52 protein-coding genes and 3 tRNA genes are annotated in these 57,671 nt (G+C 40.0%); 36 read left to right on the top strand and 19 right to left on the bottom strand.

Features of this window, described 5'->3' with window-relative positions; translation table 11 throughout:
- Window positions 1–836 precede the first annotated feature (836 nt).
- Window positions 837–1,154: a hypothetical protein gene (locus tag HMPREF0693_RS14825; RefSeq protein WP_004246335.1), complete on the top strand. Its 318-nt coding sequence runs from the start codon at window positions 837–839 to the stop codon at window positions 1,152–1,154.
- A gap of 62 nt (window positions 1,155–1,216) precedes the next feature.
- Here the strand turns inward: HMPREF0693_RS14825 and hemY are convergent, their stop codons facing one another.
- Genes hemY through hemC form a run of 4 tightly spaced genes read right to left on the bottom strand, consistent with a single transcriptional unit; the run spans window position 1,217 to window position 5,397 of the window.
- Window positions 1,217–2,446, bottom strand: a complete 1,230-nt coding sequence (gene hemY, locus HMPREF0693_RS14820; protein WP_004246334.1) for a protoheme IX biogenesis protein HemY — start codon at window positions 2,444–2,446, stop codon at window positions 1,217–1,219.
- Window positions 2,447–2,450: 4 nt separating this feature from the next.
- Window positions 2,451–3,701 carry a uroporphyrinogen-III C-methyltransferase gene (gene hemX / locus HMPREF0693_RS14815; RefSeq protein ID WP_004246333.1) on the bottom strand — a complete coding sequence of 417 codons (1,251 nt, stop codon included), beginning with the start codon at window positions 3,699–3,701 and terminating at the stop codon, window positions 2,451–2,453.
- 20 nt (window positions 3,702–3,721) lie between these two features.
- Window positions 3,722–4,459, bottom strand: a complete 738-nt coding sequence (gene hemD, locus HMPREF0693_RS14810; protein WP_004246332.1) for a uroporphyrinogen-III synthase — start codon at window positions 4,457–4,459, stop codon at window positions 3,722–3,724.
- On the bottom strand, window positions 4,456–5,397 hold the full coding sequence (gene hemC / locus HMPREF0693_RS14805) for a hydroxymethylbilane synthase (protein ID WP_004246331.1): 942 nt from the start codon (window positions 5,395–5,397) through the stop codon (window positions 4,456–4,458). The genes hemD and hemC overlap by 4 nt, the downstream gene beginning before the upstream one ends.
- Before the next feature lie 987 nt (window positions 5,398–6,384).
- On the opposite strand from hemC, the gene HMPREF0693_RS14800 reads away from it, so the two are divergent.
- Entirely contained in the window at window positions 6,385–8,982 is a 2,598-nt protein-coding gene (locus tag HMPREF0693_RS14800; protein WP_004246330.1) for a class I adenylate cyclase, read from the top strand.
- A 69-nt stretch (window positions 8,983–9,051) separates the two neighbouring features.
- Here HMPREF0693_RS14800 and cyaY read toward each other — a convergent pair whose 3' ends face one another.
- On the bottom strand, window positions 9,052–9,369 hold the full coding sequence (gene cyaY / locus HMPREF0693_RS14795; RefSeq protein WP_004249659.1) for an iron donor protein CyaY: 318 nt from the start codon (window positions 9,367–9,369) through the stop codon (window positions 9,052–9,054).
- Window positions 9,370–9,449: 80 nt separating this feature from the next.
- Between cyaY and lptM the strand changes: the two genes are divergently transcribed.
- From lptM to HMPREF0693_RS14765, 7 genes are all read left to right on the top strand, one after another.
- Window positions 9,450–9,617, top strand: a complete 168-nt coding sequence (lptM, locus tag HMPREF0693_RS18660; protein WP_004246328.1) for an LPS translocon maturation chaperone LptM — start codon at window positions 9,450–9,452, stop codon at window positions 9,615–9,617.
- Between the two features lie 41 nt (window positions 9,618–9,658).
- The gene (gene dapF, locus HMPREF0693_RS14790; protein WP_004246327.1) at window positions 9,659–10,483 is read left to right on the top strand and encodes a diaminopimelate epimerase; all 825 of its coding nucleotides are present in this window, start codon (window positions 9,659–9,661) and stop codon (window positions 10,481–10,483) included.
- A gap of 24 nt (window positions 10,484–10,507) precedes the next feature.
- Window positions 10,508–11,218 carry a DUF484 domain-containing protein gene (locus HMPREF0693_RS14785; protein WP_004246326.1) on the top strand — a complete coding sequence of 237 codons (711 nt, stop codon included), beginning with the start codon at window positions 10,508–10,510 and terminating at the stop codon, window positions 11,216–11,218.
- A complete protein-coding gene (xerC, locus tag HMPREF0693_RS14780) occupies window positions 11,215–12,138 on the top strand; it encodes a tyrosine recombinase XerC (RefSeq protein WP_004246325.1) in 924 nt (307 codons plus the stop codon). The genes HMPREF0693_RS14785 and xerC overlap by 4 nt, the downstream gene beginning before the upstream one ends.
- Complete coding sequence (yigB, locus tag HMPREF0693_RS14775) at window positions 12,138–12,854, top strand: 5-amino-6-(5-phospho-D-ribitylamino)uracil phosphatase YigB (protein ID WP_004246324.1); 717 nt, start codon at window positions 12,138–12,140, stop codon at window positions 12,852–12,854. The genes xerC and yigB overlap by 1 nt, the downstream gene beginning before the upstream one ends.
- A 145-nt stretch (window positions 12,855–12,999) precedes the next feature.
- Window positions 13,000–15,156, top strand: coding sequence for a DNA helicase II (gene uvrD, locus HMPREF0693_RS14770; RefSeq protein WP_004246323.1), 2,157 nt, complete (start codon window positions 13,000–13,002; stop codon window positions 15,154–15,156).
- A gap of 155 nt (window positions 15,157–15,311) precedes the next feature.
- Window positions 15,312–15,716, top strand: coding sequence for a hypothetical protein (locus tag HMPREF0693_RS14765; RefSeq protein WP_004246322.1), 405 nt, complete (start codon window positions 15,312–15,314; stop codon window positions 15,714–15,716).
- Window positions 15,717–15,726: 10 nt separating this feature from the next.
- Here HMPREF0693_RS14765 and rarD read toward each other — a convergent pair whose 3' ends face one another.
- On the bottom strand, window positions 15,727–16,620 hold the full coding sequence (gene rarD, locus HMPREF0693_RS14760; protein ID WP_004249653.1) for an EamA family transporter RarD: 894 nt from the start codon (window positions 16,618–16,620) through the stop codon (window positions 15,727–15,729).
- 134 nt (window positions 16,621–16,754) lie between these two features.
- Window positions 16,755–17,222, bottom strand: a complete 468-nt coding sequence (locus HMPREF0693_RS14755; protein ID WP_004249652.1) for a thioesterase family protein — start codon at window positions 17,220–17,222, stop codon at window positions 16,755–16,757.
- A 234-nt stretch (window positions 17,223–17,456) separates the two neighbouring features.
- On the opposite strand from HMPREF0693_RS14755, the gene pldA reads away from it, so the two are divergent.
- The 4 genes from pldA to yigL all read left to right on the top strand — a co-directional run bounded on the left by pldA (window position 17,457) and on the right by yigL (window position 22,111).
- Entirely contained in the window at window positions 17,457–18,332 is an 876-nt protein-coding gene (gene pldA, locus HMPREF0693_RS14750; protein ID WP_004246319.1) for a phospholipase A, read from the top strand.
- Window positions 18,333–18,443: 111 nt separating this feature from the next.
- Window positions 18,444–20,273 carry an ATP-dependent DNA helicase RecQ gene (gene recQ / locus HMPREF0693_RS14745; RefSeq protein WP_004246318.1) on the top strand — a complete coding sequence of 610 codons (1,830 nt, stop codon included), beginning with the start codon at window positions 18,444–18,446 and terminating at the stop codon, window positions 20,271–20,273.
- A gap of 20 nt (window positions 20,274–20,293) precedes the next feature.
- Window positions 20,294–21,298, top strand: a complete 1,005-nt coding sequence (gene pldB, locus HMPREF0693_RS14740) for a lysophospholipase L2 (RefSeq protein WP_004246317.1) — start codon at window positions 20,294–20,296, stop codon at window positions 21,296–21,298.
- 12 nt (window positions 21,299–21,310) lie between these two features.
- On the top strand, window positions 21,311–22,111 hold the full coding sequence (gene yigL / locus HMPREF0693_RS14735) for a sugar/pyridoxal phosphate phosphatase YigL (RefSeq protein WP_004246316.1): 801 nt from the start codon (window positions 21,311–21,313) through the stop codon (window positions 22,109–22,111).
- A 68-nt stretch (window positions 22,112–22,179) separates the two neighbouring features.
- Here the strand turns inward: yigL and HMPREF0693_RS14730 are convergent, their stop codons facing one another.
- From HMPREF0693_RS14730 to rsgA, 8 genes are all read right to left on the bottom strand, one after another.
- Window positions 22,180–23,199 (bottom strand): fimbrial protein, encoded by a 1,020-nt coding sequence (locus tag HMPREF0693_RS14730; RefSeq protein ID WP_004249648.1) that lies wholly within the window; start codon window positions 23,197–23,199, stop codon window positions 22,180–22,182.
- Between the two features lie 9 nt (window positions 23,200–23,208).
- Window positions 23,209–25,734 (bottom strand): fimbria/pilus outer membrane usher protein, encoded by a 2,526-nt coding sequence (locus HMPREF0693_RS14725; RefSeq protein ID WP_036919585.1) that lies wholly within the window; start codon window positions 25,732–25,734, stop codon window positions 23,209–23,211.
- Window positions 25,735–25,746: 12 nt separating this feature from the next.
- Window positions 25,747–26,406 (bottom strand): fimbrial biogenesis chaperone, encoded by a 660-nt coding sequence (locus HMPREF0693_RS14720; protein ID WP_004246313.1) that lies wholly within the window; start codon window positions 26,404–26,406, stop codon window positions 25,747–25,749.
- A gap of 64 nt (window positions 26,407–26,470) precedes the next feature.
- Window positions 26,471–26,992 (bottom strand): fimbrial protein, encoded by a 522-nt coding sequence (locus HMPREF0693_RS14715; RefSeq protein WP_004246312.1) that lies wholly within the window; start codon window positions 26,990–26,992, stop codon window positions 26,471–26,473.
- A gap of 211 nt (window positions 26,993–27,203) precedes the next feature.
- Window positions 27,204–28,067, bottom strand: a complete 864-nt coding sequence (locus tag HMPREF0693_RS14710) for a LysR family transcriptional regulator (RefSeq protein WP_004246311.1) — start codon at window positions 28,065–28,067, stop codon at window positions 27,204–27,206.
- Window positions 28,068–29,367: 1,300 nt separating this feature from the next.
- Entirely contained in the window at window positions 29,368–32,703 is a 3,336-nt protein-coding gene (mscM, locus tag HMPREF0693_RS14705; RefSeq protein WP_004249643.1) for a miniconductance mechanosensitive channel MscM, read from the bottom strand.
- Window positions 32,704–32,725: 22 nt separating this feature from the next.
- Window positions 32,726–33,637 carry an archaetidylserine decarboxylase gene (gene asd, locus HMPREF0693_RS14700; RefSeq protein ID WP_004246309.1) on the bottom strand — a complete coding sequence of 304 codons (912 nt, stop codon included), beginning with the start codon at window positions 33,635–33,637 and terminating at the stop codon, window positions 32,726–32,728.
- Between the two features lie 88 nt (window positions 33,638–33,725).
- Entirely contained in the window at window positions 33,726–34,784 is a 1,059-nt protein-coding gene (gene rsgA / locus HMPREF0693_RS14695) for a small ribosomal subunit biogenesis GTPase RsgA (RefSeq protein WP_004246308.1), read from the bottom strand.
- A 115-nt stretch (window positions 34,785–34,899) separates the two neighbouring features.
- On the opposite strand from rsgA, the gene orn reads away from it, so the two are divergent.
- The 4 genes from orn to HMPREF0693_RS14675 all read left to right on the top strand — a co-directional run bounded on the left by orn (window position 34,900) and on the right by HMPREF0693_RS14675 (window position 35,912).
- Window positions 34,900–35,445: an oligoribonuclease gene (orn, locus tag HMPREF0693_RS14690; protein WP_036932476.1), complete on the top strand. Its 546-nt coding sequence runs from the start codon at window positions 34,900–34,902 to the stop codon at window positions 35,443–35,445.
- A gap of 167 nt (window positions 35,446–35,612) precedes the next feature.
- A tRNA-Gly gene (locus HMPREF0693_RS14685) sits at window positions 35,613–35,688 on the top strand.
- 32 nt (window positions 35,689–35,720) lie between these two features.
- Window positions 35,721–35,796 (top strand) — tRNA-Gly (locus tag HMPREF0693_RS14680).
- A gap of 40 nt (window positions 35,797–35,836) precedes the next feature.
- A tRNA-Gly gene (locus tag HMPREF0693_RS14675) sits at window positions 35,837–35,912 on the top strand.
- Between the two features lie 132 nt (window positions 35,913–36,044).
- Here HMPREF0693_RS14675 and HMPREF0693_RS14670 read toward each other — a convergent pair.
- The 3 genes from HMPREF0693_RS14670 to queG all read right to left on the bottom strand — a co-directional run bounded on the left by HMPREF0693_RS14670 (window position 36,045) and on the right by queG (window position 38,748).
- On the bottom strand, window positions 36,045–36,371 hold the full coding sequence (locus HMPREF0693_RS14670; RefSeq protein WP_004246306.1) for a type II toxin-antitoxin system RelE/ParE family toxin: 327 nt from the start codon (window positions 36,369–36,371) through the stop codon (window positions 36,045–36,047).
- 5 nt (window positions 36,372–36,376) lie between these two features.
- Entirely contained in the window at window positions 36,377–36,646 is a 270-nt protein-coding gene (locus HMPREF0693_RS14665; protein ID WP_004246304.1) for a type II toxin-antitoxin system Phd/YefM family antitoxin, read from the bottom strand.
- A gap of 947 nt (window positions 36,647–37,593) precedes the next feature.
- Window positions 37,594–38,748 (bottom strand): tRNA epoxyqueuosine(34) reductase QueG, encoded by a 1,155-nt coding sequence (queG, locus tag HMPREF0693_RS14660; RefSeq protein WP_004246297.1) that lies wholly within the window; start codon window positions 38,746–38,748, stop codon window positions 37,594–37,596.
- 221 nt (window positions 38,749–38,969) lie between these two features.
- Between queG and tsaE the strand changes: the two genes are divergently transcribed.
- The 16 genes from tsaE to rplI all read left to right on the top strand — a co-directional run bounded on the left by tsaE (window position 38,970) and on the right by rplI (window position 55,445).
- Window positions 38,970–39,437, top strand: coding sequence for a tRNA (adenosine(37)-N6)-threonylcarbamoyltransferase complex ATPase subunit type 1 TsaE (tsaE, locus tag HMPREF0693_RS14655; protein WP_004249636.1), 468 nt, complete (start codon window positions 38,970–38,972; stop codon window positions 39,435–39,437).
- Between the two features lie 13 nt (window positions 39,438–39,450).
- Window positions 39,451–40,767 carry an N-acetylmuramoyl-L-alanine amidase gene (locus tag HMPREF0693_RS14650; RefSeq protein WP_004253037.1) on the top strand — a complete coding sequence of 439 codons (1,317 nt, stop codon included), beginning with the start codon at window positions 39,451–39,453 and terminating at the stop codon, window positions 40,765–40,767.
- Window positions 40,768–40,788: 21 nt separating this feature from the next.
- Entirely contained in the window at window positions 40,789–42,798 is a 2,010-nt protein-coding gene (gene mutL, locus HMPREF0693_RS14645; RefSeq protein ID WP_004246294.1) for a DNA mismatch repair endonuclease MutL, read from the top strand.
- Complete coding sequence (gene miaA, locus HMPREF0693_RS14640) at window positions 42,767–43,708, top strand: tRNA (adenosine(37)-N6)-dimethylallyltransferase MiaA (protein ID WP_004246293.1); 942 nt, start codon at window positions 42,767–42,769, stop codon at window positions 43,706–43,708. Before mutL ends, miaA begins: the two co-directional genes overlap by 32 nt.
- Before the next feature lie 109 nt (window positions 43,709–43,817).
- Window positions 43,818–44,108, top strand: a complete 291-nt coding sequence (hfq, locus tag HMPREF0693_RS14635; protein WP_004246291.1) for an RNA chaperone Hfq — start codon at window positions 43,818–43,820, stop codon at window positions 44,106–44,108.
- Between the two features lie 93 nt (window positions 44,109–44,201).
- On the top strand, window positions 44,202–45,485 hold the full coding sequence (gene hflX / locus HMPREF0693_RS14630; RefSeq protein WP_004246290.1) for a ribosome rescue GTPase HflX: 1,284 nt from the start codon (window positions 44,202–44,204) through the stop codon (window positions 45,483–45,485).
- Between the two features lie 92 nt (window positions 45,486–45,577).
- Complete coding sequence (hflK, locus tag HMPREF0693_RS14625; RefSeq protein ID WP_004246289.1) at window positions 45,578–46,852, top strand: FtsH protease activity modulator HflK; 1,275 nt, start codon at window positions 45,578–45,580, stop codon at window positions 46,850–46,852.
- A 2-nt stretch (window positions 46,853–46,854) separates the two neighbouring features.
- Window positions 46,855–47,859: a protease modulator HflC gene (hflC, locus tag HMPREF0693_RS14620; protein ID WP_004246288.1), complete on the top strand. Its 1,005-nt coding sequence runs from the start codon at window positions 46,855–46,857 to the stop codon at window positions 47,857–47,859.
- Between the two features lie 451 nt (window positions 47,860–48,310).
- Window positions 48,311–49,609: an adenylosuccinate synthase gene (locus HMPREF0693_RS14615; protein WP_004249629.1), complete on the top strand. Its 1,299-nt coding sequence runs from the start codon at window positions 48,311–48,313 to the stop codon at window positions 49,607–49,609.
- A 425-nt stretch (window positions 49,610–50,034) separates the two neighbouring features.
- Complete coding sequence (gene nsrR / locus HMPREF0693_RS14610; protein WP_004249627.1) at window positions 50,035–50,463, top strand: nitric oxide-sensing transcriptional repressor NsrR; 429 nt, start codon at window positions 50,035–50,037, stop codon at window positions 50,461–50,463.
- Between the two features lie 38 nt (window positions 50,464–50,501).
- Window positions 50,502–52,991 (top strand): ribonuclease R, encoded by a 2,490-nt coding sequence (gene rnr, locus HMPREF0693_RS14605; RefSeq protein ID WP_004246285.1) that lies wholly within the window; start codon window positions 50,502–50,504, stop codon window positions 52,989–52,991.
- 115 nt (window positions 52,992–53,106) lie between these two features.
- The gene (gene rlmB, locus HMPREF0693_RS14600; protein ID WP_190311212.1) at window positions 53,107–53,838 is read left to right on the top strand and encodes a 23S rRNA (guanosine(2251)-2'-O)-methyltransferase RlmB; all 732 of its coding nucleotides are present in this window, start codon (window positions 53,107–53,109) and stop codon (window positions 53,836–53,838) included.
- A gap of 160 nt (window positions 53,839–53,998) precedes the next feature.
- On the top strand, window positions 53,999–54,394 hold the full coding sequence (rpsF, locus tag HMPREF0693_RS14595) for a 30S ribosomal protein S6 (RefSeq protein ID WP_004246283.1): 396 nt from the start codon (window positions 53,999–54,001) through the stop codon (window positions 54,392–54,394).
- An 8-nt stretch (window positions 54,395–54,402) separates the two neighbouring features.
- On the top strand, window positions 54,403–54,720 hold the full coding sequence (gene priB, locus HMPREF0693_RS14590) for a primosomal replication protein N (protein WP_004246282.1): 318 nt from the start codon (window positions 54,403–54,405) through the stop codon (window positions 54,718–54,720).
- 4 nt (window positions 54,721–54,724) lie between these two features.
- Window positions 54,725–54,952: a 30S ribosomal protein S18 gene (gene rpsR, locus HMPREF0693_RS14585; RefSeq protein ID WP_000135199.1), complete on the top strand. Its 228-nt coding sequence runs from the start codon at window positions 54,725–54,727 to the stop codon at window positions 54,950–54,952.
- A gap of 43 nt (window positions 54,953–54,995) precedes the next feature.
- On the top strand, window positions 54,996–55,445 hold the full coding sequence (rplI, locus tag HMPREF0693_RS14580; protein WP_004246281.1) for a 50S ribosomal protein L9: 450 nt from the start codon (window positions 54,996–54,998) through the stop codon (window positions 55,443–55,445).
- Between the two features lie 97 nt (window positions 55,446–55,542).
- Here the strand turns inward: rplI and HMPREF0693_RS14575 are convergent, their stop codons facing one another.
- On the bottom strand, window positions 55,543–56,202 hold the full coding sequence (locus HMPREF0693_RS14575; protein ID WP_004246280.1) for an OapA family protein: 660 nt from the start codon (window positions 56,200–56,202) through the stop codon (window positions 55,543–55,545).
- A gap of 370 nt (window positions 56,203–56,572) precedes the next feature.
- Between HMPREF0693_RS14575 and HMPREF0693_RS14570 the strand changes: the two genes are divergently transcribed.
- From HMPREF0693_RS14570 to zinT, 3 genes are read left to right on the top strand one after another with little or no spacing between them, the layout of a single operon-like run.
- On the top strand, window positions 56,573–56,821 hold the full coding sequence (locus HMPREF0693_RS14570) for a type B 50S ribosomal protein L31 (RefSeq protein ID WP_004246279.1): 249 nt from the start codon (window positions 56,573–56,575) through the stop codon (window positions 56,819–56,821).
- Window positions 56,822–56,831: 10 nt separating this feature from the next.
- A complete protein-coding gene (ykgO, locus tag HMPREF0693_RS14565; protein ID WP_004246277.1) occupies window positions 56,832–56,957 on the top strand; it encodes a type B 50S ribosomal protein L36 in 126 nt (41 codons plus the stop codon).
- 3 nt (window positions 56,958–56,960) lie between these two features.
- Window positions 56,961–57,608, top strand: coding sequence for a metal-binding protein ZinT (gene zinT / locus HMPREF0693_RS14560; protein ID WP_004246276.1), 648 nt, complete (start codon window positions 56,961–56,963; stop codon window positions 57,606–57,608).
- Window positions 57,609–57,671 lie beyond the last annotated feature (63 nt).

The raw sequence follows: 57,671 nt of genomic DNA, 5'->3' as shown, positions 1-57,671 counted from the left end.
TACTGTCCTAAACACAATAGACCATTTATCTATGATTCATGATTAAAGCAGGTTGTTGGCTCTTTTAGTTTAAAAAGGGAGATCATTAGGCTATTTGTTTACAGGGCAGTGTAAGTATATTAGTTAAAGATTATTAATAATTTGTATTACTGCCTGATTTTATACTACATAAAAAGAGCATCATGAGGAAATAGAATAGTTTCTGTAACATCATGAATTTAAATGAAATATTTTTTATTGTCGGTGAAAAACAACACATGGCAAATTTGATGTCGCTAAAAGGTGACATTTAACTCAATGATTTTTATATATTATATACTGGTGTTAGCTTAACTGTCGTGAAACAGAGACGAGTTGGCAAATTTATTTTTTCTTTTTTATTTAACAATAGCCTGATAAAAATACGCTCTCTGATCTTTTATATTTTAAATACGCCATACAGGCGAAGGCGCCTAAAAAATTCAATTAGTTAGTTTTATGCTGTTTGGGAATTAATTTTTTATTGGCGGAAAATACAAGTTGGCACGCTAAATGCATTACTTATCCTGTAGATGCTCATTCCACTCCTTATGACAGCATATGACTTCATAAACCTAGGAATGATGCAGAGCCGATTATCGGTGCCTACGTCCACGTTATCGATGAAACACCATTCATCACCAACAGGACGAAACGTTGAGTGAGGCACCATCCGTCTGTAGACCTGATTGTATATTTTATGCACCTGTATTTTTTAATACGGGTGTTTTTTGTCTGTTTTTTATCTCATCCCTTTTGAATTGATAACACTATCACGCTATTATCCAGCGCAAGGGTAAATAGGGGGTAGCATCACGATGATAAATAACCAAAAAGCGTATCTTGCGCAAGAAAGGCTCTTTTTGATAGATAAGTTTGGCCCATTATTGTTTTTTTTGATCCCGCTGATCATGCTGATTATCGGTGGAAAATCATGGGCGAAGTATGTCGCTTTTCTGTGTCAGGGGATCGCACTGATTTATATCGTGGTGTTTTACCAAGCAAGAAAATATTATTTGTCATTTACACACCAAAATAACAAAGGGATACCTTATCGTTTTTATCGTATCGCTTGGGTCTATTTATTTTTAATTTTGTGTCTTGAAGTAGTACTACTGGTTCAACACGCTTTTTAAAAGTAATAAAAAACCCTCAATTTTGTGTTTGAGGGTTTTGGTCAATAAATGAAATGATGTATTTATTGCAGTGCTTTATTTGTTTTAGGCTCGTCAAAAATAACAGAGTCTTTTTTTAACGTCATTAATAGCGCATCTTTGCGTACTTTGGCTGACTCAACTGATTTATTCTGTTTATCTAGCACATCAGCCAACCACGCAAAATCATGAACATCTGGACGCTGTTTTAATGCATTGCGAAATGCTGTTTCTGCTTGTGCCCATTGCCCTTGTTGCATGGCAATTTGACCGACGGTGCTATTGAGTAATGGTGTCGGACCATGTTGTTTAATTAGTGAGTTAAGCACTTTTAAAATTGAGTCTGGATCGCTGTTTTTTAAGCGCGGTAACAATAAGATCAGGCGTTCATCATAGTGACGTTTGATCCCATCTAAAATGATCGTCTGCGCAGTTTGCGGATCGTTGCACTCAATAAGGTGTTCTGCTAATACAAATCGTAGTCCATTATCATGTTGGATCTTACGAGGCTGTGCCTTCCACCAATTTTTCAGTCCATCACAACCATTTTCGGACATCTTCTGTCCCATCAGCCCAATATAGGCTTGTTGACGTAATTGCTCTAATTCATCATCTGTATGTAGGGCTATTTTCTGCATTGAAGGGATGATGTCAAGTAGTGCTTGCCAAGCTTCTGTACGTATATACGCAGTTTCTGCTAAGCGTAATACTTCCGGATGACGAGGTACTTGATTGAGTAATTCATCGACCCCAGTACGAGCAGCATGGTTTTCATTTTGCGCCAGTAAAATGCGCACTCGGGTAATATCAACGGGTAACTGATTGGTATCAGCAAGTTCAGAAGCACGCTCCAGATGTTGCTGTACTCTAAACTCATCACCCCGTTGTTGTGCTGCTTCTGCTGCTAGTAAATAGTTTACTACAGGTTGTTCCGCATAATCGGCATTGCGGCTCATCAGTTTTTCTACTTGTTTGAAATCACCTTCCGCAAGTTTCATTAATGCTAACCGTGTTTGTTTACGTGCTCGGCTGCGTTTGCGCAAAGAGAACCAACTATAGGCTTTAGAGCCTGTACCAATAAAACGACGATAACACCAGCCAAGCAAGAGCAATATCAGTTGCAGTAGGACAAACATGATCACAAGACTGGTAACGCTAGTTTCAATATCCCAATTATCGGTTTGTATAAAGACATAACCTTGATGACCCGCTAATACAGGGCCGAAGATTATCCCTGCAATCAATACCACAAACAGGAGTAAGATCTTGAACATAAATTTATTCTCCTTGTGGTGCTACGGTTGTTGATGTCGTTGTTCCTGATGTTGCACTATCTTGTGCTGCATCAACCGCATAAGGGGCTTGTGTAGCTTCGGCATCTTTGGCTTCAACCGCTTCTGGCTGTGATGTCTCGTTTTGGGTCAGCAAATTACGGATCTGCTTTTCTACTCGTTTTTCTAACAGAGAGAGGCTTTTTAATTCTGTTGGCATTGCAAGAGTAATAGGCTGCTTTTCAAGCTCATTAATACTGTCTAAGAAAGCCGTTGTATTCGGATCGGTGGTATCAAAATAGGCGCGTACCCAAGTAGATACCGCTTCTAATGATTGTTGATAAATCTCTGTTTGATGGCGAGGCACCGCTTGAGATGCAATTAATAAACGAGAGCGGATATTTTCTCGCAGATAAATATCTTGGTTTGGAGCTAATAGTGGAATAGCGGTACTGTCTCGACGACGGATAGTAATAAAGTCATCCATAAAGCTTTTCCAGCTTTTACTGAGGTTTTGCTTCCAGTCAGAAAGCGAGCCTGAAATGGCTTCATCATTTTTATCCATCGGTGAGCCATCACGCTCAAATCCAGATAAGCGTAGGTTATCAACCTGATTAGCTAACTGATTTAATTGTAAAATAGTACCATCATTATCAATTTTGCTCAGCGCGGCTAAGTTGCCAATATCTTCATTAATGGCGCGGCGGATGGCCAATAAGCTTGGGTCATTCATTTCTGCTAAGCTACTATCTGCACCTTTTAATAAACTTACCGCTGTGACGACATCTTGGTCATTCCATAATTTGCGGCCCGCCATTTTTACCATAAAATCAGCTTGCGCTAATAGCCAGCTCTTTACATCTGCACTTGAGATAGCAGCAAATTGCGTTTGTAAATTTTGGATTTGACGCTCAGTAACTTGGCGTTCATTTTGCAGTTTATCAATAGTGAGTTTTTGTGAGTTAAACTGACTGTCAATATTGTCAAAACGTTGTTGATAAGTATCTTGCAATTGTTGTAATTGTGCCAATTGTGATTTTAGCGATTGGTTTTCTGTACTTAGTTTAGTCGCTTGCTGAGTGGTGTAATAATAAAGACCACCACCGATTGCCAGAATAACGAGGATCGCAACGGCACTCCCTATCAAACCTGAACGCTTATTGTTTACAGGTTTTACTTCTTGATAGCGGATATCGTCATCAGCCTTTGATGTACCATTCTGCAAGTCATTTTCATTCGTATTTTTCTGTTCCGTCATATCGGCGTCTCATTTAAGTTCTATATTAATGCATGAAATAAAGCATCATTATTGGCACTTTCAGCAACGGTTATTTTTTTAAAGCCTAATGTGCTAGCTATTGTTGCTAATCGTTTACTGACCACCACTAAATGACTGTCTAACAGCCATGCTTTTTCAGATCCAGCGACTAGATAAAAGAGTTGTTGCAACATTTCGCCACTGGTGACCACAAAGGTATCCACTTGGGCATTTTTCCACTTTAGCGCAAACTCTTCAGATACATAATCAATAAATAGACGCTGATAACATTCACATTCATCAACAATTGCACCGCGTTGACGTAATGTTGTGGCAAGTAGTTCGCGACCACCATTGCCTCTTAGTAGTAGTACTCGCTTGTTTTCTATTTGTTGAAGTGAAGACAAGGCCAGTAGGTCTTCACTGGTTTCTCCAAATTCTGGATAACGTATAGAATGTCCTGTTAATTGCTGAAACTCTTCTGCGGTGCTTTGACCTATTCCATAATAGAATAGCGTATCTGGCCACGATTGTTGTAATTGATTTAGTTGCCAGTTTGCGTACCACACCGCATTTTTAGAAAGTAAAAAAAGGTAATCACCCGTACTTAGCTTATTTAATTTGTTTTCTAATATGGAAAGCTCTTTACCCGCGGCTATTTCTATTAAAGGTGCATGAAAAGCATGCTTTCCCGCATCAATTAAGCGTTGCGTAAGTTGTTCTCCTGCTGGGCTAGGACGAGTGATTAAAATACTCATATCGCTGTATTACCTTGATATACAGCGGTTAAAATCTCTCTAGCTCCTTTATCTAGTAGCTCTTCGGCAAGAGAAATACCAGCTTGCTCTGCATCTTCAGGTGATACTAAGCGTTCGCCACGTAAAATAGTTTTACCATCAGGGGAGCCAACTAATGCTCGTAGCCAAATTTTGTCGTTTTGCCAAATTGCATAACTACCAATAGGTACTTGGCACCCCCCCTCAAGGCGAGTGTTCATCGCACGTTCTGCTTTTACACAAGTTGCAGTATCTGCGTGGTTAAGGGCGGCTAATAAGGCTTGAGTATCATGATCATCTAAGCGACACTCAATGCCAACGGCACCTTGTCCTACCGCAGGAAGAGATTGTTCCGCAGACAAAGAAGAACGAATACGCTCAGTTAATTTAAGACGTTTTAAGCCCGCGACAGCAAGAATAATAGCATCATAGTCGCCATTATCGAGTTTACTTAAACGGGTTCCTACATTACCGCGTAAATCACGAATAATTAAATCGGGGCGCAGTGCTTTTAATTGGCATTGGCGGCGTAGGCTTGAGGTACCAACGACACTTCCGGCTGGCAGTTGTTCTAATGAATCATAATGATTAGAGACAAAGGCATCACGGGGATCTTCTCGCTCACAAATCGTCACCAATCCCAGACCTTCAGGAAAATCAATGGGGACATCTTTCATTGAATGTACGGCAATATCAGCACGAGAGCTGAGTAGTGCAAGTTCTAGCTCTTTGACAAATAACCCTTTACCACCCACTTTCGCTAATGGGGTATCTAAGATGATGTCGCCTTTCGTGACCATCGGTACTAATTCAACGACTAAGCTCGGATGAGCGATTTGTAGTTGTTCTTTAACATAAAGCGCTTGCCACATAGCAAGAGGGCTTTGGCGTGTAGCAATACGGATGGTACTTTTTGGCATAATATTATTATCTCTTCCGAGCGAGTTAGCATAATTTCTGTTTATAAATAAGGCTTTGTTTTAACACTTTAAGGTTCATTTTTCCAGTTAAGGCGTGGTGTGGTAAGGAAACAATGAAACATAAAGAGGTTTTAAATCAATATTAGTGAGGTAAAAAATAAAAAAAGGGAATTACAAATAGTAAAAATCGTTATTTTTATCTTTTTACTGTTTTATATCTATATAAAAAGTGTGGTTATTTACAATGTTTAAACATTAAATTAATTTATTTAACAATAGTGAGAGGAGAGAAAGGAGAGACTTACAGAATTTTCTGAACACATTGATAAAACAACCATTATTTTAAGGTGACCCTTTTCTATCTATTTTTTCTATAATATAAAACCACCCAAAAAATTAACAAAAATATTAATTAATAAAAAAGAAATAAAATAATTAAATAAATAATGAAAATTTAAATTTTATTTAAATAGACAATGATGAAGTTTGAATATGTCTTTAATTAATTTTATTGTTTATATTGTTATTATTTACTTATTTTTATAGATAACTCATAGAAAAAAGTAATGCTATATATAGTTATTATATATCAATGAGTTATGTTTATTTTTATTTTTTTGCTCTTTTTTAGGTAAAGGTAAGTATTTTTTTCAACTTGTTATCACAAGGTAACTCGTCGATTTTAGCTGTTTTATGGCCGATCAACACTTTTTTCTATATGTTTTCTCTATAAGTAAAATAGACTATCTCTATGATATAAAAGTCATTATTTGCTCTGCTTTATACGATTAAGCGACTAAAAAAGCAATTTAGATCTTGGTGCTATATTTTGAGAGCCTCTTTACGCCTTGCTTGCAAGGTGTTAAATTGATCACGTTTCCGAGATTTTGTTAGTAAAGTTTTATCTATTAATAATTGAATAATTAAAGCTCGGTAATTTATAAACTCAGATTCTACTATTTTCTTAGTATTGTTCAGGCGAAACTCTTGTATCTTTATATTGAAACACTGAAGCAACGGCTGGATGCGATTAATCAACTCAGGCTGGAACGTGCATTTGCATCGATGAGTGATGTGTTTAAACAGGTGTATGGTTTAATTCCTGTTTTACTGCATTACCACCACCCTCAGTTGCCAGGCTATATTCAAGGAAATGTCCCTCATGGTACATGTTTCTTTGAACCTGATGACGTGCAACGTCAATGGGTTAATAAGCTGACTAATGCATCATGTGATGAGCCAATGAATGGATACACCAGCGGAGAGTTACCTATTACGGGTATCTATTCGATGGGAAGTACTTCCTCGATTGGGCAAAGTCACTGCTCCGATATTGATATTTGGGTCTGTCACCAATCTTGGCTGGACCAAGATGAGCGTGCGCGTTTACAACGTAAATGTTTACTGATAGAACAATGGGCAGGAGAATTAGGTATTGATGTTACTTTTTTCTTAATTGATGAGAACCGCTTCCGTCATCATGCAAGTGGTAGCTTAGGTGGGGAAGATTGCGGCTCAACTCAGCATATCCTGTTACTTGATGAGTTCTACCGTACCGCTGTTCGCCTTGCAGGTAAACGTTTGTTATGGACGATGGTACCAGTAGAAGAAGAGTACCATTACGATGAATATGTTAATTCACTCTATGCCCAAGGTGTATTAACGCCCAATGAATGGCTTGATTTAGGTGGATTGGGTGAGCTTTCTGCCGAAGAGTATTTTGGTGCAAGCCTGTGGCAACTCTATAAGAGTGTTGATTCACCTTATAAAGCCGTATTAAAAAGTATTTTATTGGAAGCCTATTCCGCGGATTACCCTAATGGCAAATTGTTGGCATTAGAAATGAAACAGCATCTTCATCGTGGTGAAATCGTAAATTACGGTTTAGATGCATATTGTATGATGCTTGAGCGCGTAACCCGCTATTTAGTTTCGATTAATGATTTAACCCGCCTTGATTTAATCCGTCGCTGTTTCTACCTGAAAGTTTGTGAAAAATTATCTAATGAAAAAAATGAGAATGAACCTGCAGGTTGGCGACGCCAAGTATTATCTCAGTTAGTCACGCAGTGGCAGTGGGATCACGAACGTTTAGCGATATTAGATAATCGTGATAGCTGGAAAATAGAGCGCGTTCGTAACGCACATAATGAATTATTAGATACGATGATGCAAAGCTATCGTAATCTTATTCGTTTTGCGCGCCGTAATAACTTAAGTGTCAGTGCTAGTCCACAAGATATTGGTGTATTAACACGTAAGCTTTATGCCGCTTTTGAAGCGCTACCGGGTAAAGTAACCCTGGTTAATCCACAGATTTCTCCTGATTTATCCGAGCCTCATTTAACCTTTATCTATGTGCCACCTGGACGCGCTAATCGTAGTGGTTGGTATCTTTATAATCGGGCTCCTGATTTTGCACATATTGTTGGTCATCAACCGTTAGAATATAACCGTTACTTAAATAAATTAGTGGCGTGGTCTTATTTTAATGGGTTACTTACTAAAGATTCACAGGTTTATATTCATCAAGGTGACTCCTCTTGTGATGAAATTAAACTTCATGAATTAGTGCGGGATATCTCGAGTCATTTTCCTATTCGTTTACCTGCCCCGACGCCTAAAGCACTGTATAGCCCTTGTGAAATTAGACATTTAGCCATTATTGTCAATTTAGAAGTCGACCCAACAGAGCGTTTTTCTGATCAAGTGGTGCATTTTGATTTTAGAAAGTTGGATGTATTTAGCTTTGGCGAGGAAGAGCAATGCTTAATTGGCAGTATCGATTTACTCTATCGTAACTCTTGGAATGAAGTGAGAACGCTGCATTTTAATGGTACGCAATCGATGTTGGAATCGTTAAAAACTATTTTAGGTAAAATGCACCAAGATGCGGCCCCACCTGCATCGGTTGAAGTTTTTTGTTATAGCCAGCATCTACGTGGTTTAATTCGCACCCGTGTTCAACAGTTAGTCTCAGAATGTATTGAATTGCGTTTATCAACCAATAGATTAGAGCCAGGGCGTTTTAAAGCATTACGTATTGCAGGGCAAACATGGGGATTGTTCTTTGAACGTCTTAATGTTTCTGTGCAAAAGTTGGAGAATGCCATTGAATTTTATGGGGCTATTTCATACAACAAATTGCATGGATTACCCGTTAAATTAGGTAAAGATGCCCGTTATCTGCCCGCGGTGATTGATGGTTTTGCTTGTGAAGGGATTATTCAGTTCTTCTTTGAAACAACAGAGGATAATAATGTCTTTAATATCTATATCTTAGATGAAGCTAATCGAGTGGAGATTTATTCTCACTGCGAAGGTAGTAAAGAAGAGCTAGTAAAAGATGTCAGCCGTTTTTACTCTTCATCTCATGATCGCTTTACTTATGGCTCAAGCTTTATCAACTTCAATTTGCCACAGTTTTATCAAATCGTGAAAGTGGATGGAGCAACGCAAGTACTGCCTTTTGCTGGGGGATCGTTTGGTAAGCTAAGTGATCTAGGTAAAACAGCGCCAAAAGAAGAGATGAGTACTAAGCCTATTCAAGGATTTAATGATTATCAGGCTGTACATCATCATTGATAATCGACACGGCAAAACCGATAGAGAAGTGATGGGGACTTTCCAGCACCCATCACTTAGTTGTTTGTGTTAAAAAGAAAATGCTTCACCACTTTGTTCGCTGATTGCTTGAGCCAACATGGTTAAAAATTCCCCGCCACTACGATCGCAAACCCACTGTGTACCTTTCCAATCAAAATGATAACCGCCAGAACGCGTTGCTAACCATACTTGATGAAAGGCTTCCTGACGATTAATGATAATTTTACTATGATTTTCAAAGGTTAATGTCATTACGCCACCATTGATTTCACAATCAATATCTGCATCACCTTCATAATTATCAATGGTTTGTTCTATTTCTGACATCAATTCGTCAGCTAATTGGTGAAATTCACTATCGTTCATCTTCATTTTCCTATTTGCTTTTCGAGATCTAACTGCGATTATAGAGGATATTAACCAAATTAATGATAGGCAGATTTCGAATGAAAACGTATTTACGTTGCACCCTTGCTATAATAACACTGATTTCTCTTTCTGGTTGTGGCTTGAAAGGCCCTCTCTATTTCCCGCCTGAAGATACTCAGGCAAATATGACTCAGTCATCCCAGCCAACCCAGCAAGTTGAGACTTCCTCAACACAAAACAATTAGTCAATATTAGAAACGGGACACCCGTTTCAGGCAGGGTTAAGATGCAATTTTCAAAAATGCATGGGTTAGGCAATGACTTTATGGTTGTTGATGCTGTTACCCAAAATGTTTATTTTTCACCAGAATTAATTTGCCGGTTAGCCAATCGACATACTGGTGTTGGGTTTGATCAACTGTTAGTAGTTGAAGCACCTTATGATCCTGAATTGGACTTTCATTACCGCATTTTTAATGCTGATGGGAGTGAAGTCGCACAATGTGGCAATGGTGCTCGCTGTTTTGCTCGATTTGTAAGACTAAAAGGGCTTACAAATAAAAGAGAAATAAAAGTCAGTACCCAGTCTGGCAGAATGACCTTACATGTTATGGATAATGAAGATGTTTGTGTCAATATGGGAGAGCCAGAGTTTGAACCACAAAAAGTACCGTTTCGTGCTCAAAAAGTAGAAAAAACCTATATTATCAGAGCGATGGAACGAACAGTTCTATGTGGTGTGGTGTCAATGGGAAATCCGCACTGCGTGATCCAAGTGGAAGATATCAAAACTGCGGAAGTTGAGTCATTGGGCTCAGTATTGGAACAACACGAACGCTTTCCAGAGCGCGCCAATATTGGTTTTATGCAGGTGGTTGATAGAAATACATTGCATTTACGGGTATTTGAACGTGGTGCTGGAGAAACTCAAGCTTGTGGAAGCGGTGCCTGTGCCGCTGTCGCGGTGGGGATCTCCCAAGGTTTATTAGATAGAAAAGTGAAAGTTAATTTACCGGGTGGATCATTATCAATTGAATGGAAAGGTACAGGAAACCCACTTTATATGACAGGACCTGCTGTGCATATTTATGATGGAACAATCCAGCTATAATATTATTTTTGAGAGGTGCTTGGTATGACGGATAAGAATGAGCAGTTTTGTTACCCTGAGAAAAACGAACTCAACGATCAAACCATCATTGATTATCTCAAGGAGCATCCTGGTTTCTTTATCCGTAATGCCAGCTATATTGAGCAAATGCAAGTTCCTCACCCAGTAAGAGGGAGTATCTCATTAGTTGAGTGGATAATGTCACGTCAGCGAACACGTATCCATTATCTTGAAGAGGATATGCGTTTGTTGATTGAGCAAGCTGCAGAAAATGAATCTCTATTTAGCCAATTACTAAGGCTTATCTCTGAGTTATCCCGCTGTAATTCATTAAAGGAAATGCTGGAACGGTTAAATCTTTGGGCGAAGGAGTTAGGGCTTTACTCAGTACAACTGCGTCTTTTCACCGATCGTTGGCAATTACAACCTCCTTTAGATGCTCAAACACTCGCACTATCTCGTCAAACATTTGAGCATTTCCGTATTCAGCGTATGGGCGATAATAATCACTATTTGGGGCCATTAAATGGCCAAGAAATCATGTTATTAATGCCTAATGTTCGTCGTTCTGGCTCTGTGGCACTCTCATTATTAGGGCATTATGGCGATTTAGGGGTGATCATTTTTAATAGTCGAGATAGCCAACATTTTCAAGAAGGTATGGGAACGGCAATGTTGGATAAACTCGCACAGATATTACCTGAGTTATTAACTCGCTGGATCGCAAGACAATGAGCCAAATTATTGACGTCCCTGAAACACTCTCATTAGCCATTGATAGCTTCTTAAGTTATATCGAAGTTGAACGGCGATTAAGTCCGGTAACGGTAGAAAATTACCAGCGACAATTAATGACCATTGCACAAATGATGGTTGCAATAAAAATCAACCAATGGTCGTTACTAGAAAGCCAACATGTGCGTATGTTATTGGCTAAAAGCCATCGCAGTGGATTACAACCTGCAAGTTTAGCATTGCGCTTTTCAGCATTGCGTAGCTTCCTTGATTGGCAAGTTTCTCAAGGAATGTTAGCAGTAAACCCCGCCAAAGGGGTTCGAACACCCAAATCAGGTCGTCACTTGCCTAAAAATATGGATGTTGATGAAGTCAGTCAGTTGATGAATATCGACTTAAAAGATCCCCTCTCTGTAAGGGATAGAACGATGCTGGAAGTGATGTATGGCGCTGGATTACGTTTATCTGAACTGACTAACTTAAATATCAATGATATTGATCTCCAAGAAGGCGAAGTCCGAGTATTAGGTAAAGGCAGTAAAGAGCGTAAAGTTCCCTTGGGAAGAAAAGCCGTAGAGTGGTTACAGCATTGGTTTGCCATGCGGGAGCTGTATTCTCCTGAGGACACCGCGGTTTTTATCTCAACGAAAAGCGGTAAACGATTATCTGTTCGCAGTGTGCAAAAACGTTTTGAACTTTGGGGGGTGAAACAAGGACTCAGTAGCCATGTTAATCCTCATAAACTGCGCCACTCTTTTGCCACTCATTTACTTGAATCAAGTGGTGATTTGCGAGCAGTACAAGAGCTATTAGGCCACGCTAATTTATCAACCACACAAGTTTATACTCACTTAGATTTTCAGCATTTAGCGAAAGTCTATGATGCTGCTCATCCAAGAGCTAAGAGAGAAAAATCATAATGCACTTTTATCGCACTCTGATGCCGATTGCAGCGATGACTTTTGATTTAGACGATACGCTGTATGACAATGTTCCTGTGATGAATAAAACAGAAGAAGAGACCTTAGCGTTTATCCGTCAGTATGATGAGCGTTTTCACCATTTTACTGAACATGATGTAGATGCTTACAAACAGCCACTATTAGAAAATAATCCTGATATTTTTCACGATATCACTCAGTGGCGTTGGTTAGCGGCTAAAAATATGTTGTTAGACTATGGCTATAGTGAAACTAAAGCACAGCAAGGTGCTGATGAAATTATGGCTCATTTTGCTTATTGGCGTAGCCGTATTAATGTCCCTAATAATACCCATCACGTGTTGACACAACTGGCGGAAAAAATCCCATTAATCGCTATTACTAATGGTAATGCTAATCCATTAAGCTGTGGGTTGGGGCAATACTTTACACATATTTTAAAGGCAGGGCCTGATGGGCGCTCTAAGCCTTATCCTGATATGTTTGATAAGGCGGCTTCGTTACTTAAACTCCCTCATCAGAATATTTTGCATGTAGGCGATCATCTAGTGACGGATGTAGAAGGCGCGGTTAAAAGTGGATTACAGGCGTGTTGGATTAATTTAGATAATCGCAGTTTGTTTACCGAAGGTGAAACGCGTGTTATGCCTCATATTGAGATCACTGAATTAGCTAAACTGGTTGAATTAATTTAGTCATAGACGCGCTCTGTGCAGGTCTTTATCCACTTTTCAGTGGGCATAGTTTTGCATCGGGCGTAAAATCCTGTTAGTTTGTTGCTTAATAAACTAACTTCTGTATATATCCACAGTATTTCTCTTCACTCAATGATTGGTAATTATGGACGTCTCATATCTGCTCGAAGGCCTTAACGATAAACAGCGCGAAGCCGTTGCAGCACCGCGTGTAAATATGCTGGTACTTGCAGGTGCTGGTAGTGGTAAAACACGTGTATTAGTACATCGCATTGCTTGGTTATTATCTGTTGAACAAGCCTCTCCTTTTTCCATTATGGCGGTAACATTTACTAATAAAGCTGCAGCAGAAATGCGTCATCGTATTGAGGACTTGATTGGTACTAGTCAAGGGGGAATGTGGATAGGTACCTTCCATAGTCTCGCCCATCGTTTATTACGGGCGCATTATCTTGATGCTGGTTTACCTCAAGACTTCCAAATCATTGATAGTGATGATCAATACCGTTTAATTCGTCGTATCGTAAAATCCATGGCTCTTGATGATAAGCAATGGCCTCCTCGTCAAGGTATGTGGTATATCAATGGAAAGAAAGATGAGGGACTCCGCCCACAACATATTCAGACCTATGGTAACCCCGTGGAAACCACATGGTTAAAAGTCTATCAAGCTTATCAAGAAGCTTGTGATCGTGCAGGCTTAGTGGACTTTGCGGAGTTGTTATTGCGTGCCCATGAGTTGTGGCTGAATAAACCACAAATTTTAGAACACTATCAACACCGTTTTACCAATATCTTAGTGGATGAATTCCAAGATACTAACCGTATTCAATATGCTTGGATCAGGATGTTGGCAGGACAGACTGGTAAGGTGATGATAGTCGGTGATGATGATCAATCTATTTACGGTTGGCGTGGGGCTCAAGTTGAAAATATTCAAAACTTTTTAAATGAATTTCCCGGCGCTGAAACCATCCGCTTAGAGCAAAATTATCGCTCCACCAGTAATATTCTAAAAGCCGCTAATGCCTTAATTGCTAATAATAGCGATCGTTTAGGTAAAAACCTATGGACAGAAGGGGCTGAAGGCGAGCCGATTTCACTCTATTGTGCATTTAACGACCTAGATGAAGCGCGTTATGTAGTAGGGCGTATTAAGCGTTGGCATGAAGAGGGAGGCGCCCTTGCAGATTGTGCCATTCTTTATCGTAGTAATGCCCAATCGCGCATCATGGAAGAAGCGCTATTACAAGCGAATATGCCTTATCGTATTTATGGTGGACAGCGTTTCTTCGAGCGTCAAGAGATCAAAGATGCCCTCTCTTATATGCGTTTAACAGCGAATCGTCACGATGATGCTTCTTTTGAACGTGTTGTGAATACGCCAACGCGTGGAATTGGTGATAGAACCTTAGATGTGGTTCGCCAAGTAGCTAGAGATAACCAAATCACATTATGGGAAAGTGCATTACAGGTTATTGAGCATAAAATGCTAGCAGGCCGGGCTATTGCGGCAATTGCGCGCTTTTTAGAATTAATTGAGACGTTAGCAAATGAAACAGCGGATATGCCGTTGCATGTGCAAACAGACCGTATTATTCGCGATTCTGGCTTAAAAGCGATGTATGAGCAGGAAAAGGGTGAAAAAGCACAAGCGCGGATTGAAAACTTGGAAGAGCTGGTGACGGCGACTCGTCAATTTAGCTATCAAGATGAAGACGAAGATTTAATGCCATTGCAAGCTTTTCTCTCTCATGCGGCATTAGAATCAGGAGAAGGACAGGCTGATGCGTATCAAGATGCTGTTCAATTGATGACACTACACTCGGCGAAAGGGCTAGAGTTCTCACAAGTGTTTATTGTCGGGGTTGAAGAAGGCATGTTCCCAAGCCAGATGTCCTTGGATGAAGGTGGGCGCTTAGAAGAAGAGCGTCGGCTAGCTTATGTTGGTGTGACGCGCGCCATGAAAAAGTTAACACTTACTTACGCTGAAAACCGCCGTTTATATGGTAAAGAAGTGAGCCATCGACCTTCGCGCTTTATTGGCGAGTTACCGAAAGAGTGTGTTGAAGAAGTACGGTTACGGGCGACGGTTTCACGTCCCGTGAATCATCATCGTTTAGGTACACCGATTGTTAGTAATGATACAGGTTACTCCCTTGGTCAACGGGTTAAGCACCCTAAATTTGGTGAAGGTACTATTATTAATATCGAAGGTAGCGGTGAACACTGCCGATTACAAATAGCCTTTAATGGTGAAGGTATTAAGTGGTTGGTTGCTGCTTTTGCACGATTAGAGTGATTGGCTATTTATTGACACTGTTAATTTTTTAAAAGAGAGCAATATAAAAAAACACCCTTACTAATCTAGAAGATAGTTAAGGGTGTTTTTTTTAATGAACATATAATTAACCGAATTAATAATTCCGTTACAGATTATTTTAACGGAGTTAGCTGATGAAAATTACTTCTGTATTATTTGATACTTATTATCCAATTAAGCCTGTGACAAAAATCACTGAGGATTTCTCTGTTGATAAAATGCCCCCTGTGGAGCCTATTTATGAGCAGCGTTTTGATACTTACCATCCTAGTGCTCCTGCCAACCCGTTTGAAGAAGATCTCTATTGTCGATTATTACGACATCAACGTGATTTTGTGCCGCGCATGAATCTCTATTTAAGTGGGGTGATCGGTGCTATCCGTATTGCAACTAATTCTACATCAACATTCTTTAGACGCTCACAACGCCGTATAGAAGCGATAGCAATGGGTTGTAATACAAAAGAAGAGCACTCAAGCCCTGCCAGAAAGGGGTATCTTTCTGGCGCTTTCATTAGTATTGATAATTTAGCTCAATAGTAAGTATGTGCTAACTTCGTCTTAAACGTTGCTGAGTGTAGAGTGCATCTAAAGTAAATAAGATAAGGGCGACCCAAATAAACCCAAAGGTCACTAAACGCTCCGCATCGATTTGTTCTCCATACACCATAGTGGCGAGAATAAACATCAATGTGGGTCCTATATACTGGAAAAATCCTAGGGTAGATAGACGCAAATGTTGAGCTGCTTCGGTAAAGAGCAGTAAGGGTACGGTGGTGATAACCCCTGCAGCAATCAGTAATGTATTTAGCGACCAGCTATTTTCTAACATATTGCTGGTGGGTGAATGGGTAAAAAAGAGGATATAAACTAAAGCAACAGGAAACAGCCACAGTGTTTCTATTGTCATACCCGTTTGTGCATCTACCCCAAGTTTTTTACGTAATAGTCCATATAGGCCGAATGTGACTGCTAAACTAAGGCCGATAACAGGTACAGAGCCGAATTGCCATAATTGGATAAAGACGCCAGTAAAGGCTAAGCTTACGGCGAACCATTGCATACGGCGAAAGCGCTCGCCTAAAAAAATCATACCGAATAACACATTAACTAATGGATTAATAAAGTAACCAAGGCTGGCTTCTAACATAAATCCGTGGTTAACCGCCCATATATAGATAAGCCAGTTACTGGCAATAATCACCGCAGTAAGTGCTAACATTAGTACTTTTTTGGGCTGGCGAACAAGTTGGCGTAAATAGGGCCAATGGCGAGTGATCGACATTAAAAGCAACATAAAGAAGAATGACCATAAAATACGGTGTGTTAAGATCTCTTCTGCGGGCACTTCTTGAATGCTTTTAAAATAGACAGGGGCAATACCCCAGATCAAATAGGCGCCTAGGGCACATAAAACGCCTTTTAAAGTGTTTTTCTGGCTCATGCTATCTCTGGTATTGATGGAAATGAAATATGTGACGGGGTTATCATACCCAATGACATTATCTAATGTGTCATTAGGCATGTTTTTTTACAAGTAATTAATATTAATCTACCCAAGATAATGGATAAGTCGCATCAGCCAACAATATAAGTTGCTGTGCCGCTGGCGATATGAACTTGTTTTTCATTGTGTAATTCAACCCTTGCCACAGAAACTTTATTACCACTACGTAGTATATGACTACTTGCGGTAAAACATTCCCCTCGTCCTGGGCGTAAATAATCAACACGTAGATCGATAGTGCCCATTTTGGCCAGTTTTTGTTCGAGTTGCTCTTGGGATATAGGGGCTAGACGTGTTAGGGCATTACCTACACAGACTAAACCTGCACTTACGTCTAACACCGAGGCTATCATGCCACCATGTAAAATGCGTTGTGCGATATTGCCAACCAGTTTGTCTTGGTAGCGAAATTGGATCTCAGCATAATCTTGTTCGAAGCGAATTAATTCTAAACCTATCAGTTGATTAAAAGGCATTTGATAGACAAAAACATGTCCAATCAACGCTTGTGCTTCTTCCAGTGTTAATATTTTCTCCATTTTAAAGTTCCTCGACATTTTATTATTAGGTTAATGTTTTGTTAATAATAGATGACAAAAAGGTAATTTCCCATTCATCCGATTAATAGAGTGGCGAGAAAATATATGAGATTTAATGGAAATAACGTGTAAAATATGGACGCCTAACGCGAATAAAGCTGATATATAAGCGCTCACGACAAATATTAAGTGCTATCTTTTATATTGTTCACTAATAATACAGGATAATTAACTATGCGTTACATCCGTTCTTTACTCACGGTGATTTTAACCTACCCTGTATGGGGAGTGGCGGCGGAGATATCACCTGTATCATCTCCAACACCGTTGGTTCAGGGCAGTATTATTTCCGGTCTATTACAAGAGTATGATTCACCCTTTGTACTTTACCCTTATGAATCTAATTATATTATTTACACAAAAACCTCCGATATGAATAAAGAGGCGATTGCTAGTTATGATTGGGGTCATAAGGCTAAAAAAGATGAAGTTAAATTTCAGATAAGTCTTGCATTCCCGCTGTGGCGTGGCATTGCCGGGGAAAATTCTGTATTAGCGGCTTCCTATACGCAACGCTCTTGGTGGCAGCTAAGTAATAAAAAAGAGTCTGCGCCGTTTCGTGAAACCAACTATGAACCACAACTATTTTTAGGTTGGGCGACGGATTATCAATTTGCCGGTTGGACATTAAGAGAAATTGAAACGGGATTTAACCATGAATCGAATGGCCGCGCAGAGCCTACTTCACGAAGTTGGAATCGTGTTTATGCACGTTTTATGGCGCAAAAAGGTAATTTCCAACTCGATCTGAAACCTTGGTACCGTTTTAATGAAAGTGCTAAAAATGATGATAATCCCGATATTAATCGCTATATGGGATATTACCGCTTAAAAGCGGGTTATCGTTTAGGCGAAAGTACGTTTACTTTAACAGGGCGTTATAACTGGAGTAGCGGATACGGTGCTGCCGAGCTAGGCTGGAGCTATCCTATTACCAAGCATGTACGCTTTTATACCCAACTATTTAGTGGGTATGGGGAGTCGATGATTGATTATAATTTCCGTCAAACTCGTATCGGTGTCGGCGTTATGCTCAATGATATGCTGTAATTTTCTTCATTCTAGGGTAGCATAACACGACAAGTGGTGATGGCACCTTTATACTGGTGCCTTTTCTTTTACTCCTCATTATCGTTCTTACCAGCTTTTCAGAGGAATGGCGTGTCCACAGCAGAAGTTCTTAATTCAATGCCATCAGCTCAGGTTATTTTGCGCGAAACCTTTGGTTATCAGCAATTTCGACCAGGCCAGCAAGAGATTATTGATACCATTATCACCGGGCGCGACTGTTTAGTCGTCATGCCGACGGGAGGGGGAAAATCGCTTTGCTATCAAATACCTGCGCTTTTGCTTGATGGCTTAACCGTAGTTGTTTCTCCGTTGATTTCCCTAATGAAAGATCAAGTTGATCAACTCTGCTTACATGGTATTGACGCGGCATTTCTTAACTCAACTCAAAGCCGAGATGAACAACTGCAAGTACAAATGCGTTGTCAACGGGGTGAAATAAAACTGTTATATATTGCACCTGAACGCCTAATGATGGAGAGTTTTCTTCACCATTTAGTGCAATGGCAGCCTGCTTTATTAGCGGTGGATGAAGCACACTGTATTTCTCAATGGGGTCATGATTTTCGCCCTGAATACCGAGGAATTGGCTTATTAAGACAGTATCTTCCTGATGTCCCTATTATTGCGTTAACGGCGACAGCTGATAATACAACACGTCATGACATTATTAATCAGCTCGCGTTACGCACTCCTTTAGTTCATATTAGCAGTTTTGACCGCCCAAATATTCGTTATACTTTAGTTGAAAAATATAAACCGCTCGATCAACTTTGGCTGTTTATTCGTGGGCAGAAAGGAAAATCAGGCATTATCTATTGTAATAGTCGCAGCAAAGTAGAAGAGACCGCTGAACGACTAGGTAAGCGAGGATTAAGTATCGCCGCTTATCATGCGGGTATGGATATTGCCACACGAGCGAAAGTGCAAGATGCTTTTCAACGCGATGATTTGCAGATTGTGGTCGCAACGGTCGCTTTCGGCATGGGAATTAATAAACCCAATGTACGTTTTGTGGTTCATTTTGATATTCCGCGTAATATTGAATCTTACTATCAAGAAACGGGACGCGCAGGACGCGATGGTTTACCTGCACAAGCGGTGCTGTTTTATGATCCCGCGGATATGGCTTGGCTACGTCGTTGTTTAGATGAGAAGCCAGAAAGTGAACAAAAAGCGATTGAATCCCATAAATTAAATGCCATGGGGGCTTTTGCCGAAGCACAAACTTGTCGACGTTTAGTGTTACTTAATTACTTTGGTGAACACCGCCAACAAGCTTGTGGTAACTGCGATATTTGCCTTGATCCACCTAAACAATATGATGGGTTAGTGGATGCACAAAAAGCGTTATCTTGCATCTATCGTACCGGACAACGTTTTGGCATTGGTTATATTGTTGAAATTTTACGCGGTGCCAATAATCAACGCATTCGCGATAATGGTCATGATAAATTGCCAGTTTATGGTATTGGTAAAGCCCATAGCCATGAATATTGGATGAGTGTGATCCGCCAATTGATCCATTTAGGTATGGTTGCGCAAAATATCGTTCATCGTTCTGCATTACAATTGACTGAGATAGCTCGACCGATATTGCGTGGTGAGGTGTCATTACCCTTGGCAGTACCACGACTATTAAGCCCAACAAAAAGCCGTTATCAGCAAACAAAAAATAGTCATCGACAGTACGATAGGAAATTATTTGCGAAACTACGCAAATTACGTAAATCTATTGCTGATGAAGAAAATATTCCACCCTTTGTGGTATTTAATGATGTCACACTGATTGAAATGGCGGAACAATGCCCTGTCTGCCCTGATGAATTGTTGTTGATCAATGGGGTAGGACAACGAAAACTAGAACGATTTGGGCCAGCATTTATGACACTTATCCGTGATCATATTGAGGGGTTCGAATAGCGCCAACGAGGAGGAGCCGAATGACAACCACACTTTTTCAGCACATGTGGTTATCTCGTGAAAAGCAATTCTCTGCTTTTACGAATGGTATCTTATTGGACTTTTGGAACCAACGACAGGAAGGCGAATTTACCGGAGTCGATGGCGTGAGCATTCGCTATGCTCATTGGCGCTCTTCATCACACAAAAAAGCGTTGGTGATCTGCTCTGGTCGTAGTGAAAGTTATGTAAAATATCCTGAAGTGGCCTTCGATTTTTATCATCTTGGTTATGATATTTTTCTTCTCGATCATCGGGGGCAAGGATTATCAGGGCGCTTATTAGATGATCCGCAAAAAGGCCACGTAGAAAAATTCAGTGATTATGTCGATGATTTATCGACATTTATTGATACTATCGTTTTGCCTTATCACTATCAGCACTATTTTGCGTTAGCCCATTCGATGGGCGGCGCTATTTTAGCCAGCTACCTATTACGTAAACCTGATATTTTCCAAGCCGCCGCACTGTGTGCGCCGATGTTTGGGATTAATTTACCAATACCACGCTGGGTGGCTAATTTTTTAGTTAACCGTGCAGAACAAAGTGTTTCAGAACGAAATAATTACGCGGTATCAACGGGCAAATGGTTTCCTTTGCCATTTATCTTGAATGTATTGACTCATAGCCATGAAAGGTATCGTCGATACTTACGTTACTATGCCGATTTCCCTCAATTACGTTTAGGTGGGCCGACCTATCATTGGATGAAAGAGAGCCTAGAAACGGGGGATTGGCTGATTGAACATGCAAAAGAGATTAACACCCCTTTGCTAGTACTTGAAGCTGAGCTAGATAAAGTGGTGGATAATCGGGGAGTAAGGGCTTTCTGTGATGGTTATAGTCAGTCCAGAACAAGAGAAGAAAAGCAAAAATTGCCACTTGTGATTGAAGGTGCGCACCATGAAATCTTGTTCGAAATAGATAAGCTACGCTCACAAGCATTAATTGAAATCTGTGAGTTTTATGATAAGCATTTATTTTAATCAGGAATGTGTATGTATTCGATAGTTGCTTCTGATCTTGATGGCACCTTGTTATCACCTAACCACTTATTAACTCCCTATACCAAAGAAACGTTACATCTGCTTATTGAAAAAGGGATCCATTTTGTGTTTGCCACAGGACGTCATCATATCGATGTGGCACAAATTCGTGATGGGCTTGGTATTGACGCGTATATGATCACTTCAAATGGGGCTCGAGTACACAATACGCAAGGCACTCTTATTTTCAGTCAAGATCTTGAACCTGAAATCGTTTATGACTTAGCCCTAATGGTGTTTGATCACCCAGATATTGCAACGAATATTTATAGCAGTGATGACTGGTATATCAATAAAGAAACGCCTGAATTAAAAGAATTTTTTAAAGAATCGGTATTTAATTACCGTCTATTTGAGAAAACAGGCTTCCCAACAACGCAGGTGTGCAAAGTCTTTTTTACCTCAGAAGATCATGAATTGTTAGTTGAGTTAGAAAAGAAAATTAATCAACGTTGGGGCAATAAAATTAACGCAAGTTTTTCGTTGCGTAATTGCCTAGAAATTATGGCGGGTGGGGTATCAAAAGGAGAGGCACTACAAAAAGTCGCTAAGTTGATGCAACATTCAGTAAAAGATGCCATTGCATTTGGTGATGGTATGAATGATAAAGAGATGCTACAGATGGCGGGTAAAGGCTGCATTATGCAAAATGCCCACCAGCTACTAAAAGATCTATTACCGGATATGGAAGTGATTGGCTCAAATGTTGATGATGCTGTTGCACACTATTTACGTAAGTTGTATCAGGTTTAATCACAACCAATGGGATAAATTAAAAGGCGGATAATACTTCCGCCTTTTAGTTTAAGAGCGCAATTTACTTAATGATATTGCAGGGTAAATTGCAGTGTTCCATCAGCTTTGCCTGCGGTGGTAGTCTCAGAAGTTTGTATGTAACCCGCTTCTAAAGGAATAGAAAAATTACCACTGTTATTCTTTTCGCTCACCGTTATCAATTTTCCTAACTCAATGGGTTGGTTTTGGTATTTCACCTGAATGCCATAGCCTTTGGCTGTATTGCTATCATTGGCATTATTAAGGCTAATCGTGCCTGCGGTTTGGCTAGCATCTGGGGTGCCATCGAATTTTATCTTAATGGGTGAAACGGGATCACAATCTAAATCGATATTCACATCTTGTAGACTATCAGGGCTAACAGAGCCAACGCCATTAAAGCTCGATTTTGCCACAGAGCCTAAAGGAACATTAATATTATTATTGATAACTTCACAGCCACTGGAAACAATATTAAGGGGATTAAGGTAAACCTTTGGTTCAGTGCGGCCAGTATTGTCACTGGTGATAAATCCCCCATTGTGATACAAAATCAGCATAGCAACCCATGTGCTTGGAATGGTTTGTGATTTGATATTGTTACGCAGTTTATATAACGTCATTTTTAAAGAAGCGGTATAACTACTACGGTTTAAGTTACTTGTGCAAATAAGGCGATTACTGTAGTTGCCATCAACATTATATAGTCCATCGACATAAGCGGAGCCGGTGCAACCGACAGTAATAGTCCCGTGTAGGGTATAACCGATACCACTAGTCCCTAATTCACGCACATAGGCACTGCCTACTTTAGGGCTGGAAGCTGAAATATAGCCGGGCAAGTAGATCCCCGCTTGTACTGGGCCTGTGATATTCCACCAAGTCCAGCCATACATAGTGCCTAAGTCAATCGTTGCCAGCTCTGTTAAAATAGGCGCGGTTCTTGAAACATAAATTGGATTGTTATAACTCACCGTTCTAGTGGTTGTATCGGCACGATATTCAGCAAAAGCGGTTGATGTATACAAAAGTGCAGACAGACAACCCAAAGTTATATATTTATTCATATTTATCACCTATCTGCAGTCCAGTTGTAAAAATTGAATTTTCTCGAGCGATAGATCGGCGTTTAATGTTGCTTGGCACTGTTCCGTAGCACTATTCCCCCATTTGGCTTGTAGTTGACTACTTGCAGGTACACCATTTAGGAAAACCTCACCATCATTAGCCACAATCCCACTGGAAATCACTTGTCCATCTTGGCTAATTTCAACTTGGCTACCGAATGGTAAAGGTTTACCGTTATAAGAGAGGTTCACTAATACTCTTGCACCCTTGCGAGCTTTAAAATCGGCTAAAACAATCGCGCCTTTCGTTGGGATCACTGTTGTTGAAGTGAGTTCCACATCGTTGTTTCCCTTTAAGGAAGCGGGATCAACCGTTACTCTATTGCGTTCATAACGGGAAACGTTAGGGATAACGGCATAACCTTGAGCATTGGTATATAAACTTTGTGCACTGCTAATTTTCAAATGATCAATATCTTCCGCTTTGATTAAAATAGCGGAGTCATAGATAGTGCGGGATGGGGTTATTCCATCTTGATGGATTAATAACGCGCCAGTTGCTCCCCAATTCACTGACTGGAAACGTTTATCATAGTTATAACCAGCACTGATTTCGCCACCTGAAGCACTATAACTACCATTGATAGCACCGCTATATTCTTGGCGAGTATGGTTATAGTTTTGCGAAATATCATACTGAAGATTGTTATCTTCGAGACGAGTACCACTTAAACTCACAGAACTTATCGAATCACCTTGTTTACTGGTGTTATAACGATAACTTAACCAATTGTTATTGTTGGTCATATTGAACGGTAGGTTAAAGTTAATCGATAAAATTTGATCGGTTAATTCACTTTCTTGCCGTTTATTATAGGCATAAGAAATACTATAACTGAGTGAGCGATAATTAGAGTTAAAGCTTAGGTTGATATTGCGATCGACTCTATCTTGATACCAATAGTATTGCTGATAACCATTTAAAGAGAGGTAACCAAGCTCTCCTAATGCTTGCGATACTGAGATCTGAAACTGTTTTTTCTTACGATAAAGCTGTGAAAAGCGTTCATTCGTGGTTGAAAAATCATAATAATCTTTAGTTGAGTAGCGATAAGACGCTAATGAAAATCCTGTTTTGGTATCCGGTAAATATTTTGAATACTGGACACGATAAGATTGCCCTTGTGCTTTATGGTTATCGATAAGCGTGGTATTTGCATGAGTTATATCGGCTGAAATCGCCCCTAAATAACCCATATTTACGCCGGCACCTATCGCATAAGCTTGATAATCTGCTGAAAGTAGCGTACCTCCATAAAGGGAAAAATTATAAGGTAAGCCGTAAATGGCAGAAGCTTGTAAAAAGGTCGGTTTTCGCTCTGCGCTATCAGCATTATATTTCCCCAAGTCGAGACTATATTTTAAGTTCCCAGCTCGTTGCATCATGGGGACTGCAGAGAAGGGTTGGGAAAATGTACGTTTGCTCCCATCAGCTTCTTCAACAGTCACTTGTAAATCACCACTATAAGAGGTGGGATAGAGATCTGATATTTCAAATTCACCGGGGGGAACAGAGGTTTGATAAATAACACTATTATTTTGGCGAATAGTCACCATTGCGTTGCTTTGTGCAATTCCTCTTACAACAGGAGCAAAGCCACGTTGACTTTGTGGCAACATGCTTTCATCTGAGGCTAATTTAATACCACGATAAGGAACACTTTCTAACACATCATTACTTGATGCGGTTTCACCTAGTGTTAATCGACTTTTTAAACGGCGGATATCGCGTTCAACGTAAGTTTGTAGACTGTTCCATTCTGCGGCGTTATCACTATTTTTGTTGTAAGTGCTGTGATTACGTACACGCCAAGCGCCTAGATTAATACCACTGCGTAATCCTAAAAAGATATTGTCACTGTCTTTTTGGTCTCGATACCAATATTTATTCTGACGATAGGTGTAATTAATAAAGGCTGCATTAATCCCATCATTCCATTCTGTGGGGGATATATAACCTTGCCCATAGTTATATAATGCAATTTGTGGGATCGAAAATGATAATCGCGCACGTGAAAAATCATATTTATATGTAGCATTAGGAATAACACGAGCAATATCCGTTATTTTACTACTATCAGGTTGTTGGCTAAACGCGTCTGTAACGGACCCTTTGACTCCCCAATTGAGTAAATCCTGTTTACTGATTTCAGGTGCCAGCACTTTTTTATCGTCATCAAAAATAAAACGAATTTGACGATTATCGATAAGTTTATCGTTAAGATAAATATCGACAGAATAGACACCAGGAAGTTGTCCTCCTGCATAGGACAGGTAATTCAGACTGTTAATATCTGCAACGTGATTTTCGATACCTAAATTAAGTGCTTCAGGATTAAAAATATCTTCAGCAAGAACAGTATAAGGGAATAAAACAGTCGTGATAGCAATAGCTAACACTCCACGACGATAAAGATTATCTGCCATGTTGATGGGTAATCGTTTTGTAGATACTGCTATCATAGAAAAAGTCATCGCCGTATACTCTTAATTTAATACTTTATCTACAGTCGCACCGTAATCATTGATAAATTGAACGGTAACTTTCTGCGGAATATGATTTTCTTTTAGCAAGACCACTTCTTGGTGAGGATTAACAAAATCATTAAATGGGTAGCGTTTATCACCCACTAAGATATGTTTAATTGTCAGGTGATACGGCGTATCGTTATTTATTACTAACCCTTTATTTTGTTTAGATAATTTCACCTTATCAAAATCAAGTGGTTCAATATCATGGGCACGGAGAAACAATTTAAATTGAGAGTTAATCACTAATTGGAGTTGATTCTCTGGACTTTTTTCCATCGGTGGAATGGATTTGATATTGAGCCAATAAACCACTTCTTGGTTTGATGCCAAAGGTGCTCCGGTATATGAAATTCGCGCCGTGCCTGAACTATCTGGCTCAATACGAAATAGTGGAGGTGTTGCAATAAAAGGTGTTTTTTCATCACCTTGATAAGCTGAAACCCAACTTTGAATTAAATAGGGTTTTTCCTTATCCGTATTCATAATTGGAATACTGATTTCACGTAGATTATCGTCATAGACAAAACGTGTTCCTCCCACACTTATTCCAGCAGCTTGGCTAGCCGTTATGAGGGAAAATAGTAAAAATAATATTAGGGAAATATTCTTTTTCATAAGTGGCCATAAGTTTGAGGAGAGGTGAGAGGGTAATGGTGATTACCCTCATATTTATCATTTATTATTTATATTGGATGCTATATACAGCAGAGCCATTGGCAGGGCCTGGTGTTGCCGCATCAGTTGCTTTATAACGAGCAACGTAGTCTAGGTTAATTTCCGTACCTGTGATCTGTACATCTTGTGAATCGTCATACAGTTTGATTTGGGAAACAGCATCTTTCTCAAATAACGCGATACCTACGTTAGTTGCGCCACCAGAAACTTGATCTATAGCTAAGATATCTCTGTCGCTTGCATCACGAGTACCGCCAAAACGTACGGCTACAGTGGTATCAACAGGGCAGTCGATTAATTTAATGGTAAAATCTTTCAGGCCAGCAACTTCCCCTTTGGTTGCTAAGCTTTTAGAAGAAACTTTGCCTAAGTCGACGGTTAAGTTTTTAGAAGAGCCATCAACAGTACATGCTTGATCGGTTATTTCTCCCGTAAAGTTAATTGTGCCTGATGCTAAAGCAGCAGGTGCTGAGAATATAGAAAGAGTCACTCCTAATGCACAGAGTGATTTATTTAATTTGCTCATGATCGGTCCTATATAAAAAGTAAGCGAACTTACTTTTTAATCTATTTATAAGTATATATGTGTATAAATTTATTTGCATAGACAGTATGCCGATAAAATATAACACTGCTAATTTTTTAAGTTAATAAACATTTACATGAGTTTTTTTGTTCTTACATCAAATTATTTAATATGTCGTAATTTAATTAAAATGATTTTTTATTAAAAGTTTTTAGATATTTGTTGAATAGCTAATTGTTGATAATAAACTTTGCAAGTTTTCATTAATAAATGAATTTTTATTCAAATATAAATAGAATTTATATTCCTTCTCTTTTTTATGCGTTATTAATTGTTTTATTGTTTTTTTATTCAATTCATCTTGAATAAAAATAAGGGGGAGACGTGCATAACCTAAACCATGCTGAATTAAGCTAATTGCTGTCTCTACCGAGCCAACTTGAATGACTTGGGCCTGATTATCAGTATCGGGTGAATCAGGAGAAAGAGAAATACAGCTATGTTTTTGTAATTCCTGCAATAATTCCTCATCTTGTAGTTTCTGTAATGGGCTATCTGGATGTGATACTAAGGTAGTTGTAATGCTTTCTAAAACAATAGGTTGCAGTGATTTAATATAATAAGGTGACACAATTAAATCATATTCTTTTTGCGCTAAAATTTCTGATTTGCTGAGAGAATTCCTATAAATATTAATATCATACTGTTTATTCTGCTTAATAAATTGTGATATTTTGTTCAAAAAAGGATCAGCGACATACATTGGGTCAATTAGTACGTTAATTTTTAACTTATTGTTAAATTTGATATTTTTTGCCTTTTTTTCTAGAGATAATGCTTTTTCTGTCACTTCTCGAGAAAGTGTTAGCAATAGTTCTCCCTCAGTAGTTAATACTGCGCGTCTTTTTTCTAAAGAAAGTATTTCTATACCCAAGGTTTGTTCTAACTTATTGATAGTATAGCTAATTGATGATTGAGTCCTATGTAACACATCAGCGGCTTGAGCAAAGCCACCGTAATCAACAACAGCTTGTAAGGTGATCCATTGGTCTAATGTTGTGCGGGATTTTTCCATAATGGAGTCCTTCTTATTATTGTTTATTAATAATGCATTTTAAACGAAGCTAGCAATATATCTTAGCATTGTTAATAGGTAATAATACGCATTTTTTTTGTGAGTTAAAAAAATATTAACATTATAAGTTGTAATGCTACTTTTTAATTAGAGAAGAATATTTATAGTTATTTTTTATTGTTATCTTTGAATATAACACTTAAATTTTTATTTTTTTATATGTAATTTTTATAACTATTGTTTTTATTTTCATTAATAGTCCACTTAAGTTTTAGTATTTTTTAATATAAATTGTTAATTGATGATTTATATTTCTTATTTGTGTTTTTTATTTTTCTTTTTTCATTTTATTTTTTTATTTTGTTTTTATTAAATATAAATATTAATTAATTTCTTAATTACTTATTTTTTAATAAATATGTTTATCTATTATATTTAAAAATAAAGATAAAAAAGAAATTGGCCAAGTTAGTGTTCACCTCGTGTGAAGAGAAAACAAACCTGCGTATATAATAAATTAATACACTTATCTTTTTTAGACTACTTGTTGGTGTTTCATATAGCAATTTGAATGATTTTTGCTACGTCACGCTGATGCAGCAAGGAAAAGGAGAGGATAATGATAGGTTAAAAAATAAACTAAAATTATTTGACTTAAGTTAAACAAAAATTAAATATGATAAAAATAAGTAAAATAAAATATCGAAAATAGTATTTTAATACTCATTTATTGAGTAAATTTAAGTATAAAAACGTATTTTTGTGATCTTTAGCAATAAAAAAAGATAGGCGTGTTTGCACAAATTTTTGAAGAATACAGAACAAAGATGGCTTTTTATATTGCAAAAATTGATAAACATTAAAATAAGAGAAAACAGTAAGCAACTAAGATGGTCGCTATTATTTCTTAATTCTTTACTTAGTAAGAAGGATCTTTGGTAATAAAAGAGATCTCTATAAGTAAATAGAAAACTAAGTAACATTTTATGATGTTCATATTCCAATATTGTATAATTATATATCGATAAAATAGTTTCATTGTGTTATTAATCATCAATTTTATTAAACAAAAAAGTGAAAAAAAAGTTATTAATAGTGATAGGTAAACGGAGTGTGCATACCTATTGTGGTGTGACATGCGTCATACCAACAGAATAGCTGTTTATAACTGGCTGTTTGTATTGAATGCTAGGCGCATAACAGTGGTAAGAAGAGTGGTAACAAGAAGCAAAAATGCCACTATTTTGGTTTTTTCATTTAAATTAGTGGCATTTTTATTCAAAGTAATAGATGTAATTGACTACAATCCGCCTACTTCTCTTGGTGTTGCACGCATTGAAGTACTAATGGTATTACCCACCATATCTACCCGTGCTTGGAACGGCGGGAATGGTAATGGAATGCCATGCTCTGCAAAGGCTAGCAGAATATTTTGATGGATCTCATGTCTGGCTGGCATTCTATGTCCCATTTCTGCGGCATAAACACGTAACTCGAAGATTTGGATCCCTTGTTGTAGGTCAACCAAGTAAACCTCAGGAGCGGGGTTGTCTAAAATCATGGTAGAGCGTTTAGAGGCTTCTAATAATACATTAGTCACTTGTTCACTATTGCAATCAGCTGGCGCAGGGATGGTCATTACGATACGTGTAATAGAGTCTGATAATGACCAGTTAATAAATTGCTCTGTAATAAATGCTTTATTAGGCACAATGATCTCTTTTCTATCCCAATCGGTGAGCGTGGTGGCTCGCGTATTGATTTTAGAAATATTCCCAGTCAAGTTACGGATAGTAACGGTATCACCAATACGGATTGGCTTTTCAAACAAGATCATTAACCCTGAGATAATGTTGGCAAAAATTTCTTGTAAGCCAAAACCAAGACCTACCCCCATAGCGGCAATTAACCATTGTAGTTTTGACCACTCAATACCTAATAATGAGAAACCAACAATACTGCCTATTAGGGTGATGCTGTATTTCGTTAAAGTGGTAATGGCATAACCTGTACCAGGTGTTAGATCTAAGTGTTGTAAAATTGCCAGTTCAAGCAGTGCTGGCAGGTTTCTTACCAATTGTGCCGTGATAATAATCACTAATATAGCGACTAAGATAGACCCCATGGTAATGGGCTGGATAGTATTGACGCCATTAACGGAGGAAGTCACATCCCATAGTCGGATATTATCGACAAAAGAGAAGGCTGTATTGAGCTCTGACCAGAGTAAAATCATGGACACAAGTGCAATCATGGTCAGAATAGAACGAACTAGACCAATAGATTGTGCACTAATCGCATCAAGGTCAATGGCTTGATCTTCCAACTCTAAGTTAGCGGTACTCTCACCACTGCTGCCAACAATGGTATTCTCATCTTCCCCTTTAGCTCGTTGAGCTAAAATTTCTGCCCGTTTTTGTTTGGCTCGTTCAAAGGCAAGCTTACGACGTTGGATCAGCATCCATCGTTGAATAATATGATAAATAATCAGCAAGGCAAACCAAATCGCCACAGACATCTCTAAGCGACCCAGTAATACGATGGAGGTTGAGAGATAGCCTAAGATAGCCGCGAGGGCAGCAAGAACAGGGGCAACAAGTAAGAACCACCATAAAATGGTATTTATCACATTATCACCAGAGCCATGTTTATCTAAGTAAAGCGGCACATGTGCTTTTTTTAGGCTTGAGGTAATAAAACTTAAAGCAATGCACAATAATAAAAAGCAAAAACGTCCAACTGTTGGCGCAAATTCTCTGTCACTATAGTATTCAAAGGTGATAAGCGACATCATTAACGGCACAATGACGAAAATCGACAGTTGATAAAAGCGCATCGCTTTTTTCACACGACTCTCTTTCCATTTAAATTGCGCGATAAATAACCCATTAGGGCGAGCAAAGGTAGCACTTATCATAAATAGCCATAGCACGGGGGCTGCGGCAGTTACACCATAACCAATCGCTCCCGCCATGGGATAACGCCATTCGACACTTTGTAAACCATATCCTACGGCAGACCATAATAGCGGTAGTGGTAAGGCGATTAATATTGACCAAAATACGGTACGCACCGTTAATGAGAAATGATCTTGAGTGACTTTACCAATGCGATTACTGACTCTTTCAAGAAACGCATTGTAATGCTTACGGGTACGAAGACTAAAACCGACAATAGATAGGGTGACCAGTAGATAGATAAAGGTATCTTGGTTTTTGAGCATGTTAACCGCAGCATGCCCTAATTGTGAGAAAGTATCTAATGAGAGTAGGCGAGTAATATCTTTAATTAATAAAACCGGATAATTGAGTTTTATTGGGCTGATATCGGCCACCCAGAACATATAGCGGTTTGTGGCATCTTTTGTCTCTTTTAAGGCATCCGCAAGTTGTGTGGTGGCTACTTTAAGCTTGGTCAGCTCTAAGATTTGGGAGTCATAACCGGATAAAAGAGAATTGAGTAACTCTTGGCGCGCTTGAATGAGGGAGTCAAAAATATATTGCTGAGCTTCTGGTAGCTTTGAGCCATCGGCAGTTTCAGGAGGTTGGATTTTGCCTAGGTTTTCTAGCATCTCTTCATAGCCTAATCGTTCAACACGTAACTGAACGATATCTCTATCCAGCTCTTGAGAGCGGGGCATTTCAGGTAAGCGAGCCAATTGTGTTCTTAATGCTTCACCTAATGCCGTAGAGCCACTTAACCATTGGGCTTGCTCTCGAATGGTTGTGAGTGTCTGTCTTACTTGTTGGGTTTGTTGTGTTGTTAGACGCTGTTTTTCGGTTAACTCACTCATTTCTTGCGTCTGTTTATTGAGGATCTGAGAAAGTTGACGGTTAGTCTCGATTTGCTTAGTCAGAAACTCGGGGAGTTCGCCCCCTTGCTCGGCGAGCATTTCTGTCTTTTCTAAAGCGAGATCTGCCACTTCTTGGCGCTTAATATTCAGTAAACTACGCAATTGTTGCAGTTGTACATCAAGTCGTTGATAACGTTTTTTAAATAGCTCCAAGCGCAGTCGAGTAATTTCTTGACGATTATTAGCAGAAAGTTGCGCCATTTCCAGCTCATTAACCATCGCTTTTCGTGCTGTGACTTCAGCTTGGGTTAATTTATTTTGTGCTTCTGCTAGTGGGGTGTTTGATGCCCCTATTGCCGCTAAACGCGCCGTTGCATCACTTAGTAAACGACGAGCTTCTGAAAGTTGCTGAGGGAGTAAATTGAGTGATTCGCTGATTTCACGGCTTTTATCTTGCTCTTGTTGTTGTAGCCGAGCTTGTTCCATCAGTTGGCTACTCACTTGAATGATTTTTTGCTCAAGCTCAGGAATAGTAATTTTTTCTGGAATTGTTGGAACTGAGTGACTCTCTTCGAGTAATTTAGCCCTTAACTCTTGAGTGATCTGCGGATATTCATCAATAGTCTTTTGATAATTATCCGCATTAACTTGAGCTTTTTCACCATCATTTATCCAATTGATGGTGCCTTGTAGCGCCTGAACAGTTTCAATATCTTGAGGATTAGTACTGCCTTCAAGTTGTTTGATATCTTGACGTAATTTATCAACATCCGCAGCAAACACCGAAGTATTGAATGAGATAGTCAGAAAAAAGCTAAAAAGTAGACTGATTATCAGGCGCACAAGGTTTACTCCGAATTACGAATTATTCATTAATGGTATTATTATCGCAGGCCTTATGATCAGTGCCTGTGGCATTAATGATAGAGCCTAGTAGTTCTCCCATTAATGTTACAGAGCCGTTCATCAGATCTTTATTTAATTGAACACTATTTTCAGGGAAGAGGTTAATAACGGTCGAGCCTAATTTAAAGCGTCCCATCTCTTCACCTTTTTTCAGAAATATAGCGCCAACTTTATCCGCTTGAGGATAAGTCCAACGTTTAATAATACCTTCACGTGGTGGTGTTACCATGCCACACCAGACCGTTTCAATACTCCCTACAATGGTCGCTCCAACAAGAATTTGTATCATGGGACCAAATTGGGTGTCAAAAAGGCAAATAATACGTTCATTACGAGCAAATAAGTTAGGAACATTTGCCGCAGTTAAAGGATTAACAGAAAAGAGATCGCCGGGGACATAAATCATCTCTTTTAATAACCCATCGCAAGGCATATGAACACGGTGGTAATCCCGTGGTGAAAGATAGGTTGTAATAAATTGCCCATGGCGGAACTGGTCGGCCAAGGTAAAATTACCTGCTAGCAACGCTTCAAGGGTGTAAGAGTGCCCTTTGGCTTGTAAAATTTGATCGTCTTGGATCTGACCAAGCTGACTGACAGCGCCATCTGCGGGGAGAGCCAGTTGGTTATCTCCTTCAACAATAGGGCGAGCGCCATCTTTTAATGCACGAATAAAAAACTCATTAAATGTTGCATAAGCCTGAAATTGGCTCTCTTTCGCTTCATTCATATCAACTTTATATGCGCGAGCAAACATTTTGATAGCAAATTGAGTAACGCTACCCGCTTTTTTATTGGCAAACCAACCAGCTAGCTGTGTTAGCCATAATTTAGGCAATAGATACTGTAGTTTAATTTTTAGCTTGTCCAAAATGGCAACCTCTGGGATCGAACGATAAAAAATCGACAAAAGGGGTCTATTGTACCCACCCTTAATAGGGTTGTCAGTGAATCTATGCTTAAGAGTCTAAATTAATATTTTTACGCACTTTCACCTGACTCATACTTTCTAAAATACGATGATAGTTTTCAAATCGGGTTGGTGCGATTTCACCTTTATCTACGGCTTCGGTGATCAAGCAACCCGGATCGTCATTATGCTTACAATCACGGAATTTACAGCCTCCTAAGAAAGGTCGAAACTCAATAAAACCTTTGGTCACTTGCTCAGGTGTTAAATGCCACAAACCAAATTCACGTACCCCCGGTGAATCAATAACATCGCCTCCTAGAGGGAAATGGTAAAGGCGCGATGCGGTGGTGGTATGTTGTCCAAGCCCTGAGTTGTCAGAGACTTGATTGACCAGAATACTTTCTTCCATTGGTGGTAAGAGAGTATTGAGAAGGCTCGATTTACCCACACCTGACTGGCCAGCAAAAATAGAGATGCGGCCAATTAATGCTTGAGTTAATGCTTCTAATCCCTCTTTGGTATAGCTTGAGACTTCAAGCACTCGATAACCAATATCTTTATAAATTTGCATCCACTCACTTACCATCGCTCGGCTTTCTGCATCTAACATATCGACTTTATTCAATACAATAAGGGGTTCGATATTTAAGGTTTCACAAGCCACTAAGTAGCGGTCGATAATATTAAGTGAAAGCTCAGGTAAAATGGCTGAAACAATAATAATTTGATCGATATTAGCGGCAATAGGTTTAATACCATCATAATAATCTGGGCGAGTGAGTACAGAAGTACGCTCATGAACAGCTTCTACAATGCCATTGACGCGCACATTTTCTTGGGTTTGTAATGCAGGGCGCCACACCACTCTATCGCCTGTGACTAGGGATGAAATAGTACGGCGAATATTACAACGGGTAATAGAGCCATCTGCAGCTTCAATATCTGCATGTTGCCCAAAGCGACTGATAACGAGGCCTTCGGTCGCTTCGCCTAATTGTGTATCGTCTAATTCAACGTGATTTTTTTTCTCTTTGCTTTGCAAACGCTTTTTATGATTTTCTTGTACTCGGCGTTGCTGGCCTTTAGATAATTTACGTTTTGTCACCGATCCTCACTTGTGTTATTCGGTTAGATGTTCTTTTGTCGTGCTTATTGAGTAAACGCGCTATGATAAAGGTTAAAATATCATGTCTCACTCTAAGAAACAGCTAGGATATATTATGTCAAAAAGCGAGAACAATCTTATCTGGATAGATCTGGAAATGACTGGCCTTGATCCTGAACGCGATCGTATTATTGAAATTGCCACTATCGTCACCGATCCCCAACTTAATATTTTAGCTGAAGGTCCCGTTATTGCCGTACATCAATCGGATAAATTACTCGCCTCGATGGATGAATGGAATACTACAACACATACGGCAAGTGGTTTAGTTCAGCGGGTTAAAGAAAGTCAGTATGATGATGCGGCTGCACAACAAGCCACTATCGAATTCCTTGAAAAATGGGTGCCACAGGGTGCATCACCGATCTGTGGTAATAGTGTGGGGCAAGATAGACGTTTTCTATTTCGCTATATGCCTGAATTAGAAAAATATTTTCATTATCGTTATCTCGATGTCAGTACACTAAAAGAGTTAGCTCGTCGCTGGAAACCTGAAATCCTTGAAGGATTTAAGAAAAATAATACTCATCAAGCGTTGGATGATATTCGAGAATCTATTGCAGAATTAGCCTATTATCGCCAAACCTTTATTAAAGAGTAGAAATTAGCGGATTGATGGCTGATATTGCATCATTGTGACGATTTTATCGTCATGCAATCAAAAAAACGCATTTTTTTACTGATAAGGGCTTGCGGTTAAGCATTTTTCTCGTATAATGCGCTTCCCGTACCGATGAAGAATTTCGTTTGTACGGGTGTAAGAAAGACGCGGGAATAGCTCAGTTGGTAGAGCACAACCTTGCCAAGGTTGGGGTCGCGAGTTCGAGTCTCGTTTCCCGCTCCAATCTTTCTTCGATAGTTATCAGTATTAGCGACGCGGGAATAGCTCAGTTGGTAGAGCACAACCTTGCCAAGGTTGGGGTCGCGAGTTCGAGTCTCGTTTCCCGCTCCAAATCTTTCTTCGATAATTATCAGCACAAAACTTACCAAATGCGGGAATAGCTCAGTTGGTAGAGCACAACCTTGCCAAGGTTGGGGTCGCGAGTTCGAGTCTCGTTTCCCGCTCCAAATCTTCTTCCAAAGACTTCAATAAACTCAGTAAATTCTTATAAATCAAAGCGTTTGTCGTAATAGCATTAGCTAAGTTGTTTTTAGAAGTCGGCCTGTCTCTCTATGATAAGAATATACAGTAAGATATTTTTACCCTAAAAGTCGCCGAGTAAGCAGGGCTTGCATGTCTCGTCTGCCATCCGCAATAATAAAGATAACCACTTGTTTTGCTATTGTGTGATAGATGACACGATAAGGTTTAAAAAAGATTTGCTGATATTCACGAATACCTAAACTTTGTAATTCCTTTGGAATACTGCCTTTCATAGGAAAGTTAGCCTGTGTATTAGTGACCTTAAGCAGCTCATCTAATACATAATCTGCATTATCTATGCTGTCGTGGTCGGCAATATAGTTATTGATGTCCTCTAAGTCTGTTTCGGCATCTTTCGTCATTACCACTTTATAGGACGCCATTACGATTATTTCCTTTTACTTTTTAAACGCTGAACAACGCTTTTTATATCTTTTACTTCACCTGCTTCAACTTGTTGCTGACCTAACGCCAATATTTTAAGTAAGGCTAATGTTTCCTGTGTCTCTTCATAAGAGGTAATATCCTGAATAACCGCTTTTGCTTCGCCATTTTGAGTAATAATCATCGGTGCACCAGATTCAGTGAGTTTAGTCATCACTTCGGCGACATTAGCTTTTAAATAACTAATTGGTTTGATTTGTTCTGAGTAACGCATATCTACCTCAATCAATAAGACTAAATTAAGTCTAAAAAAAGTCTAATCTGAGTGTGAAGAGATAAAAGCTAAAATGCAATATAGAAAACCTTTAGCGAAAACCGCTTAATGAACAGTCCAACTCTATGAGGTCACTTCAACAGGGCGGGGAGCAGTCACGCATAAGCAACAATACAAAGCGTTATTTTGTTTAATAACACCCAAATAAAGCTATTGCATTCTAAAAGTCACAAGGACATAACTATGGACAGGAAATAGCAATGCTTGTATAAAATATAACCAAAAAATCTTTATTTTCTCTCTCACTTTTTAAAAATGAGTCTACACTGTGGTAGGTGCAGATCAGCGATTGTAGCTAATACACTTAAAGTGAGTGACCCATTGCAGTGCAGAAAAAGGGAAATCGATAACAGCAAGAAAGATCAAGCTATTTTTTTGTGATCTATCTTTGATCTTTGCTTGCATTTCTATTTAGCCAGCACTAGAATGTGCGCCTTTCCTCGTTTAGGGGGGAGCTAAACCTCAGATCAATTTTTGTTGTTTAGGTTTTTATTCTGTTAAATATACTTTGAAGAGTATTTTTTATGAAGAAAAGTATTTTTATGACTTTTCTTTGGAAAAAAGAGCCCGAGTTCCACTTATCTTAATATTCTTATCGAAATAAATTATCCACAATAAGATGCTCATAATCCTTGCATCTAGCACTAATTTATTTTTTTACTGCACAGAGTTATCCACAGGCTGCTATCATTGAGTCATTAGCATATTATGCTAGTGAGTTAAATATTGCTTTTATCTATCCAATTGATAAGTAAGTTTATTTTTATTTTTTTTAATTTGTGCCACACTTCGCTTGAATTTTTTCTTCATATTGATAGACAAAGAGTTTTTATTTTATTCACAGGTGAAATTATCTCATCTTATGAGTATGCGTATCATGTTAAAAACTAAGCATCACGAGGTAGGCCCTTAGTTATTGCCCTTACTAGACGTTTTTGTTGTGAAGTCTGTATTTTTAGTGTTTTTTCTTCTCTTTTGGCTTTCTGTTGGGCGATAGCCCAGTGCAAATGTTCATCTAAAACCTCCCCTAAACCAAAGCGCTCTTGCAAGGCCAGTACAATTTTGTCCTGATAAGGGGCATTGCCTAACGCAACACTAATATTTCTTAGCCAACGTAAATAGCCAATTCGTCGGATCGGTGAACCTTCTGTAATACGCAGAAATTTTTCTTCACTCCATTGGAATAGATCCAGCAATTCTGGTGTATGTAAGGCACGGCGCGGAGAAAAATCATCTTCCTCTGTGAGCGAAGAAAAACGATTCCATGGGCAAATTAATTGGCAATCATCACAACCATAGATACGATTGCCCATCAAAGGGCGAAATTCTTCAGGAATAGCGCCTTCAAGTTCAATCGTTAGGTAAGAAATACAGCGACGAGCATCAATGGTGTAAGGCTCTACGATGGCGCCTGTTGGGCAAGTGGTCATGCAAGCTACACATTTACCGCATTGCTCTTCAACGGGAGAATCAATAGGCAAAGGTAAATTAATTAATAATTCACCGAGAAAAAACCAAGAGCCAGCCTGATTATTGATAACAAGTGAGTGTTTACCAACCCACCCAAGACCAGCTTTCACGGCCAATGGTCGTTCCATTATCGGCGCTGAATCAACAAAAGGGCGAAAATTAACAATACCTTGATATTCAAACTGTTGGCAATATTGCGTAATTTTTTCACCTAATTTTTTAAGGCGTTGTCTTAATACTTTGTGATAATCTCTACCTAATGCATAACGGCTAATATAGCCTTGCTCTGGATTATTAAGGGTACGAGCAAAAGCGGCATCTGTTGGCAAATAGTTCATTCTGACGCTGATCACACGCAATGTGCCCGGCACCAATTCATGGGGTCTTGCTCGAGTCATGCCATATTTAGCCATCCATGCCATTTCACCATGATACTGTTTATCTAACCAAGCTTGTAAACGAGGCTCTTCGAGCGATAAATCAGTATCGCAAATTCCTGTTTGTTGGAATCCTAGTTCAGTTCCCCAACGTTTTATATTTTGAGCAAGGTGATGAAGATCGAGTGATGACATGAGCAACCGAAATAATAGCTAATAGGTGAGTCCTAAGAGTGCGCAGTGTATCATAGTGCAACGATAGGAAAAATCCTCGTAAGAAATAGATTTATGGTATGGTTATTTGAAATTGATTCTGATAATAATTTACTTTAAGTGAATATAAAAATGGTCTGTTTGCATGTGCTCTAACATGCTATTAACTAAGTCGTTATTACCTAACAATAGATTGTATGAATATGAAAGAATGGGTTGTTACATTAGAAGATGAAGCTGCAACAGTAAAACTAGGGCATTCAGTCGCAATGGCGACAAATAACCAAGGGCTTATTATTTATTTATTTGGTGATCTAGGGGCAGGGAAAACCACCTTTAGCCGCGGATTTTTACAAGCTTTAGGTCATCAAGGTCATGTTAAAAGTCCGACATATACCTTGGTAGAGCCTTATATGCTGACACCACGCCCAGTCTATCATTTCGATCTTTATCGCTTAGCTTCAGCGGAAGAGTTAGAATTTATGGGGATACGTGACTATTTTGCACAAGATCCACTGTGTCTCATTGAATGGCCTTCTCAAGGGGAAGGGTTTATACCTAATGCGGATTTAGAGCTTCATTTAAGCTATGAAAATGAAGGTCGTAAAGCCCATTTTATTGCCCTTTCACAGAGAGGGAATGCTGTTTTATCCCGTATTCAGTCTGCATAAAGGAATATTGATTATGTCGAGTCTCATCACTATTGTGAGCCAATGTCAGCGTTATATTGCCACCTTTTTGTTGGTTGTTCTGTCACTTTTTGTGGTGCAAATAGCACAAGCCGCTACGGTAACAGAAGTGAAGGCCGAAAATGGGGATGTGGCTACAACACTTACATTTTCGTTTAGTGGTGGGAAACCAAGCTATAGATATTATTCACTGAAAAATCCAGATAGGTTAGTGATGGATTTTAAGCAAGGTAGCCAAATAACGGGTTTACCTGTGACATTAAATCGTCAGCAATTAGCACAAAAAATTCGCACGACACAATCAAAAGATAGCCAATATCAAAGTATGGTGGTAGAGCTTGCCAAACCAGTGGTGGTGACGGAGCGCTTGTTAAATAGCAATGGTGAATATAAGTTAGTACTTACTATCAAACCTATTAATGCTCGACAAAATAACAATACATCAACGACGGTCAGTGTAGTGGCGTTATCAGCAAACAAAGCCACAAATACGGTGGCTAATCAACAGATGGCGCCTTTAGTGAGTACACCTAAGCAACCCGTTGCACCTGTAGTACCAGTAAAGCCTCGCACAACCTCGAATAAGCCCGCATCGAGCGATCGGCAAATAATTATTGCGATTGACGCAGGGCATGGGGGCCAAGATCCCGGCGCTATTGGGCAAAAAGGTAATCGTGAAAAAGATGTTACCTTAAGAGTGGCAAAAAAATTAGAAGCGATTTTGCGTAATGATCCTATGTTCAAACCCGTTTTAACCCGCAATGGCGACTATTTTATTTCTGTTGCTGGACGCTCTGAAGTGGCCCGTAAGCAAGGTGCCAATATGTTAGTGTCTATTCATGCCGATTCTGCACCTAATCGCAGTGCGCGCGGGGCATCTGTTTGGGTATTGTCAAATCGTCGCGCGAATAGTGAATTAGGTAAATGGCTTGAACAAAGCGAAAAACAATCAGAGCTTCTCGGTGGCGCCGGTGATGCACTCGCAGAAGGGGTTGATCCCTATTTAAGCCAAGCAGTATTAGATTTACAATTTGGTAATTCACAGCGTGTAGGCTATGACGTTGCGGTAGCGGTGTTATCTGAACTTAGAAAAGTAGGATCATTACATAAAAAAACACCAGAGCACGCCAGCTTAGGGGTTTTACGTTCACCTGATATTCCGTCTATTTTAGTCGAAACAGGTTTTATTAGTCATGCCGCTGAGGAACAATTGCTGATTTCAGATGCTTACCAAGAGAAATTAGCCGCTTCAATCTATGCCGGATTAAAAAATTACTTTCTCGCTCATCCCTTACAGAATGGGCCAAAATAAAGATAAACGTGGGATAAGGTAATGGCGATTAATTTATTACCTCCTCAGTTAGCAAATCAGATTGCAGCAGGGGAAGTCGTTGAAAGACCCGCTTCTGTTGTTAAAGAGTTACTTGAAAACAGCTTAGACGCGGGTGCGACAACAATTGATATCGATATCGATAAAGGTGGCGCTAAGCTAATTCGTATCCGCGATAATGGATGCGGCATTTCCCGTGATGATTTGAAGTTAGCACTTGCTCGCCATGCAACAAGCAAAATATCGACACTGGATGATCTTGAAGCCATTATGAGCATGGGGTTTCGTGGTGAAGCCTTAGCCAGTATCAGCTCTGTATCACGTTTAACCTTAACATCTCGTACCGCATCTCAGGAGGAGGCTTGGCAAGCCTACGCCGAAGGGCGTGATATGACAGTGGCAGTCAAGCCAGCAGCACATCCGGTGGGGAGCACAGTTGAAGTGCTCGATCTTTTTTATAACACTCCTGCAAGACGTAAATTTTTACGTACCGAAAAAACAGAGTTTGGTCATATAGATGAAGTAGTACGTCGTATAGCCTTATCCCGCTTTGATGTGTCAATTAATTTAACCCACAACGGTAAGCGGGTGCGTCAATATCGCGCTGCGAAAGAAACTCATCAGCATCATCGTCGTTTAAGTGCTATCTGTGGTAATCATTTTGTTGATCAAGCAATGCAACTGACGTGGGAGCATGGTGATCTGGCAATAAAAGGCTGGGTAGAGCATCCTTTAGCTCCAGTGCAAAGCAGTGAAATACAGTACTGTTATGTCAATGGGCGCATGATGCGCGATAGATTGATTAACCATGCTATTCGTCAAGCATATGAAGGTTATTTGCAAGGTGAGCAGCAACCTTCTTATGTGCTTTATTTAACCGTTGACCCTCATCAAGTGGATGTCAATGTGCATCCTGCCAAACATGAAGTGCGTTTTCACGAATCGCGCTTAGTACACGATTTTATCTATCAAGCTGTCTTGAGTGTGTTAAGGCAGGTTACAGAAGATACGTTATCTTTAGATGAAGAGGATAATGGGGCTTTAACTGCCACAACATTTCCTGAAAATCGCCAAGTTGCGGGAGAAAATGTTTTTTCGCAGCCTTATCAAGCACCAGTAACCTCATCTACGCAAAAAAAGAGCACGGGAGCTTACCAAGGAAGTGCAGGAAAAGGGTTAACAGATACGCAAAAGAGTCCCCAAAAAACGCTAGATACACGTCAGTTTGGTGAGAGTTATCAACGTACGCAAGGCATGCTTTATCAAAAAATGATGCAAGAAAGTGCGAGCGATGTTGAAAATAAAGAAAAAATACCCCTATTTCCCCCTCGTCCCCCATTGAATTTGGTTGATGTTGGTCATACAACGAATAACAATGAAACAAATGTAATTTCAGTGGTGCCTCGTTCTGTTAATGCCAGCGCAGCGCAAACAGATTATACTTTTGGCCGGGTATTGGCGATTTATCAGCAGAAATATGCGTTAATTGAATCTTCGCAAGGTCTAGGGCTGTTAGCATTGGAAGAAGCTGATTTTCTGTTAAAATGTGCCCAGTTATTGCCAGAAAATGAAAATCTGAAACCCCAACCTTTGCTAGTGCCTTTAAAAGTCACACTCAGTAAAGATGAAATTAATACATTTAAGCAGTTTCAGGCGTTAATCAGTGATTTTGGGATTGTTATCGACATCTCTCATGGTAAAGCGACGATCCACGCGGTCTCGTTGCCTTTGCGACAGCAAAATTTACCTGAATTACTGACAAAGCTATTAGCTTATTTGGCAACAGAAAAATTATGCTCTAAACAACAAATTGGGCATTGGTTAGCAAAACAGTTAAGTCATGAGTCGGGTGTTTGGTCACAGGCTCAGGCAGTAGGATTATTGGCTGATATTGAACGATTATGTCCACAATATGTCAGACAGCCGTCCAAAAACTTATTACAATTAATAGAATTACAACCTGTGGTAGCGGCACTGAATAATGAGCGAAGTAAAAACGCAAATAAAACCTAAAGCAATCTTTCTGATGGGGCCAACAGCCTCTGGTAAAACCGCATTAGCCATTGCGCTAAGACAAAAACTGCCCGTTGATCTTATTAGTGTTGATTCTGCTCTTATTTATCGTGGTATGGATATTGGTACTGCGAAACCGGATGAGACAGAGCAGTCGCTTGCACCACATCGTTTAATTGATATTCTAGATCCCGCATTACCTTATTCTGCCGCAGACTTTCGTAAAGATGCGTTAAAAGCAATGGAAGAAATTACGGCTGCAGGACGAATTCCACTATTAGTGGGCGGGACTATGCTATATTTTAAAGCGTTATTAGAAGGCTTATCACCTTTACCCAGTGCTAATCCAGAAATTCGTGCTGAAATCGAAAAAAAAGCAGCCGAACAAGGGTGGGAGGCAATTCATCAAGAGCTAGCATCCGTCGATCCCGTTGCGGCCAAACGGATCCATCCTAATGATCCTCAACGCCTTTCTCGTGCACTGGAAGTTTACCTGATTTCAGGTAAATCGATGACAGAATTAACTCAAATATCAGGCGAAGCATTGCCTTATGATGTTTATCAGTTTGCGATTGCTCCGAAAGATAGAAATGTACTTCATCAACGCATTGAAGCACGTTTTAAACAGATGTTAACGTGTGGCTTTGAAGATGAAGTAAAATCATTATACCAACGGGGCGATCTGCATGAAGATTTACCTTCTATACGTTGTGTCGGCTATCGCCAGATGTGGTCATATTTATCCGGCGAAATCGACTATGATGAGATGGTTTATCGAGGGATCTGCGCTACCCGGCAATTAGCGAAGCGACAAATCACTTGGTTAAGAGGTTGGCATGATGTTCATTGGTTAGATAGTGAAGATTTTGAACAGTCTCTTAACACTGTTTTGCAGGTAGTTAGTGCATAGATGGTAGGTTTGTGTAAAATTGATAGTTGCTAAAGTGCAATTTTTGAGTAGTTCATTTTTTCGAACCATTAGGTTCTAGTATAAAACAACAAAATAAGGAAAACATAGAATGGCTAAGGGGCAATCTTTGCAAGATCCTTTTCTGAACGCATTACGTCGTGAAAGGGTCCCTGTTTCAATCTATTTGGTAAACGGCATTAAATTACAGGGTCAGATCGAATCTTTTGACCAATTTGTTATTCTGCTGAAAAACACTGTTAGTCAGATGGTATACAAACATGCTATCTCTACCGTAGTACCTTCTCGTCCTGTTTCTCATCATAGCAATACAGGTACCAACCAAGCGGGTACAAACTACAGTGGCGGTAACGCGACTCAGCAGGATGATGTTGCAGAATAATTATCAAATATTATTCTTAATATAATAAAAACATAGGTAGGGAGACTTTACCTATGTTTTTCCTGTTTTTATAAAGTCCATGAGGTTTCGCCTTTGTTTGATCGTTATGAAGGTGGCGAATTAGCCGTTTTAGTGCACGTTTTCTTTTCGCAAGAAAAGGATATTGATGACTTGCAAGAGTTTGAATCTTTGGTGACATCTGCCGGTGTAAAACCAGTTCAAATTATTACAGGGAGCCGTAGAGCGCCTCACTCCAAATATTATGTGGGAGAAGGTAAGGCGGAAGAAATCGCAGAAGCAGTAAAAGCGAGTGGTGCAGATGTGGTGTTATTTAATCACGCACTCTCACCGGCACAAGAACGAAATCTGGAAAGACTTTGTGAATGTCGTGTGGTTGATCGCACGGGAGTTATCCTCGATATTTTTGCTCAACGAGCAAGAACTCACGAAGGAAAGCTACAGGTAGAACTCGCTCAGTTACGTCATTTATCAACCCGTTTAGTTCGAGGGTGGACACACTTAGAACGACAAAAAGGGGGGATTGGATTACGTGGCCCTGGCGAAACACAGCTTGAAACGGACCGACGTTTGCTCAGAGGCAAAATTAGTCAAATTCTAATGCGTCTAGGCAAAGTTGAACGTCAGCGTGAACAAGGACGACAAGCGCGAAGTAAAGCTGATATTCCAACGTTATCTCTGGTGGGTTACACCAATGCGGGTAAGTCGAGTTTATTCAATCGTATAACCTGTGCTGATGTGTATGCTGCTGATCAGTTGTTTGCGACACTGGATCCTACCTTAAGACGAATTCAGGTCGATGATGTTGGTACCGTGGTGTTAGCTGATACGGTTGGTTTTATCCGACATCTACCTCATGATCTGGTGGCGGCATTTAAGGCAACGCTACAAGAAACACGTGAAGCGACATTGCTTCTTCATGTTATTGATGCCGCTGATAGCCGTTTTGAAGAGAACATTCATGCAGTTGAAAATGTATTAGAAGAGATTGATGCTCACGAGATACCGACACTGTATGTGATGAATAAAATTGATCTTCTTGAGGACTTCACCCCAAGAATTGATCGAAATGAAGATAATTTACCTGTTAGGGTTTGGGTTTCTGCACAAACAGGTGAAGGTATTCCTCTGTTATATCAGGCGTTGACAGAGCGCCTTTCAGGTGAGATCGCACACGTTGAATTGCGTTTACCGCCAGAAGAAGCAGGGCGATTACGTAGCCGTTTTTATCAATTACAGGCTATTGAGCGTGAATGGATTGAAAAAGACGGTAAAGTTGGGCTAATCACCCGAATGCCTATGGTAGACTGGCATCGACTTTGCAAGCAGGAGCCTACTTTATTGGATTACGTGGTCTGATAATTGGCCATACTAAAGAACATTAACTGAGAGCTGGCGATGAAATCGGCTCTTAAGCCTGATAAATCTAATCATAATAATGGAGCTAGAACATGGCGTGGAATCAGCCCGGTAACAACGGACAAGACCGCGACCCGTGGGGGAACCGAAACGGCGGTAATAATAACGGCGACGGGAACTCTAACGGTAATCAAGGAGGTCGGGATCGTAAAGCATCAGATCTCGATGATTTGTTCCGGAAACTGAGTGCAAAACTTGGCGGTTTCGGTGGTAAAAAAGGAGGAAACTCCTCTTCTGGGCAAAATGGCGGACCTCGTGGTAATGCTGGAAACGTATTAGTTTCTCTTGCATTAGGTGCTGTGGTTGTCGTTTGGGCTGCCAGTGGTTTTTATACCATTAAAGAAGCCGAACAAGGTGTTGTGACTCGTTTCGGTAAATTTTACCAAATCGTCGAGCCTGGTTTAAACTGGAAACCGACTTTCATTGATGAAGTTCAGCCTGTCAACGTAAAAACCATCCGTGATTTAACTACGGGTGGCATGATGTTGACATCAGATGAAAACATGGTTCAAGTTGAGATAAACGTTCAATATGTTGTCTCAGATCCAGAAGCATTTCTCTTTAATGTCACAACGCCAATGAATAGCCTAGGACAAGCGACAGACAGTGCCGTCCGTGGTGTCATTGGTCGTTCAGAAATGGAAAAGATCCTGACATCGAACCGTTCAGAAATTCGTGATCAAACCCGTCAAGAATTAGAAGAGACGATCCGCCCTTATAAAATGGGGATCTCCATTGTGGACGTCAACTTCCAAGTTGCTCGCCCACCAGAAGCGGTAAAAGCGGCATTCGATGACGTAATTGCGGCACGAGAAGAAGAGCAGAAAACCATTCGTCAGGCTGAGGCTTATAAAAACGAAGTGTTACCATTAGCGAAAGGTAACGCACAACGTATGATTGAAGAAGCAACCGCTTATAAAACGAGTGTGGTGATGAAAGCAGAAGGTGAGGTGGCGAGTTTCGCCAAAATCTTACCTGAATATCGCGCAGCACCGGAAATTACTCGTGAGCGTCTGTATATTGAAACAATGGAAAAAGTGTTGTCGAAAACACGTAAAGTCATTGCCAATGACAAAGGTAACAGTATGTTGGTTCTGCCTTTAGAGCAAATGTTACGCCAGCAACCAAAAGCGCCAACGTCATTTAATAGTGTCACAGAGGCACCTGCGCGTATTTCAACCCCTACGCCAAGTACCAACACAACACCTACTCAGAAACCAGCAACAACTTATGGTAACGGTGGATATGGTAGCAATAATAGTGGTGGTTATGGTCAGCCTTATGGCTCTAATCAAGGAGGACAATAATCATGCGTAAAGTTATCGCTGTTGTTGCAGTTATTATTTTAGCGTTGTTGTACTCCTCAGTATTTGTCGTGCAACAATATGAACGCGGTATTATTTTACGTTTCTCGAAAGTGGTACGTGATGGTGAAAATAAACCGGTCGTTTATGAACCGGGTATTCACTTTAAAATTCCATTTATTGAGAATGTGAAAAAATTGGATGCGCGTATCCAAACGATGAATATCCAGCAAGATCGCTTCTTATCAGGTGAGAACAAAGACTTGTTAGTTGACTCTTATCTGAAATGGCGTATCAGTGATTTTAGTACTTACTACCTAGCTACTGGTGGTGGTAATACGATGCAAGCAGAAACCTTATTGCGTCGTAAATTTAGTGACCGTTTACGCTCTGAAATTGGTCGTATGAGTGTAAACCAAATTATCACTGATTCACGTGGTCGTTTAACCATTGATGTACGTAATGCGTTGAATGAAGGTACACCTTCTCGCGATAAAAGTGATGCAGATGATGCTATTGCTATTGCTGCGAAGAAAGTGGCAGAAGAGACCAAAGGTAAAGCCCCTGCTATCAATATGAACAGTATGGCGGCATTAGGTATTGAAGTGATTGATGTTCGTATCAAACAAATCAACTTACCAATGGAAGTTTCTGAAGCCATTTATCAACGTATGCGTGCAGAGCGTGAAGCGGTTGCTCGTCGTCACCGTTCACAAGGTCAAGAAGAAGCGGTGAAAATCCGTGCTGCGGCAGATAAAACAGTGACAGAAACCTTAGCTGAATCGGAGCGTGAATCGTTACGTATTCGAGGTGAAGGGGATGCGCAAGCAACTAAACTATTTGCTGATGCATTCAGTCAAGATCCTGACTTCTATGCGTTTATCCGTAGCTTACGTGCTTATGAGAATAGCTTTAATAAAGACGGTAATGACGTCATGGTGTTAAGTCCAGATAGCGATTTCTTACGCTATATGAAAGCACCAACTAAAGCGAGAGCGATTGAAGAGTAATCGTCATCGTTCAAGAAAATAAATAATCATCCCCTAAGATAAAACTTAGGGGATTTTTTTAGCTTTTAATCAAGCAGATAGAATTAAAACAAATAAAGAAAATCGTTTTTTATTATTGAATGAAACGAAAAATCGCTCGCAACCATTTCCAAATTGCCTTTAGCTGAGATAGTATAAAGTGAAAATTGCATTTCAAGATAAACCTTCGGCAATCCCGAGGCGTCTTCTTAGCCATTTTCACTTTTATGTCACTCTGCTTCCTGTTTTTGCGATCAAAACTGTTGATAAAAATCACAAATATCTTGTGATGTGGTTTTTTCGGGCAAAAATATTGACAATGGCAAGATAATCTATTGCTTAAAAGCGGGGATGGCATAATTAGATAAAATCTACTGTAACTCTTGAATTGAGATGGTAGAATCCTTTTTTAAGCAACCGAGTGTATTTTGAAATGAGTAATAACGTTGTCGTATTAGGCACCCAATGGGGTGACGAAGGCAAAGGCAAGATCGTCGACTTGCTGACAGAACGTGCTAAGTATGTTGTTCGTTACCAAGGCGGACATAACGCAGGTCACACCCTAGTCATTGACGGTGAAAAAACCGTTCTCCACTTAATCCCATCAGGCATTCTTCGTGAAAATGTTGTCAGCATCATCGCAAACGGTGTCGTATTATCGCCAGAAGCACTGATGAAAGAAATGACACAGCTCGAAGAGCGTGGTATTCCTGTTCGTTCACGTCTACTGCTGTCAGAAGCTTGCCCATTAATTCTGCCTTATCACATTGCATTAGATAACGCCCGTGAAAAGGCGCGTGGTGAGAAAGCGATTGGTACTACGGGTCGTGGTATTGGTCCTGCTTATGAAGATAAAGTCGCACGCCGTGGTTTACGTGTTGGTGATCTATTTGATAAAAAAGCATTCGCTCAGAAGCTTAAAGAGATCATCGAATACCATAATTTCCAACTGGTTAATTATTACAAAGTTGAGCCTGTTGATTACCAAAAAACCTTAGACGATATCATGGCGATCGCTGATATCTTAACTGGGATGGTTGTTGACGTTTCTGACTTACTTTACAAAGCAACACAAAAAGGTGAGTTAGTGATGTTTGAGGGGGCGCAAGGTACTCTATTAGATATCGATCACGGTACTTATCCGTATGTCACCTCTTCAAATACCACCGCAGGTGGTGTTGCAACAGGTTCCGGCTTAGGTCCTCGTTATGTTGGTTATGTATTAGGTATCATTAAAGCCTATTCTACCCGTGTTGGTGCAGGTCCATTCCCTACAGAATTATTTGACGAAACGGGCGATTTCCTACGTGAAAAAGGCCAAGAGTTCGGTGCAACAACAGGTCGTAGTCGCCGTACTGGTTGGTTAGATATTATTGCTATCCGCCGTGCTGTTCAAATCAACTCATTGTCAGGCTTCTGCATGACCAAACTTGATGTCTTAGATGGTCTGAAAGAAGTTAAAGTGTGTGTAGGTTATCGCTTACCAAATGGCGAAGTGATTGAAACTACACCATTAGCAGCAGATGATTGGGAAGGTATTGAGCCTATTTATGAATCTATGCCTGGCTGGAACGAAAGCACTTTCGGCGTTAAAGATAAAGCACAGTTACCACAAGCTGCGTTAAATTATATTAAACGCGTTGAAGAGTTAACTGGTGTGCCTGTTGATATTGTTTCTACAGGTCCAGATCGTTCAGAAACGATTATTCTCCGTCATCCATTTGATGCATAATTTATTGTATTAATTGGTTTGATGTGAAAATCGTCCCTGAAAATGACAGGGGCGATTTTTTCGTATCTGTAACAAAGCCGAACTGAGTCACTATGTTGATTAGCAATAAAACGAAAAACTCTTTCCCGCTCGGTTGCGTTTTTGTTTTAGGGCTATGGTCAGAAGTGAAATAAGATAACGTTATTTTGTTGTCAACTAAGAGAAGCGATCTGTTGAAAAGCGACAGGATCGCTTTTTCTTTGCCTGTGATATCGCTATTATTTTAATGGTTGTGGTGAGTAAGCCTAAAAGCGCGGACTTTTGAGTATATCTTTGCTAAATGTCCAAAAATTAAACATAATATTGCTTAATAAAATGATATTCTCATTACTCATTATTTATCCTTTAACTTCTTTAACTGGGAGTTTTACTTTTCAGAGGTCATTGTGCAATTAACCAGTTTTACAGATTATGGATTGCGGGCGTTGATATATATGGCTTCATTGCCAGAAGGCAAAATGACGAGCATCACCGAAGTGACGCAGGTCTATGGTGTGTCACGTAATCATATGGTTAAGATTATTAATCAGCTAAGTCATATGGGATTTGTCGAAGCGATACGTGGAAAAAATGGTGGTATACGCTTAGGTAAACCTGCCGCTGATATTATTGTCGGCGAGGTCGTTCGTGCTTTAGAGCCGCTTTCACTGGTTAACTGTAGTGCTGAGTTTTGTCATATCACCCCAGCTTGTCGATTAAAACTTGTATTAAATCAAGCGATAGAACAGTTTTTGAAAGAGCTAGACCGTCATACACTGGCTGAATTGGTAGAAAACAACAGCCCCTTATATAAATTGTTATTAGAAGATGTTTGAGTCGACAATTTCATCATTCTGATAGCTTGGAGGTCATAATGTCCAAAGATCCTTTTCAGGATAGAGAAGCCGAAAAATACGCCTCTCCAATTGCTAGTCGTGAATTTATTTTAGAAGAAATGAAGAAACGCCCGGCCCCGATGAGCCGTGAAGATATCGCGCAGGCATTGAAAATTTCAGGTGAAGAAAATCTGGAAGCATTACGTCGTCGTTTACGGGCTATGGAACGAGATGGTCAGTTAGTTTTTACTCGACGTCAGTGTTATGCCTTACCTGAACGCCTCGATCTTTGGAAAGGTAAAGTTATCGGTCACCGTGACGGCTATGGTTTTTTACGTGCGGAAGGCCAAAAGGATGATCTCTATCTTTCACAAGATGAAATGAAAAAAACCATGCATGGTGATGTGATTTTAGCGCAACCCCTAGGCATGGATAGAAAAGGGCGTCGAGAAGGTCGCGTCGTTCGTGTTCTTGAACCCAGAAACAGCCAAATTGTTGGGCGCTATTTTATTGAGTCAGGTATGGGATTTGTGGTACCTGACGATAGCCGTTTAAGTTTTGATATTCTTATCCCTAAAGAAGATATCATGGGCGCACGTATGGGGAATGTGGTGGTGGTTGAAGTTACCACAAGACCAACACGGCGTACTCAAGCGGTAGGACGCATTGTTGAAATTTTAGGTGAAACTATGGGGACGGGAATTGCGGTAGAAATTGCACTACGCACCCATGAAATTCCTCATACTTGGCCACCTAAAGTAGAAAAAGAAATCGCTGATTTAAAAGAAGATGTGCCAGAGTCAGCGAAACAAGGCCGCGTTGATTTGCGTGATCTCCCTTTAATTACCATTGATGGTGAAGATGCGCGAGACTTTGATGATGCCGTTTATTGCCAGCGTAAAAAAGGCGGGGGCTGGCGTTTATGGGTAGCAATTGCAGATGTGAGCTATTATGTACGCCCTCAAACTGCATTAGACACAGAAGCGCGTAGCCGAGGCAATTCGGTCTATTTCCCATCTCAAGTTGTCCCTATGCTGCCAGAAGTACTGTCGAATGGATTATGTTCATTAAATCCACAAGTCGACCGTTTATGTATGGTTTGTGAAATGACCGTTTCTGAGCAGGGGCGCCTTTCATCTTATAAATTCTATGAAGCCGTAATGAGCTCTCACGCGCGAATGACTTACACCAAAGTATGGAAAATCATTCAAGGTGATGAAGAGTTACGTGAGCACTACCAACCGATCGTAAAAGATATTGAGCACCTTTATGAGCTATACCAAGCCCTCGATAAGGCCCGTGAACAGCGTGGTGCCATTGGTTTTGAATCGGAAGAAGCGAAATTTATTTTCAATGCAGAACGTCGTATCGATCGTATCGAACCGGTTGTACGTAATGATGCACATAAATTAATTGAAGAGTGCATGATTTTAGCCAATATTGCGGCGGCGCGTTTTGTTGAGAAAAATGAAGAGCCTGCGTTATATCGTGTGCATGATAAACCCAAAGAAGAGAGCGTAATGAATTTACGTTCGGTATTTAATGAACTGGGTTTAACATTACCGGGAGGATTAACACCGGAGCCAGGCGATTATGCGCGGGTCATGAAAGAAGTCGAAGAGCGTCCAGATCACGAAATGCTACAAACCATGGTATTGCGCTCCATGAAACAGGCAATTTACGATCCTGAAAATCGAGGTCACTTTGGTTTAGCATTAAAATCTTATGCTCACTTCACTTCCCCCATCCGTCGTTATCCTGACTTAGCATTACATCGTGCTATTAAATACCAGATAGCGAAACAGCAAGGCCATGGCTCACAACGCTGGACCCCAACGGGGGGCTATCATAGTGATATGGATACCATGCTTCAATTAGGGGAGCACTGCTCTTTAACTGAACGTCGGGCGGATGAAGCAACCCGTGATGTGGCTGATTGGCTGAAATGTGATTTCATGCTTGATCAAATTGGTCAGCAATTTACCGGTATTATTACCAGTGTCACTGGTTTCGGTTTCTTTGTGCGCTTAAACGATCTATTTATTGATGGTCTTGTTCATGTATCCACATTAAATAATGATTACTATCAATTTGATAATGTTGGACAGCGTTTAATTGGTGAGTCATCCGGTCAGGTGTATCGTCTGGGTGATGAAGTTGAAGTGAAAGTTGAAGCGGTCAGTATGGATGAACGTACTATTGACTTCTCATTGATTTCAACAACACGTAAAGCACGTAACCCCGGGAAAACAGCACGTGTTCGTGCGTTAAAAGGGGGAAAAGACAAGAAAAATGCGAGCAGTAGTAAGTCTCGTCGTCGTGATGCCAGCAAAGACAAAAACTTTGAACCTGATAGTGCCTTTAGGAAAGGTAAATCAAGTAAAGAAAAACAGAGTAAAGATAAAGTCATTAAAGAGAAAATTGCGAAGGACAAGGCGAGTACTAAACGCAAAAAAGCTTCTGCACAAACCAAAAAGATAGAGGCGAAATTAAAAGCCAAACGTGCGGCGAAACGCACTAAAGCGTAGTTATACAACGAAGTCATTCACTGTTTGACTCCTATTAAAAAGGCGGATTTTCCGCCTTTTATCTGTTATTGTGCCTTTTATTTTTTAACGAGTAACAACCGCTATGAGCGAAGATATTATTTATGGTATTCACGCAGTAAAAGCACTGCTTGAGCGTGATCCGACACATTTTAAAGAAGTTTATGTGTTAAAAGGACGCGAAGATCGTCGTTTAATGCCGGTGATCCATGCGCTGGAAGAACAAGGGATTTTAGTTCAAGTTGCTAATCGCCAATGGTTAGATAATCAAACTGAAGGTGCGGTTCACCAAGGGATAATTGCTAAGGTAAAACCTAGTCGTCAGTACCAAGAACAAGATTTACCGGACTTATTAGCTGAAGTAGGTACACCTTTTCTATTAGTGTTAGATGGTGTGACTGATCCACACAACTTAGGGGCATGCTTACGTAGTGCTGATGCGGCTGGTGTTCACGCAGTCATTGTACCAAAAGATCGCTCAGCTCAATTAAATGCCACGGCGAAAAAAGTCGCTTGTGGTGCTGCAGAAAGCGTACCTTTGATCCGTGTAACCAATCTGGCACGTACTTTACGCTTACTACAAGAAGAGAACATCTGGATTGTTGGCACCGCGGGGGAAGCGGATCATACATTATATCAAAGCAAACTCACAGGGCCTTTAGCTTTGGTTATGGGGGCTGAAGGTGAAGGAATGCGCCGTTTAACCCGCGAACATTGTGATGAGTTAATCAGTATTCCTATGGCAGGCTCAGTCTCTTCATTAAATGTCTCCGTGGCAACCGGAGTTTGTTTATTTGAAGCAATGCGTCAGCGTATTTCTGTAAAATAACACTGCGCGTATTTTATTCTCTTCCTCCCTTGAGTTTTATTGCGTGGGGGGGTATAGTTACGCGTCAATTTTTTCAGTCACACTTAAACAAGTTCCTTGCCTCCATGGGTGGTGACTGACCCTGACAGGAGGCTGATAAATCCGTAAGGAGCAATATCAAATGCGTCATTACGAAATCGTTTTTATGGTTCACCCAGACCAGAGCGAACAAGTTCCTGGTATGATCGAACGTTATAAAACCGCTATCACTAATGCTAATGGTCAGATCCACCGTCTCGAAGACTGGGGTCGTCGTCAACTGGCTTATCCAATCAACAAACTGCACAAAGCACACTACGTTCTGATGAACGTTGAAGCTCCGCAAGAAGTGATTGATGAACTGGAAACTACTTTCCGCTTCAATGATGCCGTGCTCCGCAACATGATCATGCGTACTAAACACGCAGTGACTGAAGCTTCACCAATGGTTAAAGCAAAAGACGAACGTCGTCGCGATGTTGCTGAAGATCTTGATGAAGAAGAAGTTGATGATGTAGCAGAGGATTCTGAAGAGTAATTAGTGTTGTGACGGCTAATCGATTAGTGCTAACAGGCACTGTGTGCAAAGCATTGATACGAAAAGTTAGCCCTGCTGGGATCCCGCATTGCCAATTTGTGATTGAGCATCGTTCAACACAAGAAGAAGCGGGATTAAAAAGACAATCATGGTGCAGAATGCCCATTATTGCCAGTGGGAAAGCGTTACAAACTGATACTCACAGTATAACGGTCGGTAGCAAAGTTACCGTTTCAGGATTCATTAGTAGCCATCAGGCGAGAAATGGATTGTTTAAACTGGTATTGCATGCCGAACAGATTGAATTGATAGATTCTGGAGACTAGCCATATGGCACGTTATTTCCGTCGTCGTAAGTTCTGCCGTTTCACAGCGGAAGGCGTACAAGAGATTGATTATAAAGACATCGCTACGCTGAAAAACTATATCACTGAAAGTGGTAAAATTGTACCAAGCCGTATCACCGGTACTCGTGCAAAATACCAGCGTCAGCTGGCTCGTGCTATCAAGCGCGCGCGCTACCTGTCTTTATTACCTTATACTGATCGTCATCAGTAATAGGTATTATATAGTCCATTAATGACTTGTAGAGGATAAGGTAATGCAAATTATTCTGCTTGATAAAGTAGCGAATCTGGGTAGCCTGGGTGATCAGGTTAACGTAAAATCGGGCTATGCTCGTAACTATTTAATCCCACAGGGTAAAGCTGTTTCTGCGACTAAGAAAAACATCGAGTTTTTCGAAGCGCGTCGTGCTGAGTTAGAAGCTAAATTAGCTGAAACTTTAGCAGCAGCTGAAGCTCGTGCAGCGAAAATCACTGCACTGGGATCTGTCACTATCAGCTCTAAAGCGGGTGACGAAGGTAAACTGTTTGGTTCAATCGGTACACGTGACATCGCTGATGCAGTAACTGCAGCTGGCGTTGAAATTTGTAAGAGCGAAGTTCGCCTGCCAAACGGCGTTCTGCGTACAACTGGTGACCACGAAGTTCACTTCCAAGTTCACAGTGACGTATTCGCTGAACTGAATGTAATCATCGTTGCTGAATAATCATTAGATTAAACAGTTATGTTGATAGAAAAACGCCAGCTTAGCTGGCGTTTTTTATATAGGTTATTGCTCTATTTCTCCACACCGCTTGTTGACACTATGGCGTACGATAATAACTACCATCACTGAGTCGAGTGAAGGTAATAACAGTACCGGTATTGTCAGTCACTTCAAGCATACTCACTTCACCTTGTGAACCTCGTTGTAAACGAATGGTTTGTCCGGCGCGTAACTGGCTTAACGGCTTTTGTGGGCCTTCTGATTTCGCCATAGTAAACGCATCATTGACAAGCAACTGATTATCTCTAAATAGTTGTGCAAGGGTTTGCCCCTCTTTAATGGTATAAGTTTGCCAATTTTCAGTCGCGGTTGACGGTGCTTGAGGCGTTGTGTTTACTGGCGTATTGTCATTGGTATTATTGGCTTCACCTTCTTCTGGTAAGTCTTCTGTCTCTTGCTCAGCATTTAGACTATCTTGTGCTGGTGGTAGTGTATTAGGGACATTTTGTGTTTCATTTGAGACAGAAGGTGCTACAGGCACAGGAAGATCTTGTGTCGAAGATGAGGGTTGAGGTGGGGTGGTATTTTCACTTGTTGGCCAGAAAAAAACGACTAACAAAATAATGGCAATAACAACGATTGCTCGACGATGTAAGCCTGGGAATTTGCCCATATTCACCTCATGATTGAACTGTGAATCACTATCACTAATTGTAACCTCTTTTTTATTTCTTGTTGCCATACTAGCACGAACCATGATCCTTACCTGCTCCCTGAATTCTTTTCAGAATTATCTCTTTAATTTGATTACGTCCTTGAAGGTGTTACCAAAAGCACCCGATGCTTAATCGTCTATAGTTGTGGGATTAAGCGAGACAGAAGAATACTGAGTGTTATCTATTCAACGGCATAATGTGGTGAATGTTTAGCATTTATTTTTTGAATAGACTTACTCTGCTTAATCAAATGTTCTATGTTGCCTCACCCCTTGCAACATGTAGAGATGCCACTATCACTAATAGGTATATAAAAAAAATGATCAAAAAAACTAGCCATTAAAATAAAAAGGCGCTACATTATCGCAACTCAATATTGTTATATTATAACATTACATAAAGAGGGCGAGTATGAAAGAAAATATTCATCCACAATATCGTACTGTCATTTTCCATGACACTAGCGTAGATGCTTATTTTAAAGTGGGATCAACCATTCAAACTGATAAAACTATTGAGTATGAGGGGCAACGCTATCCTTATGTCACTTTAGATGTCTCTTCTCAGTCTCATCCATTTTATACCGGTAAACAAAAAACACATTCTCAAGAAGGTAATGTGGCACGCTTTAATAAGCGTTTTGGCCGATTTGTTAATTAGGGAAGAAAAAATGCAAGTATTAAGTTCATTAAAGAGTGCGAAGCTGCGCCACCCTGATTGTAAAGTGGTACGCCGTCGTGGACGTCTGTATGTAATTTGCAAATCAAATCCACGTTTTAAAGCCGTTCAGGGGTAACCTATGCAAAAACCAATCCTTTCTTGTCTTTTGATTATGGGTTTTTTAGGTAGTGCTATGTCTGTTTTGGCACATGGACATCATCATGAAAAAGTACGCACACAAGCACAAATAGATGCTGCGAATGGGATTTTTGAGGACAAGGACGTTCTCAATCGCTCATTAAGCGATTGGGATGGCGTATGGCAATCTGTTGAACCCTATCTGCGTAGTGGCGAATTAGATATCGTTTTGCAAAAGAAAGCGGAGACGAAGCAAGATAAAACAGTAGAACAATATCGAGCTTACTATACACAAGGCTATAAAACCGATGTTGATATGATTGGTATTGAGAATAATATCGTAGAGTTTCATCGTGGTGATAAAGTCGATAGCTGTGAATATCACTATGATGGTTATCGTATTCTACATTATCAATCGGGTAAAAAAGGTGTTCGCTATCTGTTTAGATGTGACGATGCCAACAGCCAAGCTCCACGGTTTATTCAGTTTAGCGATCATATTATTGCACCAGAAAAAGCACAGCATTTTCATCTATATATGGGAAATAGTTCACAAGATGAATTACTTAAAGAGCTAACTAATTGGCCAACCTATTACCCTTATTCAATGAAAGGGGAAGATATTGTTCATGAAATGCTTTATCACTAATTAAAGTGAAGAAATAACCTATTGGGCTGACATCAATACCCTTGATATTTATCGAGGGTATTG

Source organism: Proteus mirabilis ATCC 29906 (assembly GCF_000160755.1).
Classification (GTDB): Bacteria; Pseudomonadota; Gammaproteobacteria; order Enterobacterales; family Enterobacteriaceae; genus Proteus; species Proteus mirabilis.
This window is presented reverse-complemented; position numbering and strand designations above follow the sequence as displayed.

Excerpts from the sequence above, each read along its gene's own strand:
- HMPREF0693_RS14825 (WP_004246335.1), top strand. The coding sequence starts at position 837 with ATGATAAATAACCAAAAAGCGTATCTTGCGCAAGAAAGGCTCTTTTTG.
- hemY (WP_004246334.1), bottom strand. The coding sequence starts at position 2,446 with ATGTTCAAGATCTTACTCCTGTTTGTGGTATTGATTGCAGGGATAATC.
- hemX (WP_004246333.1), bottom strand. The coding sequence starts at position 3,701 with ATGACGGAACAGAAAAATACGAATGAAAATGACTTGCAGAATGGTACA.
- hemD (WP_004246332.1), bottom strand. The coding sequence starts at position 4,459 with ATGAGTATTTTAATCACTCGTCCTAGCCCAGCAGGAGAACAACTTACG.
- hemC (WP_004246331.1), bottom strand. The coding sequence starts at position 5,397 with ATGCCAAAAAGTACCATCCGTATTGCTACACGCCAAAGCCCTCTTGCT.
- cyaY (WP_004249659.1), bottom strand. The coding sequence starts at position 9,369 with ATGAACGATAGTGAATTTCACCAATTAGCTGACGAATTGATGTCAGAA.
- lptM (WP_004246328.1), top strand. The coding sequence starts at position 9,450 with ATGAAAACGTATTTACGTTGCACCCTTGCTATAATAACACTGATTTCT.
- dapF (WP_004246327.1), top strand. The coding sequence starts at position 9,659 with ATGCAATTTTCAAAAATGCATGGGTTAGGCAATGACTTTATGGTTGTT.
- HMPREF0693_RS14785 (WP_004246326.1), top strand. The coding sequence starts at position 10,508 with ATGACGGATAAGAATGAGCAGTTTTGTTACCCTGAGAAAAACGAACTC.
- xerC (WP_004246325.1), top strand. The coding sequence starts at position 11,215 with ATGAGCCAAATTATTGACGTCCCTGAAACACTCTCATTAGCCATTGAT.
- yigB (WP_004246324.1), top strand. The coding sequence starts at position 12,138 with ATGCACTTTTATCGCACTCTGATGCCGATTGCAGCGATGACTTTTGAT.
- uvrD (WP_004246323.1), top strand. The coding sequence starts at position 13,000 with ATGGACGTCTCATATCTGCTCGAAGGCCTTAACGATAAACAGCGCGAA.
- HMPREF0693_RS14765 (WP_004246322.1), top strand. The coding sequence starts at position 15,312 with ATGAAAATTACTTCTGTATTATTTGATACTTATTATCCAATTAAGCCT.
- rarD (WP_004249653.1), bottom strand. The coding sequence starts at position 16,620 with ATGAGCCAGAAAAACACTTTAAAAGGCGTTTTATGTGCCCTAGGCGCC.
- HMPREF0693_RS14755 (WP_004249652.1), bottom strand. The coding sequence starts at position 17,222 with ATGGAGAAAATATTAACACTGGAAGAAGCACAAGCGTTGATTGGACAT.
- pldA (WP_004246319.1), top strand. The coding sequence starts at position 17,457 with ATGCGTTACATCCGTTCTTTACTCACGGTGATTTTAACCTACCCTGTA.
- pldB (WP_004246317.1), top strand. The coding sequence starts at position 20,294 with ATGACAACCACACTTTTTCAGCACATGTGGTTATCTCGTGAAAAGCAA.
- yigL (WP_004246316.1), top strand. The coding sequence starts at position 21,311 with ATGTATTCGATAGTTGCTTCTGATCTTGATGGCACCTTGTTATCACCT.
- HMPREF0693_RS14730 (WP_004249648.1), bottom strand. The coding sequence starts at position 23,199 with ATGAATAAATATATAACTTTGGGTTGTCTGTCTGCACTTTTGTATACA.
- HMPREF0693_RS14725 (WP_036919585.1), bottom strand. The coding sequence starts at position 25,734 with ATGACTTTTTCTATGATAGCAGTATCTACAAAACGATTACCCATCAAC.
- HMPREF0693_RS14720 (WP_004246313.1), bottom strand. The coding sequence starts at position 26,406 with ATGAAAAAGAATATTTCCCTAATATTATTTTTACTATTTTCCCTCATA.
- HMPREF0693_RS14715 (WP_004246312.1), bottom strand. The coding sequence starts at position 26,992 with ATGAGCAAATTAAATAAATCACTCTGTGCATTAGGAGTGACTCTTTCT.
- HMPREF0693_RS14710 (WP_004246311.1), bottom strand. The coding sequence starts at position 28,067 with ATGGAAAAATCCCGCACAACATTAGACCAATGGATCACCTTACAAGCT.
- orn (WP_036932476.1), top strand. The coding sequence starts at position 34,900 with ATGTCAAAAAGCGAGAACAATCTTATCTGGATAGATCTGGAAATGACT.
- HMPREF0693_RS14670 (WP_004246306.1), bottom strand. The coding sequence starts at position 36,371 with ATGGCGTCCTATAAAGTGGTAATGACGAAAGATGCCGAAACAGACTTA.
- HMPREF0693_RS14665 (WP_004246304.1), bottom strand. The coding sequence starts at position 36,646 with ATGCGTTACTCAGAACAAATCAAACCAATTAGTTATTTAAAAGCTAAT.
- queG (WP_004246297.1), bottom strand. The coding sequence starts at position 38,748 with ATGTCATCACTCGATCTTCATCACCTTGCTCAAAATATAAAACGTTGG.
- tsaE (WP_004249636.1), top strand. The coding sequence starts at position 38,970 with ATGAAAGAATGGGTTGTTACATTAGAAGATGAAGCTGCAACAGTAAAA.
- HMPREF0693_RS14650 (WP_004253037.1), top strand. The coding sequence starts at position 39,451 with ATGTCGAGTCTCATCACTATTGTGAGCCAATGTCAGCGTTATATTGCC.
- mutL (WP_004246294.1), top strand. The coding sequence starts at position 40,789 with ATGGCGATTAATTTATTACCTCCTCAGTTAGCAAATCAGATTGCAGCA.
- miaA (WP_004246293.1), top strand. The coding sequence starts at position 42,767 with ATGAGCGAAGTAAAAACGCAAATAAAACCTAAAGCAATCTTTCTGATG.
- hfq (WP_004246291.1), top strand. The coding sequence starts at position 43,818 with ATGGCTAAGGGGCAATCTTTGCAAGATCCTTTTCTGAACGCATTACGT.
- hflK (WP_004246289.1), top strand. The coding sequence starts at position 45,578 with ATGGCGTGGAATCAGCCCGGTAACAACGGACAAGACCGCGACCCGTGG.
- hflC (WP_004246288.1), top strand. The coding sequence starts at position 46,855 with ATGCGTAAAGTTATCGCTGTTGTTGCAGTTATTATTTTAGCGTTGTTG.
- HMPREF0693_RS14615 (WP_004249629.1), top strand. The coding sequence starts at position 48,311 with ATGAGTAATAACGTTGTCGTATTAGGCACCCAATGGGGTGACGAAGGC.
- rnr (WP_004246285.1), top strand. The coding sequence starts at position 50,502 with ATGTCCAAAGATCCTTTTCAGGATAGAGAAGCCGAAAAATACGCCTCT.
- rpsF (WP_004246283.1), top strand. The coding sequence starts at position 53,999 with ATGCGTCATTACGAAATCGTTTTTATGGTTCACCCAGACCAGAGCGAA.
- rpsR (WP_000135199.1), top strand. The coding sequence starts at position 54,725 with ATGGCACGTTATTTCCGTCGTCGTAAGTTCTGCCGTTTCACAGCGGAA.
- rplI (WP_004246281.1), top strand. The coding sequence starts at position 54,996 with ATGCAAATTATTCTGCTTGATAAAGTAGCGAATCTGGGTAGCCTGGGT.
- HMPREF0693_RS14575 (WP_004246280.1), bottom strand. The coding sequence starts at position 56,202 with ATGGTTCGTGCTAGTATGGCAACAAGAAATAAAAAAGAGGTTACAATT.
- HMPREF0693_RS14570 (WP_004246279.1), top strand. The coding sequence starts at position 56,573 with ATGAAAGAAAATATTCATCCACAATATCGTACTGTCATTTTCCATGAC.
- ykgO (WP_004246277.1), top strand. The coding sequence starts at position 56,832 with ATGCAAGTATTAAGTTCATTAAAGAGTGCGAAGCTGCGCCACCCTGAT.
- zinT (WP_004246276.1), top strand. The coding sequence starts at position 56,961 with ATGCAAAAACCAATCCTTTCTTGTCTTTTGATTATGGGTTTTTTAGGT.